Genomic DNA, 57,127 nt, shown 5'->3' with positions numbered 1-57,127 from the left:
GCGCAGGAGCAACCAGAGTTGGGGACCCATCATCCATGGGTTTCCCGGGAAGCGCTCTCCTCGACACATCGAAAGATACCGGGAGGTGTCGTGGATTGCCCTTGTCCGAGATCCCAGGCTGGTCTTGGCTTTGCCCGACCCGATGACCCGGGTTCAACCTCGGGCCAAATAGTTTGTCAGCTGCCTGCAACCACACTCCGGGACAAAACAGGGCCCAGCACACGCTGCCTGAACTCGATGAACGCATTTCGAATACATCTTCCAGGAACAGCTAAAACCTGACTTATCAATACGTATCTCGATGTACGAGCCTGGCGAAGTCGAATATCCTCGACAAATTCACGTATGCGTTGAAATATTGGTTGTAAAGTCTTTTCACCCCCTAATATTATTCTATAAATATCATAATATTACTATTTGAGACACAATATACGATCAAAAATATTCACTTCCTACAGGTCTATCGTGCAAGCATAAATTGCAGCGAAAAGATCCTGCGTCTCGTAGAGGGACTTGTTGTATTCAAAGCATTCCCTGCGAGGCGCAAATGGTGTAATATTTGTTAAATTGGGAGGATTGATCGTTAACTAAACCACATTTTTTCGCTCGTGTACGACAAGTTCATGTAGCGGGTCAGGAACCAAATTGCAGTGGGAGAGAGGCTGCACGGTCCGACCAGGGAGCAGGTTGAGTTCCCGTAAGATTTTCCGCAAGACTGCGCCTGGAATGTAAGCTCTTTTACTTATATTTGAGTAAGAGCCTTAACTTAAGACGATACGAATACTAATTATTTTGTAGCAAAATGGAATACCGCCAAGCTTCATAACAAAATAGCCGCGACCGTTTGGTTGTTAGCAGCGCTATTTTTTCACTGTGTATTTCCTGGGGGGGAGATCCAATTTTTTACAGCTCTTTAATTGTCGCTCGTGCGCACATCAGCACCAAGCCGGTGGAAACCGACAAGATCAGGGCGACCGATAAGCTCGACCTTCATTCGCGTGCACAGATGGTCCGTTCCGCTGCTGAACATGAAGGGATGAACAGCGCGGAAATGAACAATCATTGGGTGCGGAACGGCCTCACCAGCTCTGCCGCGAGAAAGGATCCGTAATGCGTGTCGTGTTTGTACTTGCGGGCCTCGGCGCAGGCGGTGCGGAAAAAGTCGTCAACCTGCTGGCCCACCACCGTCTTGCCGCTGGCGATGATGTGCATGTGATCGCCGTCAACGCGACTGATTCCACCTCATATTTCTCCTATGATCCCGACATTCAGGTCGAAGGCCTAAGCCGCACCGGCCAGTATTCCCGGCATTTTGTCGCTGCACAACGGGCAATGGATCTGCGTAGACGCCTGGGGAAGATCAAACCGGATTTGGTCGTCTCCTTCCTGACCAAGATCAACGTCATCACGGTGCTTGCGACCGCGGGTACCGGCACTCCGACGATCATATCGGAACGCAACAATTTCGATCTTCAGCAAATGAGCCGCTTCTGGCGCTGGACCCGGCCGATGGCGGCCCTTGCAGCGAACAGGGTCGTCGTGATGACGGAGCGCGCGCGTGAAAGACAATCCACCCGCATCCAGAAAAAGACCACCGTTATTCCAAATCCGGTCACGCCGCTGCCACGCGCCAAGCCGCGGCCTGATGCGGGCCGCAGGGTTGTCGCGGTCGGACGGCTCGACCAACAAAAGGGGTTTGATATCCTCATCGCTGGCTTTGCCCAGGTCGTGGAGCGCGTCCCTGATGCGGAGTTGACGATCTATGGCGAAGGCCCGGAGCGGTCCGCACTCGAAAAGCAGATTTCAGACCTCGGGCTGCAGGAAGTCGTTCGCCTGGCGGGTGTCACGCAAGTGCCGGGCGAATGGACATCGCCCGGTGACGTGTTTGCCCTGAGTTCACGCTTCGAAGGGTTTGCGAATGTCGTCCTTGAGGCGATATCGAGCGGAATGGCAGTTGTTTCTACCGACTGCCCCTGGGGCCCCGGTGAGATCGTGCAGGACGGAACCACGGGCCTGCTCGTGCCAATGGGCAGCAAAGAGGCGCTTGCTTCGGCGATCACTCGGGTCCTTACCGACCCGGCGCTGCGCAGATCTTTCTGCGAAGCCGGCCCGCCCTCGCTGGATCGCTTTTCCACGGCAAACGTTCTTGGCCAATGGGACCAGGCATTTTTGCAAGCCGCAAGCCCTCCGTCTTTCACGGCTCTTGCTGTTGCTTGATAGGGAGTTCATGAACGTCTCAGCGACGCAAGCGAGCAGAGACAAGGGAAGAGGCCGACAGGGCGTGGCGCTTCGGGCTCGCTGGAGCTGACAGGGCGTCAAATCGGGGCATGAGACCTCCCTGCTGGCTTCAGGTGGAACCATGCGGTTTCCAAGAGGTTGTTTTTGCCGTCCAATGAGGCCCTGTGAGTGCCGTTCATCACGAGGCATGGTCCGAAACCGGCACACATTTCAGGCATCTGAGACTGCTGGAGCGAAAGTCGCTCTGCTCGCTTGCGGACAAGCTTACCGTTCCTGCAATGCCAAGCGGACACCGAGTGCGCAATAGATGGTGCCAACCAGTTTGCCCTGCCATTTCAAGACGGCCGGGTGCCGGCGAAGAAAGTTACCGAGGCCACCGGCGCTGACCGCGAAAACGATCGTGCTGAGCAATCCGAGAAAGACAAAGACAATACCCAATACGCTGAGCTGAATTGCGACCGATCCGCTCCCGGGGGTAACAAACTGGGGCAGAAAGGCCAGGAAGAAGAGTGCGGTTTTCGGGTTCAGAACTTCTGCCAAAACCGCCTGGCGGAATGCGCGGCCTGCGGTGGTCGGAAGCGCTCCTCTCGTCAGGTCGCCCGGGGCTTTCTCGAAGATTGCCCGGATCCCGAGATACACGAGATAGGCCGCACCGGCGTATTTGATGACACTGAAGAGAAGCGCCGATGTCGCTATGATGGCGGACAGTCCAACGATTGCCATGACGGTGTGAAGCACGTCGCCTGCCGCAATACCGGCCCCCGTCGCAATTCCCACCCTTGTTCCCGAACTGGTCGCCCTGGCGACTGTCAGGATCGTCGCCGGTCCTGGAATGAAAACAAATCCGAGGACGATCGCGATATAGGTCAACAGGGTGGCAGGGTCGATCATGCACTTGCTCCGCGACATTAGGTCTCGAAGTCATCAAGCCATGCTCTGTCTGACAACGCAATGATGGCTGTGCCTGGAGGCGGTCACGCGTCAGAATCTGCCGGGCTGTTTCATTGAGCGTAGCCATTTCGTTCTTTCAGCCAGCAGGCTGGCGGGCATTTTAAAACATGATAAAAAAATTCAACTTTTTTCGGCGTGACCGGTTTCCTCGGCTGCCACTTTCGGTATAAAGAACGAATAGCCAAGGCAGCGGCTGTCTTTTTCATGACAGCACCGGCCGCCTCAGCCCTCCAAACTCTCCAGCAGTTCTGCGAGCCAATCCCACCCTTGGTGTGTCCCGACGGGGCAGCCTTGTCAGCGGGATGGCGGCCCCAGCGGCCTGGCGCATGACCAGAACCTGCCGGCTGGAGAGATATCTGTAACTCGAATGGTGTGCGGCTGACTTTCCAGTGTGGAGCCATACCTGCCGCCAGCCTCTGCAGGAGAGCGAAGGGATGAAGACATCATTGTTTCCGGTGCCTGTTCGCACCTGTGCGATTGCCTTGATGCTGAGCAGTCAGCTTGCAGCCGGGGCAGGCGCCCAGAGCCTTGCCAAGGCAGCCCCCGAGGTGACCACCAAGACAACCGAAGAGATTTCCGTCCAGTTGAATGATGCGGAGACGGTCAATGGGTCCTGCCGCTTGACCTTCGTCGTCCGCAACACCCTGCCGACACCTGTGAAGGCTCTTGGTCTCGATCTGGTGATGTTCGACACCTCCGATGGTGTTTCCGGCTACGCCGCCATTGATTTCGGTGAGCTGCCCGCCGGCAAGATGCGTGTCCGGCAATATGACGTTGCCAAGGGCGATTGCACCGGCATCTCCCGTGTCCTTTTGAACGAGGTGCGTGCCTGCGACCTTCAGGATGCCGCGCAGCAGGACTGCCTGCCGCTGCTGCGGATCGACTCGCGGTCGGAAATCGACCTGATCCTCTGATGAAAACCCAAGCGTGATCAAGATGCCTGATGCCTCAACCGCGGCCCTGCCGCACTTCCTGTCTCCGCTCTCCGGCCTTGTCGACCAGGGCGGCCCGGTGGTGTTGTTCCTGCTCGTTCTTTCTCTGGTGGCCGCAGCCCTGATCGCCGCCAAGCTGCTGCAGTTCCTGTATCTGGGGGTCGGCCGCTTCGGCACCGCCCGCAAGGCGCTGTTCCTGTGGCTGGACGGACGGCCGCAGGAAGCAAAAGCGATGGCCGCCGGCGGAAAATCCGTGGTTGCCGACATCATGCTGCGGCTCGTTCAGGGCAGAGCCCGCAACGACACCAGGACCGAGCTTCTGAAAGAGGATGTCGAGCGGATCTGCATCCAGAGGATCAACATGCTGAGGGCCTATCTGCGCCCGCTCGACATGATCGCCCAGACGGCCCCGTTGATTGGCCTTCTGGGGACCGTGCTCGGCATGATCGAAGCCTTTCAGGCCATGCAGGGCGCTGGCGCGGCGGTGGACCCTTCCGTTCTGGCAGGTGGCATCTGGGTGGCGTTGCTGACGACAGCCGTCGGCCTGTCGGTCGCGATCCCCGTCTCCGCCATTGTCGGCTGGTTCGACAGCCGCATCGAAGCGGAGCAGGCCGAAATGGAAGCGCTCGTTACGGCCTTCTTCACCGGCGCCATTGCCGAACGCGGCTCGGCACGGATTGTGGCGCTGGAGGCTTCGGAGACGAGGTATGCAGTTTAAAGCAAGGGCCCGGCGCAAGCCCGTTGGCCTGACCTCGCTGATCGATGTCATCTTCCTGCTGCTGCTGTTCTTCATGCTGGCGTCAAGCTTCACGCGTTATCAGTCGCTGGATCTCTCCAGCGGCGGTGAAGGCGGCGGCGCGGTGGAAAGGCCGGCCTACCTGCGCATTCACGCGCCGGAAAAGCTGGAACTCAACGGCCGCCCGATCCTGAAGGCGGACATGCCGGAACTCTTTTCCGCGCTCAAGGCAAACAGCATCGTCGCGATCTGGTCAGGGCCGGATGCCAACGTTCAGGACGTGGTCGACGTCATGTCGGCGGCCCGCCGAAGCGGGTTGAAGAGCATTCTGGTGACGGGACGATAGGTGATCTCATGCGCTTGAAATTGCCACAACGCCGCGAACCGCCGGAAAACACCATTCCGCTGATCAATGTCGTTTTCCTGATGCTGATCTTTTTCCTGTTTGCCGGATCGGTTGCCCGGGACGATGCCAGGAAAATCGAGCCCCCGCTGAACATTCTGGAGGACGAGACCATCCGGTCCACCGGCGCCCTCATCGTCGACCAGCAAGGCCGAACCTTTGCCGGAGATACCGAGATCGGTGTCGCCGACTGGCTGGCAACACATGGTACGACAGATGGCTCAGACGGCCCGGTCAAGGTGGCTGCCGACGGCACATTGAAGGCGGATGCGTTGGAAAAGGTGCTGCGCGACCTGAAGGATGCCGGGCGCAGCAACATCGTGCTCATTACAAGAAGAGGCTCGAAGTGAGTTTCTCGCGTTTCCTTGCTGCCGGGGCAATCCTTTCCCTGGTGCTGCACGGCACCGGTGCCGCCTTCTTTGCCAAAGATCCCAACGAAGTCTCGATTGCAGCTTCAGAAGGTGGCGGCGTCTCCGTGATCGGGTCCATTGAAGATCTTGTTGCCGGCGCGAAGGTGGATGCAGTTGCCGACCATCAGCCGGTCGAAGACGTGACGCCGGACGCGACACCAATTGAAGACGTGGACGAACGTGCGGCAACGCCCGAGGTGCCGCCCGACACACCGATGAAACCGGTGGAGGCTCAGCCAGTCACGGCCGTTGCCGAGGCTGTGCCTGACAGCCCGATTTCTGAACCTGTCCCGTCCGTTCCGGCGGTGTCAGGCGTTACGTCCACTGAGCCGGTGACAGCGCCCGTCACACCGCCGAAGACGCAGACAGAGACAGCACAAGGCCGGGTCACACCGGATCCCGTTAAACCGGTCAAGCCGGCATCGCAGCAAAAGCCTGTCGACCTTGCACGGGTGGAGCCCGCCGCGCCGGTGAGGCCAGTAAAGCCCGTGGAACCGCAAACCGAAGCGCAACAGCCCATTGCCGATCCGCTTGCCGAGATCACACAGACGCCGACCCGCAAACCCAAGCCGCCGGTGCGCAAGGCGGAAGCTGCCAAGCCGGACAAGCGCGAAAAATCCAGAAAATCCCAAAAAGCACAGACCAAGGGGGCGGAGGCCAGCGCCCGCAAAGGTGGCGAGCGCATCACCAGCAGAAGCGCGAACTCCAACGCCAATGGCCGGGCGGATGCCCGCACCAACGACGGCGGCACGAAGGCGACTTCCAATTACCAGGGCAAGGTGGTGGCGAAACTGCGCCGGGCAAAACGCTATCCGAGGCAAGCGAAACGCCAGAGACTGCAAGGAATAGTGAGCGTCAGCTTCACGATTTCCTCCAACGGCTCTGTTTCCGGCATTCGCATCACCCGGTCTTCCGGTCACCCGTTGCTGGATCAGGCCGCGCTCGACATGGTGCGCAGGGCCTCGCCCATGCCCAAGTTTCCGCGCGATATTCGCGTAGCGCATATGAAGATGCAGGTGCCTGTCCGCTTCGACCGGTGATGCGTCCGTGCAAGAACGTCGGCACTTGCACGGCCTTGTTCAAGGGGGAGCGTTGCCTGCTGCGATCCCCGCCACTGGCCGGCACGCGGGCCGTCCGTCAAGCGGCCGGTGTCTTCCGGTAGCTCTGCTCCAGTTCGATCAGCCGTTGCTTGCGCCAGAGCCCCCCGCCATAACCGGTCAGAGAGCCGTCGGCGCCGATCACCCGGTGGCAGGGCACCACAAGCGCGATCTGGTTGGCGCCATTGGCGCGAGCGACCGCGCGCACTGCCTCCGGCCGCCCCAAGGCCCGTGCCAGTTCGGAATAGCTTCGTGTTTCGCCGGGCGGAATGGTCAACAGCGCGCGCCAGACATCCCGCGTGAAGGCAGATCCGTGCAATGCCAGCCTTGTTTCAAACCGGCCGCCCGTTCCAGCAAAGAAACGGTCGAGTTCGCTCTGGATCTGGTCGGTGACCTCCGTCCGCCCAAAGCCGATCTCGCCCTTGGCAAAGGTCTGGAGTTTCCTGAACTCGGCCGGAAAGGCCTTACGGTCTAGGAATTCCAGAAGGTGCAGCTGGGTCCTGTCGGTAACGGCAATCAACGGGCCGAGCGGTGAGGCCACCCAGTCGGCAAAGAGCAGCGGCTTGGCGGAAAAGGCACCGGGAGACTGGCCGAGGATCCTGGAAAAGGCCTCGCGGAACGCGCTTGGCGAGTCGAAGCCTGCCGTGAGCTGTGCATCGATCACCTTGCCGCCTTCGGCAAGCGTGGAGAAGCCTTCCTGCAGGCGCCGCTGGCGGGCCATTTCCAGAAAGGTCATGCCGAAATGGCGCTTGAAGGCCCGGCGCACCGTGGAGGGGTCAAACCCCAGGCGCACGAGATCCGGCTCGCCCCAGCGATAGGCAGGCCGTTTTTCCAACGCCTCGATCAGCGGTTTCACCACCGGGTCGGCACTTGCCTCCGGCGTGGTCGGACGGCAGCGTTTGCAAGGCCGGAACCCCGCGTCGAAACACTCCGATACCGTGTCGTAGAAGGTGCAGTTCTCCCGTTTCGGCTTGCGCGCTGGGCAGGTCAGACGGCAGAAGATGCCAGTGGAAGCCACACAGACAAAAACGCGACCATCGTAAGACGGATCACGGTTCAGGAGCGCTTCATAGAGCCTGTCAAAACTGGGTCGTGTCATCAGCATGACCCGACCTTACGCCCGGCGCGGAGGCTTTGCAGCCGGAAATCGGGCGTTGATTTTTTCCATCGGATAGCGCCGGAAAACAAACCTTTCCATCGTCATCCCGGCCAAGCGTCAGCACGAGTCGGGACCGGAGAGCCACCGGCGGACGAGGTGGGCATGCGTTCAAAAGGCGAGGCACGGGCGCCCCGACCCCGGATCCAAGTTTCACGGCGTCCGGGTTGTCGAGCCGACAGGTGCGAACCCGGCCTTACCGGTAAACTTCGTTCTCGCTTGGGAAGCTGCGGTCCTTGACCTCGTCAGAATAAGCCTTCACCGCCGCCTCGATCTGACCGCCGAGATTGCCGTAGACCTTGACGAACTTCGGCGGCGTCGGATTGAGGCCAAGCATGTCTTCCAGCACCAGGATCTGGCCGTCGCATTCCGCCGATGCGCCGATGCCGATGGTTGGAATCGAGATCTTCTTGGTGATCCTTGCCGCCAGCGGCTCGACCATGCCTTCCACAACAAGCGCGAATGCGCCGGCCTCGGCAACGGCCCTTGCGTCTTCCTCGTGGCTCGCCCAGCTGTCCTCGTCTCGCCCTTGCGTCTTGAACCCGCCCATGACGTTGACCGACTGCGGTGTCAGACCGATGTGAGCCATCACCGGAATGCCACGTTCGGTCAGGAAGCGGATGGTCTCGGCCATGCGTGCGCCACCTTCCAGCTTCACAGCACCGCACTGGGTTTCCTTCATCACGCGGGCGGCGTTGCGAAAGGCAACCGATGGGCTTTCCTCATAGGTGCCGAAGGGCATGTCGACCACCACCAGTGCCCGGCTGGTTCCGCGCACCACGGCCTTGCCGTGCATGATCATCAGTTCCAGCGAAACGCCAACGGTGGATTCCATGCCGTGCATGACCATGCCGAGGCTGTCCCCCACCAGGATGAAATCGGCATATTTGTCGACGATAGCCGCCGTATGCGCGTGATAGGAGGTCAGCGAGACGATGGGGTCTGCGCCCTTGCGGCGGTTGATCTGCGGGGCCGTGATACGGCGGACGGGTTTCTGGGTGCTCATGCGGCGTCCTTTCGATAAGGGGCTTGAGACGGATTATCGGGTGGCGGGCGCAATCACCCGCTGGTCGATGAGGAGAACGGTGCCGAAGCGCACGGCCAGCAGCACGACGGCCGGGCGGTCGAGCGTGCCGGAGAGCTCCTCAAGGGTTTCCGCATCGCGGATATCGACGCTTTCAACCTTTCCGGAGGGCGCTTCGCCAAGGCTTTTTCGAACAGCGGCTTCCAGCGCCGAAATGGCCGGGGCGGATTTCGCAAGCTCCTCGGCAGCGGTAAGCGACCGGCTGAGCTGAACAGCCTCAGCCCGATGTTCCGGCGTCAGGCGCACATTGCGTGACGACATCGCGAGCCCGTCGGCCTCGCGCACCGTCTTGTGCGGCACGATTTCCAGCGGCATGTCGAGATCGCGCACCATCTGCCTGATCAAGGTGAGCTGCTGATAGTCCTTCTCGCCGAAGACGGCGAAGTCCGGCGTGACAATATTGAAGAGCTTGGTCACCACCGTTGAGACGCCCCGGAAATGACCTGGCCTGAGTGCGCCCTGCAAGATGGAGGACAGGCCCGGAACCTCGACAAAGGTGTCCCCGCCGGCGCCGTACATTTCCTCAACGCTCGGCAGAAACACGGCGTCGGCGCCTTCCGCTTCCAGAAGCGCCAGATCGCGGGCTTCATCGCGCGGGTAAGTCGTCAGATCCTCGTTGGGGCCAAACTGGGTGGGATTGACGAAGATGGTGGCAACCACACGGTCCGCGTTTTGCCGCGCCATACGCACGAGGCCGAGATGCCCTTCGTGCAGGTAGCCCATGGTCGGCACCACCCCGACCGTGTCACCAGCGCGCTTCCAACCTCGCAAGGCCTCGCGCATCTCCGCCTTTGTCCGGCAGATGATCATCGTTTTCATCCTCCCGCGCCCCGTTTGCCGTCCGGGTTTCTTTTCGCGGGTGCAGCATAATGACGGCGAAAGGAATGTCCAGCCTGCAAAGGAGAGCGTGCCTCGAAGGCCCCTTCCCTGCTCGTTTTAACTGGGTAGATCGCCGCGCCGGAGAAAACATAGACTTGACCGCAGCTGGTGCCATAAGGCTAATCGCACTGCGACTACGGGCCAAATGGGAAGGCTTGGTATTGGGGGAGAGGCTTATCAAGACGCATCTGAAGCGGCTCGTGATCTATTGTCCTGGCTATGATTTACGCCCGACCCGGCACTGTTTCCCGATGCTCAAGAAGGAGTTCGACACTTTCCTGACCATCCGGGGAGTGGACGGTGCCTTTTCCCCACTCAAGGAAGGCCTCGCGCCTGGAAGCACCACGGCCAGTTGGAGCGGGCGTGTAGACTGGCCGGAGGGCCGCGTCGACACGACGTTTGTGCAACTTGGTTGGCGGGACGTCATCAAACCCGATTTTCAACGCTCCTGGCCGCGCACGATTTGGGATGCACTGCGGTCTTTCCTGATGATCGCGCAGGCCGGTGGATACCGTGCCGCCCTGAGAAGCAATTGGGCGCACGGGGTGTTTTGCCTCTATCCTCCCGTGGGCCTTTTTCTCTATTTTCTGGCCAGCCTGCTGCCGCCGCTCCTTCTGGCGCCGGTGATTTTCCGCAATGTGGCGGCTGCCATCCAGGGGGAACATGCGGATGAAGCGGCCTGGGCTGTGTTCCTGGGAAGCAGCGCGGCGTGGTTGGTCGCGGTTTATCTGCTCATGACCTGGCTGGAGCCCAGGTCCTTCTTCCGGTACCTGGTCAACAGCTGGCACTTCATGGCCCGGCTTGCCCGCAGCGACCACCCGGACATGGTTGCCCGCATCGAGGAAAGCGCCGATCTGATCGTTGCCGCGGCTGCGGAAGCAGAGGACGACACGGACCTTGTGTTCGTGTCCCACAGCTGCGGCACCTTCGTGGCGATCTATATTCTTGCCGCGGTTCTGCGCCGACAGCCGGATATCGTCAGGCGCCCCGGCGGTTTTTCTTTTGTCACGCTGGGGCCCGCATTCGATTGCCTGGGTGCGTTCGGACCGGACGGCGGGTTTGGCGACGCCGTGACGGCGGTGGCCCGTTCCGGTGTCGACTGGACGGATCTCTACGGCCCCCACGACCCGCTCTGCGGCGGCCGCACCGCACCGGTGGCGCGGTATGCCCGGCCGGCCGGGTCAAGCGAAACTCTGCCGGAGCCCAGACGGTATAGCGTGCGCATTCCCGACAGAATGACCGCAGACAGGTTCCGCCATCTGCGCTTTCGCTTCTTTGCGCTTCACTTCAATTATTTTTTCGCCTCGGTACGTCCAGGCCTGTTCGACTTCTTTCGCCTGACCCTCGGCCCCAGACGCGCCGTTGACCAGCTCAAGGCCTGGGACAAGGGGCGGACGCAGCGGCCATGCGACCTTCCAACATCAGCCCAAGCCAAGCCTAGCGGTCACCCGGGAAGCGGACGGTTTGCAAGAGTTCGATGACCTCGCCGGCCGGCCCTTTAAAAATAGCGTTTCGAACCCGAACTTCGGGGTCGCCAAGGGTCAGGGTTTCCGGACCATTGAGATGCCTGGCACCGGCTTCACCAATCCGGAGGCACGCTTGATCAAGATCTGTCACGCTCAGGCAGAGGTGCGCGAGGGCACCGGTTGAAACCTTTTGACCATTTTGCGCACCGACACCTTGCATCGGGATCCCGGCCTTCAGATCGAACAGTTCGATCCAGCTTTTTCCGTCCGGTGCCTGCATCATGACTGCACGATCAATGCCGTAGTCCGGCAGAGCCCAGTCGTGTACCTGGCGAAAACCGAGTTCTTCATAGAACGAGACGGAGCGTTGAAGGTCGGGGGTGCGGATCGCAAGGTGGTGAAAGCCGGTAAAAACTTGTTCTGACATAAGGGGATCTCCATGTTTCGGGAGACACCTACCGGAGCTTCCCGCACATGAACCAGTCTGACAATTTTGACACAGCAGATCGGACCTGGTCGACGATCCAGGAGCGAAACCGGGGCAATCTTCATGGATGGTGTGATCTTGCAGCCGGCCTCCAGACTGTGAGCGGACAATGGAAAGCTTCGATCCTGATTGCGCTGTCCGAGAAGGATAGCGGTCTGCCGGACATTCAGCGACGCCTTGAGTTTGCAAGCCGCCGCGTCCTCGTCCGGGCATTGCGCGACCTTGAAAAGGACGGGCTTGTATCGCGATCAGCTCCTGTTGCAACGGTGTATTCCTTGACGCGTGATGGTCTGGCGCTGGTGCCCATCTTGCGGGACCTTGCCGTCTGGAATTCTGCTCGCACCGGCTGACCTCAGGAAAAGAGAGCTCCATCAGGATGCCCTTGAAATGCGCTGTGGCATGAACCGCGACTAGAGCCAGTCCCCCTGCCAAATTTTGCCGGTTTGCATGTCCTGACCAATCAAATGGGGATCAGGGCTGCGCAGCACACACCCATACACAACTTTTGATGGAATTTTTGCCGGCGCGATTTTCGTTTGAGCAGATTGGTATTTCATCGGAAAATCCGCACCCGCAACGAAAGTAAAAAGCCACCTTTACACGCAGAGCGCGATACGGGAGTCTGCGTTGGGGGCATTCATTCTCGCCAGGCTCACTTGAGAGGTCCGATGCGGATTTTGAGATTGTTGCTTGCGGGCCTGGTTATCGTCACTGCAGGGTTTGTCATTGCAGGCGAACATCTCTCAGGCACAAGCGCAGATGCCGTGATCAATGCCAGGCTTACAACGGTCCGGGCGCCAACCGCCGGGCGCCTGACGCTGGAACACCGGTTGCTTGGATCTTCCGTGACAGAAGGCGAGCAGCTCGGGTCGATCAATGACCCCCTTGTCGACAACGTCCACCTCAACGAATTGATCCGCGAAAAGGCTTTCGTGGCCGCCGAGATCGACCGCCTGACGAACATGATTGCCGCGATCGAACAATCCATCAGCGATTTGCAGGCGAGATCGGAACGCTATCAGCGGCAGCGGATCCAGCAGCTTGAAGCCGAGCTGCGCGCCCTGACTTTCGAGATTGGCGCGGCCGAAGCCAGAGGGGATGAAGCAGAGGCAGCTTTCCAGCGGTCGAAGAAACTGACAGACCGCGGCCTGGAGCCTTCCGCCTCCTTCGAGCGCATAAGAGCGACGCAGCGCGTGGCCGCTCAGGACCTGGAAAGTGCGCGACAGAGGGCGGCGATAGTCGAAATCGAACTGCAGGCGGCTCGAAGCGGGACGTTTCTGGGCGATGGTTACAATGACGCCCCCTATTCCGAGCAACGCATTTCGGAACTGACACTTGATCAATCCGAAAAGCAGGCCTTGCTCAATGCACAAAAGGCAAAGGCAGTGGCTCTGGACAATCGCATCAACGTCGAGCGGCTGAGAGTGAACCGGCTGAGATCCTCGAAACTCATTTCGAACGTCAACGGAACCATATGGGAAGTTCTTGCTGCAAATGGCGAGACGGTTGGGCGGGGCGAGCCGCTGATGCGCCTCGTGAACTGCTCCTCCACCATCGTCACTCTGAGTGTCGCGGAATCCGTCTATAACCGTCTGAAGATCGGTGACCTTGCGAAGTTTCGCGTGAACAACGACCAAAAGGTTCTGGAGGGAACGATCACGCGCCTGGCCGGTTCCGGGGCAGAGACGATCTACCGGAACCTTGCCGTGGCGCCCAGCGAACGGCACCTGCAGCGTTTTGATGTGACCCTTGTTGCGCCGACCATCCGGGAGGACCCGGCACTTGCCTGTGCCATCGGGCGAACGGGACGGGTTTTCTTCGAAGCAAGGCCGCTCGATTTCCTGCGTAACCTCTGGCTCTGAGATGTTCCCGGTCGTCTATCTCAGCGATACAGTCTCCAGCATCGTGCAGCTCAATCTGGTGCTTGCCTTCGGGATGCTCGTGCCTTTGCTGCTCTCCCGGGAAAAGACCTGGCACAGGGCATTGCTTTTCGTAGCCTGCGCCGTTCTGACCGCCCGATATCTTTATTGGCGTGCCGCTTACACGCTTGCGCCGCTGGACCTGATTTTCGACTGTCTCGCAAGCTGGTCCTTCTTTGCGATCGAATGCGCCGCATGCCTGTCGTCGCTGAGTGCATTTCTTATCCTGTCGCGGCATCGCGACCGCAGGCAGGAGGCGGACCGACAGCAGGCGTGGTGGAAGCCGGAGCCCGCACCAAAGGTCGCCGTTCTCATTCCCACCTACAACGAAGACCGGGACATACTGGAACGGACGATCGTCGGGGCCCTTGCCCTCGATTACCCGGATTTCAGCGTCCATGTGCTTGATGACAGTGGGCGCGATTGGCTGAAGGACTACTGCGCTTCGCAAGGTGTTACCTATGTCAGGCGCGCCGAAAACACAGGCGCCAAGGCCGGCAACATGAACCATGCCCTCCGGCAAATGGCTGCGGAAGGTCCAGAGCCCGCCTTCATTGCCATTCTCGATGCAGACTTCGTTCCGCACAGCAATTTCCTGAAAAGAACGATCGCGCTGCTGAAGGACGACGAGGTTGGGCTGGTTCAAACACCACAACACTTCTTCAACGCAGATCCGATCCAGCACAATCTCGGCCTCAGCCGGTCCTACCCGGACGAGCAGCGCTTTTTCTTCGACTATCTCCAGCCGTCGCGCGACGCCTGGGGCATTGCCTTCTGCTGCGGAACTTCTTCGGTCATCCGGTGGAGCGCGCTCAGGAAGATCGGCTGGTTTTCAACGGAAAGCGTCACCGAGGACTTCCTTCTGACGCTGTGCCTGAAGGACGCCGGCTACACCACTGTCTACCTGAACGAAGCCCTTTCAGAAGGCCTCGCACCGGAAGGGCTCAAGGAATATATCAGCCAGCGCGCCAGATGGTGTCTGGGCATGATGCAGATCGCCCGCAGCCGGCTCGGACCCTTTTCCGGCAACCGCCTGGGGCTTGCCGACCGGTGGAGCGTGATCGACAGCGTTCTATACTGGACAACGAACTTTCCCTTCCGGATCGCCATCCTCGTCTATCCGCTGCTCTACTGGTACTTCAACATCCTGGTCGTCGATGCGACCATGCAGGAAGTGCTCCGGTATTTCGGCACCTACTACCTCTGGATCCTTATTTCCCTGAACTTCGTGTCCGGAGGTCTGGTCGTTCCCATAGTCAACGACATCAGCCAATTGCTGGGTGCCGTTCCCATTACCAGAGCCGCCATCACCGGACTGTTCTTTCCCAAAGGGCATCCCTTCTCCGTGACCGCAAAAGGCGGAGACCGAAGCCGGGTGGTCGTTCAATGGCGCCTGATCGCCCTTTTCGGCGCTTTTTTCCTGCTGACACTTGTCGGTTTGCTGCTCGGCATCATCTCCGACTACTTTGCGTATGAGGACGCGGGCGACGGCAAGATCGTTATCATGTTCTGGACCTTCTACAACCTGATCGTCCTGGGTGTGACGATGATTGTCTGTGTGGAACTTCCCAGGCGCGAGGTCCATTTCCAGGACAAGCCCGAACGGGCCATTCTTCATTCAGACAAGGGCAGAACCCGTGTCTGGATTGTGGGGCTTACGCAAAATTCGGTCAGAATCCGTGGGGCTGCCATGCATGACGATGCCCCGGTCAAGATCGAAATAGACGGCGTTGGCATCGTCAACGCCATCGTGACAATGCCGGATGACGACGGCGCCCGCCTGCTTCTGGAGCCGAAACCGGAACAACATGAGGCCCTGCTACGCCGCTTCTACACGACGGGAGACGCCCCGGGGGTGACCAAGACCCGATACCGTGCGCTGCTTGGCGATCTGACGCAAAGACTGTCGACACCGCACCGCTGACAGCGCACATTTTCAGGGATGCATTACGTTCTGCAGCCTTGCGACCGCCGCACTCAACACCCTCACCTCGGCCGTTGTCTTCGCCTCATATGGGTAGATGTCCTCTCCACGCATGACTGCCCTTGCCGTGTTTGCCAATTTGCCGAAAGGGCGCACGAAGATCAGAATGAACAAACTCGTGAGGGCCACGAGGACGATGCCAAGGGTCACGAAGTAAATGATGAACAAGCTCGTGAAATCACCGATCTGATGCGCATTGTTGCTGACGCGCGCGATCATGCTCCAACCGAATGCAGGCAGATCCGCGTAGCGCAGGGCCGGTATCACCGTCGTGAAGTAAGTCGTGCCGTCCGGCCATTTCTCGCTCCCGGTTTGGCGCACCCCGGTCATTGCGGACCTGAAGCTCTGCAGTTTGTCGATAGGCCCGGAAAGACCGTCCGTTCTTGCGACGATGCTTCCTGTCCGGTCGATGACATAAACATCCAGCCCCATGGAATGAGCAGATTCTGTCAGATGTTGTTCGACCCAGTGGTGATTGATGTAAAAGGCCAACACCCCCTCGACCGCACCGAAGTCGTCGGTTACAGGCGTTGCCATGTCGAGAAAAGGCCGCAGTTCGTTTCCCGCGGAAGGTAGCAGCTCACCCTGGAGCACGTCCCCGGCAAAATCACCTCCAAGCCCATTCCGGAACCAGGCTCGCCCCGAAACATCTTCACCTTCCAGCAGGCCCGAGGAAGCCGTCAGAACCGTTCCATCGACAGACGCAAGGCCGGCCCAGGAAATCCGATCCTTTCCGGCAACGACCAGATCCAACGCGGTCCGGACGATTGGCTCACCCTGCCCGGGTATCTCCTCCGCAATAACGCGAAGATTACGCCAATCCTGGTAAAGCTCACGGGCAAAATTAAGCGCGACCCCTTCGACCCTGACCGAGACCGCTTCCGCAAGAGCTGCGTCGCGGCTCTCCTTCAACCGCTCGCCGACAAACGACCATGCGGTCAGCACCGCGATCACGCCCCCAACCGCAACAAAGCCGCATATGGCCACCACCAGGGAAGGGTAGCCACTCCTGGCACGCTTCTCGGTCATCACTCGCTCCTCATCCCATAGAGAGGAATCAGACACAGCGAATAAGGGAAATTGTGTGACAACCACCACTACCGGTGGTGGGAAACAGGAGCAGGCATCTGCTTTCAGACGCGATGGTTAAAGACTTCTTACCAGACTGATTAAACTTTGATGCTTTATGGAGGTTCGGATTGAGGAGCATGAGGCGAACATCAGCCTGCAGTGGCAGATCGCCGTCAACCGCTCAGACAGTGCAGATCTCAGCCTCTGGTCCGCCCTTCTCTAGAACGTCCCATCATACGCGCGCCGTTCGATCCGGCAGGCCAGCAGGGTGAAGCCTTCGCGGACAAGGGCGTCCTCGGCTTCGCGGCGCAGGGTCTCTGCATCTTCCACCCACACCCCGTGACCCCCGTAGGCTTTGGCAACGGCGGGGAAATCCGTTTCGCCAAAATCGACACCCACATTCGGGCGCTGGCTGGACCGCTGTTTCAATTCGATCAGCGACAGGCTGGTATCGACCAGCACGCAGATGATGACGGGGATCTTGAGGTCACGCAGGGTGGAAAGTTCGCCGAGGCACATTTCCAAGCCCGCGTCGCCGACAAAGGCAATCACAGGAGACGTGCCCTCAACCACACGATGGCCCATCGCCAGCGGCACGGCGCAGCCCATGGTGCAAAGCGCGGAGGACTGAAGCATCTGTCGCGGCATCGGGCAGCGCCAGATCTGGCTGACGAGAATGCGGTGAGCACCACTGTCCGCGGTTGCCACCGTATCGGCCGGCAGAGATGTGCGCAGCGTGTGGAAGACAGTGCCCGGGCCCCAGCCTGAAGCCTCCGGCGCAAAGGCCTTGTCCAGTTCGGCCCGAACAGCGGCAGGTTCGCCCTCCGGCCAGGAAGGCTTTGCCGGCTGGCGGGCTGCGCCCAGAAGATCCAGCGCCGGCTGCACGGCGCTGCGCAGCGTTGAGCGCGCGCTGTGCATGCCATGAGTGCGCAGCACCGGGGTGACGTCGATTACCGGTGCATCGGCCGCCCAGGGATTGCGCCAGTTGATGCGCATCTCGATAGGGTCGTAGCCGAGCAGCAGAATGCAGTCGCTCTTGTTGATGAGTGGCAAGAGCAGGCCATCTGCCTTGGGTGAGAGACCGGCCCCACCAAGCGCAAGCGGATTGTTTTCGTCCAGCAGTCCCTTGCCCTTGTAGCTGGTGACAAGGGGGATCTGAAACGCTTCGCAGAATTCGGTTATTGCCGCGGAAGCTGCCTCGTTGACGGCATCGACACCGGCTATTGCAATTGACCGTTCGGCATTTCTGAAAAGCTCCAGCGCCGTGTCGAGATCCGGACCGGACACCGGGGCACTCGCCGCTGGAGACGACTGGAACGCACGGCTCCAGGCTTCCTGTGTGTCCCCTTCGGCAACACGGATCGGCACGTCGATATGCACTGGCCCGGGCTGGCCATCGAGCGCGATGGCCAGGGCCTTTTCCATCATCACGTCGAGTGCCCCCAGACGGGCAGAGAAGCTTGCCTTCACGATGGGGCGCAGCAGTTGCTGATGATCGAACACCTGGTGGGTGTAGCTTTCCGCCTCGCCCTGGTCGACACACCCGGTGAGGAAGATCAGCGGCACCCGGTCCTGCCAGGCATTGGCAACGACGTTGACCGCATTGGCTGCGCCCGGCCCGAGCGTTGCCAGAAGCACGCCCGGCGCGCCATCCGCATGCCAGCCACCTTCGGCCATGAAGCCGCCCGCGTTCTCGTGTTTCACCAGCACGAACTTGAGGCCCGCCTCGTCCAGTGCCTGCATGAGGGCCAGAACTTCGCCGCCCGGAATGCCGAAGGCATGGCGGCAGCCTGCCCCGTGAAGCTTGCCTGCGATAATATCCGCACCGGTGGTCATTTGCTGCTGTGTCCTTCAGTCGCCGCGTCTGGCGGGGTTGGGCCGAGGTCGAGAACCCCTCTGCCGGCAAGATCGGAAAGGGTGGCCGCGCCAAGGCCGAGATGACGGGTCAGAACATCCGTCGTGTCGGCCCCCACAAGCGGCGGTGCGCTGCGGTAGGCAACCGGCGTCTTTTCCAGATTGATGGGCGAACCGATCAGATCAACCTCACCGGCGAGAGAATGGGGCAGCGTGATGCGCATTTGCCTCGCAATCACCTGCGGATCGGCGAAGACCTGCTCCAGATCGTTCACCGGGCCGCAGGGAACGCCCGCCGCCTCTAGGTCGGCGATCCATTCTGCCGCGGTCTTCTCGATGGTGAGGCGGCGAATTTTCGGGATCAGCTCTGCGCGGTTACGCACCCTGTCGGCGTTCCTGGCGTAAAGCGGATCAACGGCCAGGTCCGGCGCTCCAGCAACCTTGCAGAACTTGGCGAACTGGCTGTCATTGCCGACTGCCAGAATGAAGGACTGGTCGCTCGCCGGAAAAGTCTCGTAGGGAACGATGGTTGGATGACCATTGCCGAGACGTCCCGGCACCTTGCCGGACGTAAGATAGGCAACACCCTGGTTGATCAGCCAGGAGACTTGGGCATCCAGCAGAGAAATGTCGATGGATTGACCTTCACCGGTGCTGTTGCGGTGGTTGAGCGCGGCAAGAATAGAGACCGTCGCATACATGCCGCACATGACATCGGCGATGCCGACACCGCATTTGGTTTCCGTGCCGCCGTCTTCGTCAGTAAAGCCGGTCAGCGACATGATCCCGCCCATGCCCTGGATCAGGAAATCATACCCGGCCCGCTGCGCGTAGGGGCCGGTCTGGCCGAAGCCGGTGATGGAACAGTAGATCAGGCGCGGGTTACGGGTCTTCAGCGTGTCGTAGTCTAGTCCGCGCCGCTTCAGATCGCCGACCTTGAAGTTCTCAACCAGAATGTCGGCCTTTGCCGCCAGATCGGCAATCAGTTGCTGCCCCTCGGGGCTGGCAAGGTCGATTGCGACGGAGGCCTTGTTGCGGTTGGAAGACAGGTAATAGGCGCTTTCGCCGGTTTCCCTGCCTTCTCCGTCCTTCAGGAAAGGTGGGCCCCAGCCACGTGTATCATCGCCCCGGCCCGGCCTCTCGATCTTGATCACCTCTGCGCCAAGATCACCCAGGATCTGGGTGCAGGTCGGCCCCGCGAGAATACGGGACAGGTCGAGGACAACAAGACCGGACAAGGCACCGGGTGTAGCGGAGGACGGCTGGGACAAGGCTCACCTTCGAAAAGACGTTTTCCGGTAAAGGCCACAGGCCGATAGGCTACGTCAACAAGCCAGCACCAGCCCCCCGAACACGCCCCCTCACTTTCTCGTTAGAACCGGGAAGACGTATGCACTCCTTCGCGGGGAGACACGGGCTCGTGCGAACAAGGACACCTGGCTGGTCGGAAGAGGAATGGCGGCCTCCATTTCCCCACCAACAAGAGAGAAAGCAGGAGCTTGTTTGCCTCCCCCTACCTGCGTCATACCATGGCATCCATGCCGTGCCCCGCCCTCTTGCCACGGCCTTGCGTGATGTGAGGATGCGGCATGGATTGTCGGATCAAATCCGGCAATGACGGTGGAGGGAGAGGAGCAGGAGACTTGCAGCCCGCTCCCTTTTTCTCATTGAGTGAAACGTCCCTGACAACAAATCTTGCCTACGTCGCCCAGTCCTTCATCTCGGTAAGCTTGTTCCAGGCGCGTTTGATCCAGCTTGCCCTGACGCTATGGCCGCCGTCGTGGAGACAGAGTTCCAGGAAGCCTTGTTCCGGCTGCCAGTCCTCGCAGGTGAGATTGCCTTCGGTGTAGGTCTTCGGCTCGGTATCCTCGAGACCGGTCTGGCGGCGCCAGACGTCGAAGCTCTTGAAGACATCGCCCTGTTTCCACTTGCCTTGACCAAGCCAGCGCCCTTCCAGAGGCACAACGGTGTCCGACGTTCCATGGACGTGGAAGAGATACGGCGTTTCCGCCACGCAGGATTCCGGCAGCGGTTCCCAGAAGGCACCGGCAATGGGCGCGTAACCGGCGAAAAGATCCGATTTCTCGCAGGCCGTGTACCAGGTCATGAAAGCGCCTTCCGAAAAGCCGGACAGCATCGTGCGGCTGCGGTCGACGCCGAAGCGGTCGGACAGATCCTGGAGGACACTGTCGAAAAAGGCCGGTTCGTTGCGCAGGTCACGCGGCGAGGTCGGGAAAGACCAGGTGCCGTTCACGCCCTGCACGGCAACAAAGGCAACACCCAGGTCATCCGCCATCTGAAGGAAGCTCTGGTTACGGATCTCGTTGATCGCCTTGCCCTTATAGCCATGGAGAAAGAAAATCGCGCCCAGAGGCTTGTCCGCCGGCCGGTTGGCCGGCAGATGGATGTAATACTCGCCGTTCCCGATCTCACAGGGTATTTCCTCGCCGCAGGTGGATGTGCCTGCCGCTTGTGACGGTGCGCCGAATGCGCCAAGGGCCAGAACCACGGTCCCCGCCAACAGGCTGAGGCGTCTGGAAAGATCGGTAACTGTCGCCAATGACATGAAGTGCTCCTTACACGGTGGAAACCATTGCCCCGCTTCGCCGGTAAAGATGACCCCCGCATGGCTTTTGTCCAGCGGATCGTCTTCACAAATCGGCGAGAGGGCCTCGGGACCGCTGAGCAGCCAGGGTCCACACCCTGGGTGTGGAGCCTAGTCCCATGTGCCTTCCGTCGGAATATTGAGAAGACGGCCGCAGTGTTTGCAGTGGACCGCATCCGGGTCGTGCCGGTTGAGGCCGCAATCGGGGCACGGCAGATTGACCTTGGTCGGGCGGAAAATCGTCTGTACCAGCCGCAGGAACAGGGCAACGCCGAAGATCATGATCACCACCGTCATCAGCCGGCCGACGCTGTCGCTCATGGTGATGTCGCCGAAGCCGGTCGTCGTCAGCGTGGTAACGGTGAAATAGAGCGCGTCGAGATAGTTGTTGATGTTGGCGTTGCGGTCGTTCTCGACCACGAAGACCAGCGCCGTGACGACAAAGATGAAGACGATCAGGTTGATGCCCGACTGGAAGATTTCCTCGTTTTGGCGGAACCACTTCGATGCCTGGCGCAGCTCTTTCAACAGGTGATAGGAGCGCATCAACCGCAACATCCGCACAACGCGCAGGAAGGCGAAATTGTCGAAGAAGGCCGGAGCGATCAGTGAGACGACCACCACAATGTCGGCCAGCGAGGTGAAGCTGAAAACATATTTTAACCGCCGGCTGTCGGCGATCAGGCGCGCTGTATAGTCGAGCGCCAGAACAACGGCGATCGCATAGTCCAGTTCATGATGAATGCGCCCCTTGTCGATCATCGACGAGACGATGAAATAACCGATGGTCACCAGATCGAACAAAAGAAGCGAATACCGGAAAGCCTGCGACGCGACCGTATCGCCAAAATAGAGTTGCCGCAGGATTGTCCGCAAACTTCGCTTCGTGTCCGCCATCGACTTCCCCTGTTTCTTACCGGCCTAACCGGCATACGCTTTGTGCGCTAGATAGATCATTCGTGCAGATGGCGCACGATGCTGCTGCAAACAAGCTGTTTATTCTCACGTCCGACCGCACTAATGTCCGCGGTCAATCAACCGGCCCCCTTGAATTCCGCCGAATGCAGGAGGCCCGAAACTTTTCAGAACCAGCCTACGTTCCGGCGACCGCCCGCGAATGCCGGCAGGTTCAGAGGCCGGAAAGGCCCAGCCAGAATGGAAGCGTTACATGTTTGATTTGACGGGACAAGTTGCCCTGGTAACGGGCGCGAGCCGCGGTATTGGAGAAGCCGCCGCGCGGAGCCTTGCGAAATACGGCGCCAAGGTGGTTCTGGCGGCGCGCTCCGGCAAGGATATCGAACGCATTGCCGGCGAGATCCGTGCGGAAGGCCGCGATGCGACTGCCGTGACTTGCGACGTTGCCGATTATGACGACGTGGTCAAGGCGGTGCAGACCGCAATCGACACTTACGGCAGCCTCGACATTCTGGTCAACAATGCCGGAGTGATCGACCCCATCGCCCGCATCGAGGACAGCGATCCGGCGGAGTGGGGCAAGGTCATCGATATCAATGTGAAGGGCGTCTACTACGGCCTGCACGCTGCGGCTGCGCATATGCTGAAAAAGGGTGCAGGCACCGTGGTCAACATCAGCTCCGGAGCTGCCGTCAGCGCGCTGGAGGGCTGGAGTCATTATTGCGCGTCGAAGGCGGCCGCGCTCTCCCTTACCCGGTGTGCGGACAAGGAATTCGGCGACAAGGGCCTGCGCATCGTCGGCCTCAGCCCGGGCACGGTGGCAACCCAGATGCAGGTCGACATCAAGTCTTCCGGACTGAACCCGGTCAGTCAGCTCGACCCTTCGGTGCATATTCCGGCCAGTTGGGTGGGAGAAGCCATCTGCTGGCTGTGCACGCCTGCGGGCGATGCCTATCGCGGTGTGGACTGCTCGCTGCGCGACGAAGATGTGCGCAAGTCTGTCGGCCTGATCTGACCCCTGGCCAAGCGCTGCGCGCTCCAGGATCAGCGATGCGAAGGCCTTTCTGGTGTCAGGGAAGCCTTTCTTATGGCAGACCGCTCTTCAGGGAATAAGGCTTCAAAACCAAAAGAGGGCCGCGTTAGCGGCCCTCCCATGAGATCGACGTGACACAAGTCCCGGATCAGATCCCAGCGAAATCTCGCACTACCAGAGGCTGCTCCAGCACCGTTCGATTCCGCCCAGATACTTGGGCCACGCACCGATACTCATTAGACATGGGCACACCTCCTTTCAGCTGTTGAACACACTAAGAGTGTGGGGTCGCAAACTCCGTTTCACAAGCCTAAAATCAAGGCGCGGTTGCCAATCCGTTACGCAATTCACAGGTCTGTCACCGAGAGGTCACAGCCTTGTCGGCGATCGCAAGGAAAACCGTATCGAGTTCCCCTGCCAATTCTTGCAAGGCTTGGCCGCCTTCTTCCATGTATGGCGCAAAGACAAACCCGGGCGTTTTCCAGGACAGGGTCGCCGTTCCATCTGTATTCTCAGTCACATAGAACCGAATCGGCGCCTCGATGCCCGCGGCAACGGAAGCTTCCAGCATCCGGACGGCGTAGTCGTTGCGGTAAACGCCGACGACCCTGTTGCCGGGAATGGTCAGTCCCCTGCTCTTGGCGCCATCGGACGCGCTGGCCTGGGTCACGACCAGCATGCCTTCGTCCTTGATTGCGCTTTTCAGATCATCGACCAGCGCCGTGTAGCTCTTGGTCGTGGGCAGGACCTGCCAGCCCTCACGCTCGGACAGACTGTCCGCCCTCGCCAGTCCGGCGGCGAACAAACAGGTGACAAAAACCAGGGCAAACAGACGCATCTTTTTTCTCCCGCGAGCGATGTTGCAATGCTGCTCACCCTAGCGGGGCCTGTGTCACGGACGCCTCACAATGTGGTGTACGGCGGGCAAGGTGTGGAATGCTGAAAGAGTGTTCATTCGCATTGAAGATCTGAGACCCGTTGGCGACCAGACATAATCCGTTTCGGGATTGATGGAATGAACTACCTTTTTGAATTCGGTGCCTAAGGCATACCGAGACGCAGGCGCAGGCGGGTTCCTGCGAGGCTTCCGAGGAAGCCAAAGACCAGCCAGAGCCAGCCGTGCAGCGACCCCGACACCAGGCCGCCCAGATAAGCGCCGATGTTGCAGCCGTAGGCGAGCCGGGCGCCATAGCCCATCATCAGGCCGCCCGCGATTGCTGTCAGCACATCGCGTCGGTTCAAACGCCAGACGGGCGCAAAGCGGCCGGCAAGGCCCGCGGCCACCATCGCTCCCAGAATGACGCCGAAATCCATGACGGAAGTGGTGTCGCGCAGCACCGGGTTTTCCAGCGCGCCGCGCTGCCAGGTCCAGTAAGGCCAACTGTCCACCGGCACACCCGCGGCATGAAACAGCTTGCCGCCCCAGAGCGCGAACGCAGAGGTGATGCCCCAGGGCCGGCCGACCACCACGAATGTGGCAATGCCGACGATTGCCAGCATCACCGCCCCCATCATTGGCGACCAGGGACCGGAGAGAAAAGACTTCGTGGGCCTTGCTTCGGCAATCGAGCCATGAGCGCGCCGTTCGATGACAACGGTCGCAATCGCCAGAAGGCCAAGCACAAATGCGGTCAGAAGAAAGGCCCCGTGAGGTCCGAATTCCCGGATGAGGGACACTGGCGGCAATTTGGGCAGGCGGCCCCACAGATGCAGATGCGCCGTCGCCGCCACCGACCCGAGGATGAAACCCGTCAGGGTGATCATCATGCGGGTGGAGCCGCCGCCGGCGGTAAACAGCGTGCCGGACCCGCAGCCACCGCCCAGTTGCATGCCGATGCCGAAGAGGAAGGCCCCGAACGCGGCAGCCAGACCGAAGGGAAATACGAAGCCACCAGTCGGCCAGCCCAGCACATGCCCCCAGGCAATCAGGGGAAAGGAAACGGCGCTGGTCAGAAGAATGAGCACGAACTGCGCTCTGAGGCCTCCGCCCCGTTTTTCCGTGACGATCCGCCGCCAGGCGGCCGTGAAGCCGAAACTTGCATGATAGAGCGACAGCCCGGCGAGACCGCCGATCAGGGCGGCCACTGCCTGGCGCGGTCCGGCTTCTCCATAGGCGCCCAGCGCGACCATGGCCAGAAGGCCGCCCGCGATGGCGACAACGGCTGCTTGAGATTTCCCGACCGCCAAGGCCATGTGTAGCTGCTCCCGCGCAGATCCGGCTTTAAAAGCCTTATACGAAGACTTGCACTTCCGGCCTTAATTTCGCAACGAAAGTGTCTTTTCTTCACCTACACATTGCCAACACCTTTTTGTGTTTTGCAGTTCAAGTGTTGCCTGCGGATTTTGGGTAGGAATATTCAGCCGCCCCGAGCTCTGCAGCCGCGGTTGGCGGGCCCCGGGTTCAGAGGGCCTGGGTGAGAAACAAAAAGGCCTGTTATGCGTCTAACTGATCAATTCGGATATGAGCTTACCCTGTCCAGCAAGGAAGCCCTGACCGCCTGGAACGAAACCGTGAAAGCCTTTCTGTCGCATGGCAGGACCACTCCTCAATATCTGGAGACCTGTCTCGGCCTGGAACCGGAGTTTGCGCTGGCGCATGCGACCCGCGGGATTTTCTGCCTGCTGCTGGGACGCCGAGAGATGACCGCAACGGCGCAGGAATGCCTGTCGATAGCCAGAACCTCAGCCCGGAACACGCCGGTGACAGCCCGCGAACAGGCCGTCATCGATGCGCTTGGGACCTGGTTACAGGGCTTTCCGACACGCTCCGCCGATCTTCTCGATGCCATGCTGGTGTCAGTTCCCGAAGACACGTTGATCTTGAAGCTTGTTCACGCCATTCGCTTCGTTCTGGGTGACTCCACCGGCATGCGGACGTCGATCGAACGGGTGCATACGGCCTATGAGGAAACGCACCCGGCCTATGGCTACATGCTCGGCTGCCGCGCGTTTTCTCTGGAAGAAACGGGCGACTATCGTCTGGCGGAAGCTACCGGCCGCAGGGGGCTGGAGTTTGCCCGCGACGATGCCTGGGGCCTGCACGCCGTCGCCCATGTGCATGACATGACCGGTCGGTCGGAAGAAGGCGCACGCTGGCTGGAGTCCAATCCCGAAGGCTGGGCTCATTGCAACAACTTCGGCTATCACGTGTGGTGGCACCTGGCGTTGATGTATCTGGACCGGGGCCAGGCCGACAAGGCGCTGGCGCTTTACGACAACGACGTCCGAAAGGACAAGACCGACGACTACCGCGACATTTCCAACGCGGCGTCTCTTCTTGTCCGTCTGGAAATTGAAGGCGTCGATACCGGCGCGCGGTGGGATGAACTGGCGCTTTTGTCCGATAAACGCGCCGAGGACGGCAGCAACGTGTTTGCCGACCTGCATTACCTGCTGGCCCTGTTGAACGGCGGCCGCCGGATGGGCGCCGACCGGCTGTTGAACGGGCTGAGGGAACGCGCGCAAGGCGAAACCGATATTGGCCGCGTCACCGCGGAAGCCGGACTGCCGACAGGCCTCGGTCTGGAACAATACCGGAAGGGCAATTTTGCCTCGGCCTTTGCCCTGCTGGACTCTGCAAGAGACAATCTATACATGGTCGGCGGCTCGCACGCTCAGCGCGATGTTTTCGAGCGAATCACGATCGATGCAGCCCTGCGGGCAGGCATGCCAGAGGATGCGGAACGACTGCTCAACAGCCGGACTCACAAACGCGGTGCGCTGGATCGATTTGCCGAACAACGTCTTGAACTCTGCGATAAAATGCAACGCGCCCACCGAGTTATGGAAGACCAAAAACTCAGGGCTACCGGCTCGGTCTGATCCTCAGCCGGCACTCGATTGATCAATTATCTCTGGACCCAACGTGAACGCTCACACACAAACGAAACGCCCACGCGATCCGCGGCTCGATTTTTTCCGCGGCCTTGGAATGTTCATCATCTACGTTGCCCACCTGCCCTGGAACTGGTGGACGCTCTGGATCCCCGCCCGTTTCGGGTTTTCCGATGCAACGGAAATCTTCGTCTTCTGTTCCGGCATGGCCTCCGCGCTCGCCTTCGGCAAGATCTTTGATGTTCACGGCTGGGGGATGGGGGCAGCCCGGATCCTGCATCGCATGTGGCAGGTTTACTGGGCGCACATCGGCCAGTTCCTGGTCGTCGCTGTCGGCATCGCCATGCTGCAGTACAGCGGCTATCTGGCTGAATGCTGCAATCTGAAGGAAAACTATCTTGCCTCCCTCAATTTGCTGCATCTCTTTGACAACACAGAGGCTGCCCTGCCCGGATTGCTGACAATGACCTGGGTGCCGAATTACTTCGACATTCTGCCCATGTATGTGGTGATCCTGTCACTGATCCCGATGATCATGCTGGTCGCCCGCTATTCGGTGCCGGGAGCTTTCGCCTTGTCGATCGGCCTGTGGCTTGCCGCCCAGTTCGATCTTCTGAGCCTGCCGGCCGAACCCTGGTCCGACCGTGAGTGGTTCTTCAACCCCTTCGCCTGGCAGATGCTGTTCTTCACCGGCTTCGCCTTCATGCGCGGCTGGATTCCGGCGCCACCGGTCAGCAAGCCCTTGATGGTGCTGTGCGCGGTTGTCCTGATCGTCACGGTTCCCTTCGCCTACTTCCGCGCCTACCAGGAAGCGCACCTGAACCTGGTCTGGGCTCGTGAAATCCGCGAAGTGATCAAGCCGCTCTGGATCAAGACGGAATTCGGCCTCTTCCGCTATCTGCATTTTCTGGCGCTGGCCTATCTGGCCTGGGTCGCCGCCGGCGAACACGGCAGGCGCCTGCTGGGTCACGGTGAGACCTGGGGCCGGTTCGTGCGCGTCGTGCAGAAAGTGGGCCAGCAGTCTCTTCCGGTGTTCATGGCCAGCCTGGTCATTGCCCAGGCAGCCGGCATCCTGCGCGACATGGTGTGGGGCCGTGGTGAGTTGTTGCCGCAGGTCCTGTCCAACCTCATCGGGTTCCTGGTGCTGATTGCCGTTGCCTATGTGGCCGGCTGGTACAAGAGCCAGCCCTGGCGCAAACCGCCCGCAACATCCAGCTCCGGCCCCTCCGAGCGACCGAAAAGCCCACCTGCCGATGGCGGCCAACCGGCATCCAGGTCAAAAGCCGACACCCGGGAACACGCCCTCACCTGAGGACAGGAAAAGGCTTGCCCCCTATCTGAACGCCCGCAGAAGCAAGTCTTCTGCGGGCGTTTTGTTTTTCGGGAGCCGCCGCCTCTTTCGAAGCAGGTATTGGCTGAACCGTCCGCTTGGTTGGGATCATCGTTCAAACACCGAAGAAGTCCCTCTGCGGTTCCTTGCCCTGAAAACACAAACACCGGCCAGGCGGCCGGTGTCGTAACGGTTTTACAGGTTATGCGGGAGGCGTCAGTGCAGGGACGCCATCTCCAGATCCGCTTCAAAAGCATTGGCAACGGCTGCTTCCCGGCTGTCTGCCAGCAGGATCGGCGTACCGTCCGCATTGAGAAGCGCGTAAAGCGTCATGTTGTCGTGCAGCGGCGGGACATCGGGAAACATTTCCTTCAGATCCCGGGCCTTGATCTGCTTGATGTAGGCTACATCTCCGGTGCCCAGTTCGGTCAACTCATCAACCGACATGAACTCGGAAAAAAGCGCGCGGTCTGCCCAGGAGGGGCTATCGGGGTTTTGCATCAGTCATTCTCCATATGTTGGCCGGCGCACGTTCATTCGCCGCTGGAGATTTCTATTTTTCTGATGACACGCTCCGGTTCAGGACGTGCCAAGTCGATGGACAGAAGCCCATCTTTCAGGTCGGCTCCGAGGATCTCGATCCCCTCGGCCATGACAAAGGCCCGCTGGAACTGACGGGCGGCAATGCCTCGATGCAGATACTGCCGGGTCTTGTCATCCACCTGACGCCCCCGGATGACCAGCTGACTCTCTTCTACCGAGACTTCAAGCTGCTCTCTTGTGAACCCTGCCACCGCCAAGGTGATCCGAATGACATCGCCCTGATCTTCCGTTTTCGGAAGTCTCTCGATGTTATAGGGCGGATAACCGTCGTTGGCGGCCTTGGAGACGCGATCGAGCACGCGCTCGATATCGTCGAACCCGAGCATGAACGGGCTAGAAAACGCTGACATGCGTGACATCCTCAAAGTCCTTGTTGAAGCGACCTTGCGCCCGGACCCTTTCAAGGCATCCGGACCGGAACCAACCGGTTCCATTCATGATTAAATATGGAGCTTCGTTAAAATTGATTCAAGGAGCCAGAAATTCGCCTGATTTTCGCTTTTGCTTCTCTGTGAATTATTCAGCGGAAAGAAGCCAAAATCGGGTTCTGTTTCAAGAACTTCGTCAGAGCAGAAACCGCCTGGCGAACTGTTGGTTCATGACGTTCGTCCTGATGCATGACAAGCCACCGCTCGGTTTCCATGCTGTCGAACGGGCCGCCAATGCGCACGAGATCGGGAAAGGCATCGCCAACGAAGGTCGGCAAAAGCATCCGCGCATTGCCCTTGCGAACGAGTGACAGGGCAAGCGAAGCCTTGTTGACGGTGATCACCGCATCCGCGCCATGGTTTTCTTTCAGCCACAGGCCGGTCGGCGAATGGGCATCGTCTTCCACAAGACCGACCCAGCCAGGCTCCGCACCCTTTGGAACGCTTTCGGCCTGATACGCGGCATAGTGCACCTTTCCGACCTTCTGCCCCGCCAGCCAGGCCTGTTTCGGCCGGCTGTTGCGGATGCCGATGTCGATCTGCCGGCGGGCAATATCCCGATTCCTGAGATCTGCGAGAATTTCCGGCAGCCAACCGGCGTCAGGGGTCCAGAAGGACGAAAGGTTGTCGATCAGAAGCCGCGCGGTCCAGTCTCCGGCAGAAATCCGGATCCTCCGGCGCAGGCCTTCTCCTTCTTTCCAGGCATCGATGCTGCGGGCGGTCTGATCCATGTCTTCCAGGTATCGCAGGAGATCATGCGCGGCAGTGGTGAGCTGATAGCCTCGCGCTTCACGTTCCACCAGGCGGACATCAAGGCTTTTTTCCAGCGCGGCAACCCGGCGGCCGAGCGTTGCGGAACTGACGCCGGTCTTGTCTGCCGCACCGGCAAGGCCACCCGCTTTGGCGACTGCCAGAAACAACCGAAGATCTTCCCAATCGACGTTTCGTTTCATTTTTGAAATCTCGTTTTCAATTAGAAAACATGGGAATAGGCACGCCCCATGAGACTATCTGCAAATTCCCTTTCAACAAACTCAAATTTGAAGGGAGCAGCAAATGCTCATTCCCTATTCCCTGCCTTTGCAAAAGAAGTTCGGCGACAACCGCGTGCCAGGATGGAACGATCCCCTCAGATCGCTCTATCCGGATCATGCGGAATTCTGGCCGCAGCAGATCCCGGAGCATATCCGGCTGCTAGAACTCAGCAGGAGGCTGGCGCGTAAACGCCGGCGGCTTTTTCTGCTGAAACTTTTGAAAATGTGCCTTGGCCGTCCGCCCAGAGGGAAAAAGCCTCGGCGTTTCTCCAAGGCCTCTTGCGATAAGACATCTGGCGGGCACGCGGCAGACAGCGGCTCTTCCGCCCCAGGCGTTAGTACCCTGTTTCCTGAAACGACGACCGCCTGACAAGGGTCAGTTTCGCCTGGGTTCAGATGACTGCCATAGGAGGTCTCGAACACCGGCTTGGCGGGCTCGAACGCGATGCTCTGGCGCGGCTCGTGTTTCAGCGGCGCCGGAGGAGGCTGTGAGACACGTTTTTTTCATCGCTGTGCCGCTTGCGCGAACCGGCCGGAACAGCCACTCTGCCGCTCCTGCCGACGGACCCGCCTCCGATCCCGCGACTTGACGAGCCTACAGATGACCCGCAACGAGTTTGACGCCTTCTGCAAACAGCTTCCGGCAACCACGCATGTGGTGCAATGGGGCAACGCATCGGTCTGGAAGGTCGGCGGCAAGATCTTTGCCATTTGCTCGGGTTGGGGCCAGGGCGATTTTCCACGTTTCAGCTTCAAGTGTTCCGATATCTCCTACTCTCTGCTCACCCAACAGGAAGGGATGATCCCCGCGCCCTATCTCGCCCGCGCAAAATGGGTGCAGATGGAAGAGGAAGGCGCGCTGACCGACGCGGATCTGAAAGCCTATATCGAAGCTGCCCACAAGATCATCTCGGCCAAGCTGACCCGGAAACAGCAGAAGGAGCTGGGTCTTGCCGGGTGAGATGGCAGGCAAATGGCGTTCGCTCGGCCTGCTGATGCTGGCTGAGATCGCCGCCATGAGCCTGTGGTTCATGTCCGCCGCGATCCTGCCCGATCTGACCCGGGAATTTGCCATATCCGATTTCGCCCAGGCTGCGCTTTCCAGTGCCGTCCAGATCGGCTTCGTGTTCGGCGCCGTCGCCTCGGCCTTTCTGGGCCTGGCTGACCGGATCGACCCTCGCCGGTTCTTCGCTTTCAGCGCGATCACCGCCGCGCTGTTCAATGCCAGCCTGCTGGTGGTGGAACCGGGCGGGGCGGTGTCGATCCTCGCGCGGTTCGCGACCGGCGTGCTGCTCGCCGGGGTTTATCCAGTCGGCATGAAAATCGCTGTCGGCTGGGGCCAGAAGGATCGAGGCTTTCTGGTCGGCACGCTTGTCGGCGCACTTACCTTCGGTTCTGCCGCACCCCATCTCCTCGCCCTGCTCGGTGGCACCGACTGGCGCTGGAGCCTGAGCGTTGCTTCGTTCGCCTCTGCCATTGGCGGCGTGCTGTGCCTTTTTGCCGGTCTCGGGCCGTTCCATGCCAAGGCGCCCCGCATGAAGATAAAGGCCATCTTCACTGCCTGGACCAATCCGAAGATCCGTTACGCCTATGCAGGCTATCTCGGCCACATGTGGGAGCTTTATGCCATGTGGGCGTGGATCGGCGTCGCCCTTACCGTTTCCTTTTCCGCGCAAATGCCGGCGGAGACCGCCCTCCCCTTGTCTCGCCTGATTGCGTTCCTGACCATAGCGGCCGGTGGTGCTGCCTGCGTTCTCGCAGGGATCATGGCGGATCGTGTCGGCAAGGCGAATATCGCGATTGCCGCCATGGTCATCAGCGGCACCGCCGCACTTGCCTCGGCCCTCACCTTCGGCGGTCCTGTCTGGCTGACGATCCTCTGCGTCCTCGTCTGGGGCGCCGCCATCCTGCCGGATTCAGCCCAGTTCTCGGCCCTTGTCGCCGACTATGCGCCCCCTGACCAGGCCGGCAGCCTGATGAGCTTCCAGACTGCCCTCGGCTTCGCGCTGACCTTTTTCACGGTGCAATTGACGCCGCTCGGGGCGGATCTGATCGGCTGGCCCGGCGTGTTTGCTGTGATGGCCATTGGCCCGGCATTCGGGATTATGGGAATGTTAAGATTAAAACGGATTGATTGAAGTAATATCTCCTCAATCACCTATCAATTCTCTGTAGAGAAATTTGATCTAAAAGTTTATTGCAACAGGTGGAAAATTTGTCTTTAAGAAAATTACTTCTTCTTATTGTCGTTACATATACCGGGTATCATATTTATGATACCCTTCAAGGTTTTGCGGTTTATAAATTTGATCAGTCATGCCTCAAATACAAAAGAAGCGAAGTCGACTTACCTTCAATCCACGCCTTCGCCAGCCACAATATCGCACCCAAATTATTTGTTCCAGCACCTCTTCCCTATTGGCGTAACAACGGCCCTTCTGACGAAGGCATCATAGTCCAATACAAAAAAGGCGACATTCGACATCGCGAAGACCGTTTAAAGCGCGACAGCCGCACTCTAGAAGGCTGTATGACGAAACTCGCCGAACATGGTCTTGTGGAGCTCATCTTTGAAAAAGGTAGCAGATGCAGCTTGCATTCTTATTCTAAAAAGTTTGAGTCCATTGATACCCACGAACCGGATGGCGCTGTTGAAATCTATTGCTCAAATGAGCCGAGATCACTCACATGCCGTGCTCAAGACCAAATGCCGAATGGCTGGTTCGCCTATTCTGAATTTTCAAAAGAATCTCTGAAGGACTGGCGCATCGCGACGGCGGCAGCACGAGAATTTTTTGACTCAAAAATGATAGATTGCACCCCAAAATAGCAATTCGGACATTGCTATTGGCTTTCCATCACCAGCTCGAACTCGGAAAATCCGAAATCCTGACCGTTGATCCTGAGGCTGACCGCCTGCGTGCCACCGTAATAGACCCGTGTGGTGATCGGCCGGATGGCGTGGCTGCGGGAAAGTGTCAGCCGTTCGCCCGGGGCCAGTGTCAGCTTGGTCCATTTGAAAACCTTGGGTGCCAGCGTTCCGTTGGCCTTCCTGAAATGGATCAGATAGTCGAGCACAAGATCCTGCGGGTGGCTGCTGGTCGAGACCAATTCGACGTCGAAGCCGACTGACTCTCCGTAGGTGACGTCTGACGTCAGGATCTGCGGGCCTTCGACCTGGATCTCCGGAGGATTGAGCCCGAAGGCCTCCAGTGTTGCCGTGTGGCCCTGCTTGATCAGCGACCGGCAGGCGTGTCGCACGAGCTTTTCACGGTTTCTGTCCGCATCCTTCAACCAGCTTTTGGCGATATCGGCCACCAGATCAGGATGGTCCTTGGCGATGTCGTTGAGATGATTGGCAACGGACCGTCGGACATAGTCTTCCGGGTCGTCTTTCAAGGCTTCCAGAAGCGGCAAGGTAGGTGTGGGATCGACCACCAGGGACTGAAGCCGCATGCCCCAAGGCAGGCGCGGGCGGGTCCCTTCAGAGACCAGACGGCGCACGTGTACGCTTTCGTCCTTCACCCAAGGGGCCATGATGGCGAGCGCCCGTTCCTGATCCTGTGCCAGAAACGGCCTGACGTCGAATTCGGCCGTCGCCCGTTTGGTCATTTCCTTCAAGAGCGCGAACGAAGCATCGAAATCATCCAGGCCGCTGGCCGCGACAACCATGCCAAGCGGCATCATGCCCCAACCGCGGATACCGCGTTCGTCACTGCCCCGGTCGAAGGCAACCTCCGTCATCGGGTGCAGCATGGCCTGGAGGATGGCAAAGCGGGACGACAGATCCTTTGGCAGATGCCGGTCCAGATGCCTTGCGATCAGGCCTGCCCTCTGCTTGAGCTCAAGATCCTCCAGCTCCGCCAGGATGTCTGTTTCAAAGCCCAACCGGTCGAAACCGGCGTGATGCTGCGCCACATGGCTGCCGATGCAGCGCACCAGATCCGGCGAAATGTTGTTCTTGAAGGGTTCCAAAAGTCTCTCCCTGACACGGTCTTCAGGGTGTTTGCCAGAGCGGCGTCAGGAGTTCCAGACAGCTCCTGCCGTTCTCCTGACAAGCACCGTCAGGAGGGTGTCCGGAAGTCAAAAACAAAAAGCCACCCCGGGGGTGACCGGGGTGGCTTGTCCGGGGTCGGCGGCCCTCGTTAAACCGCCTTGCCTGACCTTTCCGGATCAGTCGATCCGCCGGCCGGTGTCGGCGTCAAAATAATGGATGTTTTCCGGAGCGGCGCGCAGATACAGCTTCTCGCCGGGTTCATGACGGGCATGACTCGACACGCGCACCAGGATCTCGTCCCCGCCGTCGGCAAAGCTCGAGTAGAGATAGCTTTCCGCGCCGACCGGTTCGAGCACGTTGACGCTCGCTTCCAGATGGATGCCCTCACCCTCGCCGGGTCCGCTCACCACTTCCAGGTGCTCCGGACGGATGCCGATGGTGCAGGCATCGCGGCCCTTAACATTTGCACCCTTGAGGCCGGTGCCGGTTGCAAGTGCAAGGCCGTTGCCGTCCGCCTTGACCTTCAGCAGGTTCATGGCCGGGGAACCGATGAAGCTGGCGACGAAGGTGGAGGCCGGCTTGTCGTAGACCTCGATCGGTGCGCCGATCTGCTCGATGTTGCCGCCGCTCAGAACCACCAGGCGGTCGGCCAGCGTCATGGCTTCCAGCTGATCGTGGGTGACGTAAACACTGGTGGTGCCGAGCGAGTGCTGCAGGCGCTTGATTTCAACGCGCATCTGCACGCGCAGCTTGGCATCAAGGTTGGACAGCGGTTCATCGAAGAGGAAGGCTGCCGGTTCGCGCACGATGGCACGGCCCATGGCGACGCGCTGACGCTGACCACCGGACAGGGCCCGCGGCTTGCGTTCCAGGTAATCACCGATTTCCAGAATGCGCGCGGCTTCTTTCACTCGCCGGTCGATCTCGTCCTTGGCCATGCCGCGGTTCTTCAGACCGTAGGCAAGGTTGTTGTAGACCGACATATGCGGATAAAGCGCATAGTTCTGGAACACCATCGCGATGTCACGGTCGGCCGGGTCGACGTTGTTGACCACCCGGTCACCGATCTTGATCTCGCCTGTGGTGATTTCCTCAAGGCCGGCCATCATGCGCAGCAGCGTGGACTTGCCACAGCCCGACGGGCCGACCAGGACGATGAATTCGCCATCCGCGATATCGATGGAAACGCCTTTGACCGCTTCCACACTGCCGCCATAGACCTTGCGGACCTTGTCGAGAGTTATCGTTGCCATTTATCTAAAAACCTCACTTGTCGCTCTCGACGAGCCCTTTGACGAACCAGCTCTGGAAAATCACCACGATGAGCACCGGCGGCACGATGGCGAGGATCGCCAGCGCCATGGCCTCGTTGAAGTCCGGGATTTGCGCCCCGACCCAGACCTGCAGGATCTGCTTGATGCCGCGAACCAGGGTGAACATGCTTTCGTCGGTGGTGATCAGCGTCGGCCAGAGGTACTGGTTCCAGCCATAGACGAACATGATGATGAAGATTGCCGCGATCATCGTCTGCGACAGCGGCACCAGGATGTCCTTGAAGAATTTCCAGGGTCCGGCACCGTCGATGCGGGCGGCTTCCAGAAGCTCGTCCGGAACCGACATGAAGAACTGGCGGAAGAAGAAGGTGCCTGTCGCCGAAGCGATGAGCGGCACGATCAGGCCGGAATAGGTGTTCACCATGCCGAGGGACTGGACGATTTCATAAGACGGCAAGATGCGCACTTCCAGCGGCAGCAGGAGCGTTGAAAAGATCACCCAGAAGCAAAGAGTTGCCATCGGAAAGCGGAAATAAACGATGGCGTAGGCCGCCAGCATGGAAATGACGATCTTGCCGACGGCAAAGCCAAGGCCGAGGATCATCGAGTTCTTGAGCATGACGAAACCGTTGACTTCCTTCGTAAAGCCACCGGCCTCGAACAGGACCGTCTCGTAGTTCTCCAGGAACTCGCCGCCCGGGGTGAACTGAATGCCTTCCTTGTAGATGGTGATCGCATCGTGCGTGCTGGTCAGAAACGCCAGCACCACCGGAGTGACCATGAAGAAGACGCCGAGAAGAAGAATGATGTGGTCCGAGATCTGCAGTTTTTTCATCGCCGCCTCCCTTACGTGTAGTGCACGCGCCGCTCGATGAGGCGGAACTGGATGATTGTCAGGATGAACACCATCGCCATCAGGATCACGGACTGGGCCGAGGATCCGCCAAGGTCGTTGCCGCGGAAACCGTCCAGATAGACCTTGTAGACCAGGGTCACCGGGTTGTTGCCAGGCTCGTTCTTCACGATGACATCCACGATGCCGAAGGTGTCGAAGAAGGCGTAGGTGATGTTGATGATCAGCAGGAAGAAGCCGGTGGGGGCCAGCAGCGGGAATGTGACTGTCCAGAACCGGCGGAAGCCGGACCGGCAGTCGATGCTGGCAGCCTCCTGAACGGATTTGGAAATGCCCTGCAGACCGGACAGGAAAAAGATGAAGTTCACCGGGATCTGCTTCCAGACGGCGGTGACGATCATCGCGAAGCTGGTATCGAAATAGTTGACGCCGATCTGCATCTTCCAGCCGAACATGGCGAACAAATCGACGATGGGGCCGACATGCTGGTCGAACAGGAGCACGCCGATCAGCCCGGCGACGGGCGGAGCAACCGCATAGACCCACATCAGCAGGGTCTTGTAGGCGGAAGCCCCGCGCAAGACCTTGTCTGCCTTGACGGCCAGCAGAAGGGCAATCCCGAGCGACAGGACCGTCACGAAGAAGGTAAAGACCGCCGTGAAGCGCGCCACACGACCGTAGTCGGTGGACGTGATCATGTCCTTGAAATTATCGAGGCCGACATAGGTCGAGCCGAAACCGAACGGGTCCTCGAGATAAAAGGAGGACTGGATCGCTTGCGCGGCTGGCCACAGGAAGAAAACCGTCACGATGCCGAGCTGCGGCAGAAGCAGCAGATACGGCAGCCACGGAGACTGAAACTGGACTTTTTTCATTATTTCGTTTCTCGACCACCGGGAACGACTGGTGCCGGCCACCCCTTGTGAGACGGCCTGCCCGAAACATCAGGCATTGGTTTGAATGCCCGAGATTTCATTCATTTCGCTGCGGATCGACATCGACCACTCCGCCGCCTCCGGCTGAATGTCGACCGACCCGGGCCATAAGCGCACATATTCGGCAGAATTGGTACGCCTATACAGCCACGCTCAAAGGTCGATAGGGGCGCAGGGCGCCCCTATCGGTCTAACAACCAGGTCAGGCTTAGTTGCCCGTGGTCTTGGCGAAACGCTCAAGAAGCTTGTCGCCGTCGGCCTTAATCGTTGCGAATGCGTCGTCGACGCTGGTTTCGCCGGAGAAGACCTTGCCGAGTTCACGGTTCATGACGTCGCGGATCTGGACGTAGAAGCCCATGCGATAGCCCTTGGTCCACTCGCCGCCGTCCAGGGACAGCTGCTTGATGCCGACTTCGGCAGCCGGGGTGCGCTCGTAGTGGCCGTCCTTCTTGGCCAGCTCATAGGCAGCTTCGGTGATCGGCACGTAACCGGTTTCCTTGTGCCACATGTACTGGACTTCCGGAGAGGTCAGGTACTCGAAGAAGGACGCAACGCACTTGTTCTCTTCAGCCGGCTTGCCGGACATTGCAAACAGAGCCGCACCACCGATGAAGGAAGCCTTGTTGGCGCCTTCAACAGCTTCCCAGTAAGGCAGGAAGGTTGCGGAGAACGGGAAGTCGACCGTGTCGGCGATGCCGCCGAAGGAACCGGAAGAGCCGATCCAGAGGGCAACCTTGCCTTCGTTGAACGGTGTCTGGTTGTCACCCCAGCCGGTGCCGTAGTAACCGAAGAGACCTTCGTCGAGCCACTTCTTGGCAGCCTTGAAGTGGTTCTTGATCGGCTCGCCGAAAACCAGCTCGGTGCCTTCCGCGCCGTCGTAACCGTTGTTGTTGGTTGCGAACTGCAGGTTATGACGGGACTTGAAGTTCTCGACGAATTCCCACGGCAGGTGCGACTGAACGAGCGGCACGTAACCGGCTTCCTTCAGCTTCGGAGCAATGGCTTCGAACTCTTCGTAGGTCTTCGGAGCTTCGACACCGGCCTTCTTCATCGCATCTTCGTTGATGTAGAGGATCGGAGCGGAGGAGTTGAACGGCATGCCGATCATCTTGCCGTCGCTGTCGGCGTAGAAATAGCGAACACCGGCGATGTAGTCTTCGATGTTGAAATCGAGGCCGTTGTCCTTGAGCAGGTCTTCAACCGGAATCACTGCGCCCTTGGCACCGATGATGGTGGCGGCACCAGCGTCGAACACCTGCAGGATGTTCGGCTGTTCGCCAGCGCGGAATGCTGCGATACCGGAGGTCAGGGTTTCTTCATAGGTGCCCTTGAAGACCGGCGTGATCTTGCAGGCGTCCTGGGACTCGTTATAGCCGTTGGAAATGTCGACAACGACTTCGCCTAGCTTGCCGCCCATGGCGTGCCACCAGGAGATGTCGGTTGCCGCGAAAGAGGCGGAGGACGTGCCCAACAGGGCGGCCGCAGCAACGAGGCTGGCGACTGTCTTGCGATAAGCCATGTTCATTTGCTCCCATCTAGCAGGGCGTTTTTTCGCCCCGGTCAGCAGTTGGTTCTCTCTCGGTGCCAAAATGGCTTCATCGGCACCAGAAACGATAACGCCTGCGTTTCGTATTGTTTTCATATGAACGTTATATGACGCTCATATGAACATTAAAAGACGCCTTGACCGCGTCCGCAAGAGGGAACGGATTAAATTTAATGAATCCTGGCCATTCGGTGGATGCAAGGCTGGCCCTGCGGGGGAACCCACGGTCTCGTCCGGCTGCAACAGCTTGCCTGAGGACGCGGCTTCACCCGCGCCGCAATCCGGGCGAATGCTGGAGTTTTCGCAGACTCCAGGTGACTCAAATGAAACCGGTCAGCCGTTCATATGAACTCTCGGTCACTTTCGCCGGCCTGTGGAAAGTTCGGATTTTTTTCAACCGCTTATCGCAGCGGGACAGAAGTTCCTGACCCGGCAGGGCGCTTGCGCATGCTTTCGCCGCGCCTCAGGCGTCCTGTCCGAAGATCCGCCGCTTCGTGCTTTCGGAGGAATGCAGTATCTTGTTGTAAAGATAATGCTTGGCCCGCTTTTCCAGAAAACGGAACGCGTATTCCAGCCAGCCCATGACGCTCCGCCGGGGCTTCGGCCCCGGTGTCAGATGTTTGTGAATGCGTCCCTCGTCGCAGAGCTGCTGGACCCACAGCTTTTCCGCATCCCAGTCATGGGTGTGCTGTTTGCCCTGATGGGTGAAGCCGAACAGGTGAATTTCGGCATCCGGCAGAACATTCAGGAATTCGGCGATGATGGACGCGCCCGATGTCGGTTTGCTGCGGTCGAACGGGTCGAATCTCTTCAGGTGTTCCCGCGCCTTGTTCGTGGGGCCAAGCCCCAGATAGCGCGGCTTACATTCGCGCGCGAACAGCCAGTCGACCTCACCATACTCCTTTATGTCGTTCACCCAGACTTCCTGCGCGCGCTCCAGGGCAACAGGGTTGATCCGCTTCGACATATAGACCCGGGCCCGGTTGAGCATCAGAACGTCGACCCGCTGGCCCGCGGCCCCAAGCGCTGGCGCACTGTTGAAGCGCAGCACCAGGTCCGCCTTGTCGATTTCCGGCGCATCGGGCTCGGAAATCGGTCCGTTGCCGACGATGGAAATCGTCCTGATCTTCCGGCCGTCCAGAAGGCTGCTGGTCATTGGTGCTTTCCTGCCTGTTGTGCCGGGGCGTATAGCAACCCGGCTCCTGCCCGGCAACGGCTGTTTGGAATGGATACAGCCTCTATGCGGTTCCGCAACCCGTCTGCATGGGTTAGGCTCTGTCCAACCGATTGCTACAGACGATCCTTGCATGTCCTTGAACTTCTCATCCGTCTTTCCGTTGAAACACGCCCGCGCCCACGAAGTGTGCGGCGACAGCGCGTTGAGCTTTGCCGCGATCGCCGCCGGGATGACCAAGGGGGCCGTCGTGTGGATTTCGGAAGACTGGCGGCCGCCGGTGAACCCGGAAGGTCTTGCCACCTATTGCGATCCGGGCCGGCTGCTTCTGACCCGCGCCGCCAACCAGCTGACCGCTCTGGCAAGTGCGGAAACCGCGCTCAGGTCCGGCGCTGCCGGGCTGGTGGTGGCCGAACTTTCCGGCACTGTCGGACTGACGGAGGGACGCCGACTGCAGCTGGCGGCCGAAGCCGGGCGCACCACGGCCATCCTGCTGATCCCGGAAGGCGCCGGCAGCAATGCGGCCGAAACCCGCTGGCGCAGCACCGGCATTCCGGCTCCGTCCGATCCCACTTCCGGGCCTGCGACGGTGCCTCGTCAAAATGGTCATGACTCGACTCATTGGCGCTGGTCGCTTATAAAGAACAAAATAGGAACATTGTCGGAATGGGTAGTACGTTGGGATGCAGCGGCGCATCGTGTCATTGTGGTTTCCGAGGCTGGCGGCTGAGCGCTCCCTGCGTGCCCGGCCGGTCGACGCGCCCTTTGCGCTGAGCCTTTTCGACCGCAATTCCGAACGCCTTTACGACCTGTGCCCACGCGCCGAAAGCTTCGGTCTCAACCGCGGCATGACGCTGGTTCATGCCCGCAGTTTCTGCCCCGGCCTGCTGACCCGCCCGGCGGACCCCGCCGCCGACCAACGCTTCCTGCGGCTGCTGGCCCGGTGGGCGACCCGCTACTGCCCATGGGTCGGCCTTGACGGGCGCAACGGCCTGTTTCTCGACATCACCGGCTCGGCCCATCTGCTGGGCGGCGAGGAGCCGCTGCTGGACGATATCCGCGCCCGGCTGGCCCGGGCGGGGCTGACCGCCCGGCTCGGCCTTGCCGATACCCCGGGAACGGCCTGGGCGCTGTCCCGGTTTGCCGAAGGCATTGCCGAGACCGGCGAGACCCTTGCCCGCATCGGCCCGCTGCCCTTGTCCGCCCTGCGGCTGTCCGACCAGACCTGCACCAGTCTGGAACGGCTCGGCATCGCCACGGTCTCGCAGCTCTACAATCTGCCGCGCGCCACCGTCGCCCGGCGGTACGAGCCCGATGTCCTGCGCCGCCTCGATCAGGCGCTGGGGGCGCTGCCCGAGCAGATTTCCCCCCTGGGCGAGGAGCCGGGCTTTGCCGTGCGCATGACCCTGCCCGACCCGATCGGCCTTCTGGACGATGTCATGGCCGCCGCACGCCGGCTGACCGCGCATCTGTGCCAACGGCTCGACACCGCGCAAAAGGGCGCCCGCAGCCTGAAGCTGACCTTTCGCCGGGTCGACCAGGAAAACCAGGCGGTGGAACTGAAGCTCGCCCGGCCGATGCGCGATCCGGAACGGATCCTTGCCCTGTTCGAGCGTGGGGTCAGCTCGGTGGATGCAGGCTATGGCATCGACATGATCCGCCTGGAAGCAACCGAGGTGGAACCGCTCGGCATGCGCCAGCTGGACCGCACCGAAGGCCTGGAGAAAGACGGGCTTGACGATCTCATCACCCAGCTTGGCAACCGGGTGGGCCTCGACAATATCCTGCGGTTCCAGCCGGTCGACAGCCACATTCCCGAGCGCAGCTTCAAGCTGGTTCCGGCCGCCTACAGCCGCCCGGCGCAAGCCTGGCCCGCCAACCGCCCGCGCCCGATCCGCCTGTTCGCGCCCGAACCGATTTCCGGCACCGGCTTCGAACCGCCCCGGCGTTTCCGCTGGCGCGGCCGGGCGCTGACCGTGTTCGAGGCCGAGGGGCCGGAACGGATCACCCCTGCCTGGTGGGACCTGGACGACAGCTGGGCCAAGGGCCTGCGCGACTACTGGCGCATCGCCACCCACCAGGGCCAGCGCCTGTGGCTGTTCCACACGCCCCAGCATCCGGGCTGGTTCGTGCAAGGGGAGTTCGGCTGATGGGGTTCCGCAGTTTACGCCTTGCCTCCGCTGCTTCCCCGGCCAAATGCGGCACACAGGGACACGGGGTCTCGTGCATCTGTCTTTGCAAGAACATCATCGGAAAGAACAGGGAGGCTTGCCGGTGAGTGTGCTTCCGTCTCCTGACGACTTCCGGCCCGAGCCGGTCCGCTATGCGGAGCTGGCCGTGACGTCGAATTTTTCGTTCCTGCGGGGGGCCTCCCATCCGGAGGAGCTGGTGACACGGGCCGCCATGCTCAATCTCGATGCGATTGCCATTACCGACCGCAATTCGCTGGCCGGGGTTGTCCGGGCCTATTCGGCGCTGAAGGAGATCAAGCGGGCAGCGGCCGAGGAAGGCGTTCAGATCCGCTCGCATTCGCAGATCGACACCTCCTCCCGCAAGGAGACGAACACGAGCCCGCCCCTGCCTGCGCCGCAGACGCTGAAGCTGCCGCGGCTGATCGTCGGCGCGCGGCTTTGCCTGCAGGACAGCCCGCTGCACTGGGTGGCGCTGCCGACCGACCGCGCCGCCTATGAGCGGCTGAGCCAGTTGCTTACCCTCGGCAAGCGGCGTGCGGAAAAGGGCGAGTGTCACCTGAATTTCTCCGACCTCATGAACGCCTGCAAGGGCATGATCCTGATTGCCCTGCCGCAGCCGGAGATGGCGCGCGAGACGATTTGTGAGGCGGCTAAGGATCACATTCGCCGCCTGCGCCAGGAAGCGCCGGGACATGTGTTTCTGGGCGCTGCGCCCCGCTATGACGGCACAGACCAGGCCTGGTTCCGCACCTGCGCCCGCGCGGCGCATTCGCTTGCAGCGCCGATGGTCGCCGTTGGTGATGTGATGATGCACCATGCCGGCCGGCGCCGGCTGGCCGATGTGCTGACGTGCCTGCGCGAAGGCTGCACCATCGACGACATCGGCACACGGGCCCTGCCCAATGGCGAACGCCGGCTGAAGGCCCCGGCAGACATGGCCAGGCTGTTCCGCCACCATCCGGCGGCCCTTCGCCGGACGCTTGAGATCGCCACCCGCTGCAGCTTCGATCTGTCCGAACTTTCCTACGAATATCCGGACGAGATCACGGGTAACGAACCGCCCCAGGAACGGCTGGAGCGGCTGACCTACGAGGGGCTGGAAAGGCGGTATCCTGCGGGCGTGCCGGACCATGCGCTGGCGCTGGCGGAAAAGGAACTCAAGCTGATCCGCAAACTTGCCTTCGCCGCCTATTTCCTGACCGTGCATGACATCATCCGCTTTGCCCGCAGCCAGAACATCCTGTGCCAGGGGCGCGGGTCGGCGGCCAATTCCATCATCTGCTATGCGCTCGGCATCACCGATGTGGGGCCGGAAACCATCACCATGGTGTCGGAGCGTTTCATCTCCGAACATCGGGGCGAGCCGCCGGACATCGACGTCGATTTCGAGCATGAGCGCCGCGAGGAGGTGATCCAGTATGTCTATGAAAAATACGGCCGCCACCGCGCCGGGCTCTGCGCCACGGTGATCCACTTCCGAACCCGCGCGGCGATCCGCGAGGTCGGCAAGGTGATGGGGCTGAATGCGGATGTCACCGCCGCACTGGCGGGGCAGATCTGGGGCAGTTCCAACAAGGGACCGGAAGAAACGCGGATGAAGGAGATCGGGCTTGATCTCGACAATCCGCGCGTTCGCCAGACCATCGAGCTGATCCGCGAGATCATCGGCTTTCCGCGCCATCTCAGCCAGCATGTCGGCGGCTTCGTGATCACGCAGGGGCGGCTCGACGCACTCTGCCCGATCGAGAACGCGGCCATGGAAAACCGCACGGTGATCGAATGGGACAAGGACGATATCGACGCGCTCGGCATCCTGAAGGTGGATCTGCTCAGCCTCGGCATGCTGACCTGCATCCGCAAGTGCTTCGAGCTGATCGACAGCCACCACGGCCAGGAACTGACACTCGCCACCGTGCCCCAGGCCGACAGGAAGACCTATGACATGCTGTGCGTGGCCGATGCCATCGGCGTCTTTCAGGTGGAAAGCCGGGCGCAGATGAACTTCCTGCCGCGCATGCGCCCGCGCGAATTCTATGACCTCGTCATCGAGGTGGCGATCGTGCGCCCCGGCCCGATCCAGGGCGGCATGGTGCACCCTTACATCAACCGACGCCAGGGCCGGGAGAAGGTCACCTTCCCCTCCAAGGCGCTGGAGGAGGTGCTGGGCAAGACGCTTGGCGTGCCGCTGTTCCAGGAACAGGCCATGCAGATCGCCGTGGTCGCCGCCGGGTTCACGCCGTCGGAGGCCGACAAGCTGCGCCGCTCCATGGCCACCTTCCGGCGCATGGGCACCATCGGGCAGCTGAAGGACAAGTTCATCTCCGGCATGCTGGAGCGCGGCTACGAGCTGGAATTCGCGCAGAACTGCTTCGGCCAGATCGAGGGGTTCGGCGAATACGGCTTTCCGGAAAGCCATGCCGCCGCCTTTGCCATGCTGGCCTATGTCTCGGCCTATCTGAAATGCCACTTCCCGGCCGAATTCGCCTGCGCGCTGCTGAATGCCCAGCCGATGGGCTTTTATGCCCCGGCGCAGATCGTGCGCGATGCCCGCGAGCACCAGGTGGAGGTGCGCCCGGTGTGCGTCAACACCAGCCTGTGGGACAACACCCTGGAGCGGCGCAGCGACGGCGCGCTGGCGCTGCGCCTGGGGTTTCGCCAGATCAAGGGCCTGCGCGAGGAGGACGCTGCCTGGATCGTCGCGGCCCGCGGCAACGGCTATCCGGACACGGAAACCCTGTGGCTGCGCACCGGCGTCATGCCGGCCACGCTGGAGCGGCTGGCCGAAGCCGATGCCTTTGCCGGCATGGGGCTCAGCCGCCGGGCGGCGCTCTGGCAGGTGAAGACCATCCGCAGCCCCAAACCGCTGCCGCTTTTCAACGACCCCATCGACGGCGAAGCGATCTTCGAGCCGGATGTCCTCCTGCCCACCATGCATCTGGGGCAGGAAGTGGTGGAGGATTACCTGTCCACCCGGCTAACCTTGCGCGCCCACCCGATGGAGCTGCTGCGCCCGCATATCCCGCATCTGACACCGCATGACCGGCTGGCGGCGCTGACCCCGCGCGAGGCGCGCCGCGTTTCCGTCTGCGGGCTGGTGATCACCCGCCAGCGCCCGGGCACGGCCTCGGGCGTGATCTTCCTGACGCTAGAGGACGAGACCGGCGTTTCCAACGTTGTCGTCTGGCCGAAGATGTACGAGAAATTCCGGCCCGCCGTTCTCGGCGGACGGCTGCTCAAGGTCACCGGGCGGCTGGAGCGCGAAGGCATGGTCGTGCACCTGATCGCCGACCACATCGAGGACCGCTCCCGCGACCTGTCCCTTCTGGGCCACCCCAACGACGACGTTCTGGGACAGACGACCACCAAGACCGACGACGTGCCGGTGCATCTGAAATCAGACGCACAACGCACCCGCGCCATGCACCCGCGCGAACAGGCCAAGCGGCTGTTCCCGAGCCGGGATTTTCATTGAGGGGTAGTGTGTGAAAGGGGTGGGGAGTGGGCGTTTGCTGCGGTCGCAACGAATGACCGGATTCGGACGGAGGCGGACTGGCAGTGTTCATAATCTACTTTTAAGAAGATGACGTCTAAGTTAGTTGTGCACACGATAGGTTACGGCGCAAAGCTGAGCCTGATAGCGAACACGTTATTCTGTGATTCGGATCCTTGAAGCTGTGATTTGTGTGAAGCAGCGTGATGCCGGTCTGAACAACTGTAGAGCGCTGCTTGCGGTTCACAGCTTACACTTCGCGCCAATGCTTGGATAAGGGCTGTCAACAGAATCAGGCAAGCTTGTCTGTCAATCGCAACCCAAATTACAACGTGGAGTTCTTATCCCCCTTGCGCACTTGATCGGATGCAATATCCTGCATTCTACTCTAAGCGTTGTAAGAGCCAGTCGTTCCACTGCCAGATGTAGCCGGGATTGCCACGTTGACAGAATTATCACAGGTTCCGGGCCTTCTGCAGCGCCTAGACAAAGAAATATCTGCCGGAGATGCTTGCATTGAAGGTTTCATCGATGACCTCCAGATGTTTCAAGACAGGCGAACCTCGGGAACGCTCGTTGGGCTTGAAGCAAAGTTGACCGCCGCAGAGCGGCAGGATCAGTTGGAAAGTGCCCACCTAAAAAAAGAACTTTTCGCAAAACTTTTGGCAAGGATGCAGCATTATCCTTCGGCTCAAAAAATCTTCGCGTTATTTCTTGCCCGTATTAACGACGTTTTTGAGAACCATATTATGCCTTATGTTTCGACTCTCGACAGGCAGCAGATAGACGAGATAATCGAAGAAAAGATCGTTCAGCCGACATTGAAAGATATGGGTTCTGGTTTCGAGCACTTTACGATTAACCACGCTCATGTTCGGGGAATGATCTACTGGCTTGCAGACAGATGCTACGTTAGGTGGAGCTGATGTTCTCTCTCGCGTACACACCAGCATACGACCCGTATCACACAGTATTTAGATTCCTGGTTCTTCTGACTTCGTCGGAAACCGAGTCATTTGGTTACAGATCGATAAGAGCCGCAGATTTTTTCCTTTGTTTTCCTTGGTCACTTAAGGGCGTAAGGGCACCAAGAGACGTCGAAGGATTTTCGCGAACACGCAACAGTATTGTGAAAAAGTATCCAAAGTCTGGCTACGACAACTTTCCAAGTGCAAGGGTTGTATTCGAACGGATGGAGATAGTCCAAGCGACAGCAGCTAGTGCATTAGCAGGTTCCAATATGATAGATGATTTCGACGTATCGAATGGAAGACTAACGCTTAGGCGAAATAATGTTCCATCAAACTTGATGGTTTCTGTTCGGTCGTCCTCTGAAAGAATTGCTGATCTTGTTCAATTTCTAGCAGTCAACTTTCCGAAAATGGAAGAATTTGGAAAAGATGGAATTTTTTCGCGCTGCGGCCTAGGTGAATTTAGTTATGACGTTGTTTAGACCAAATCTAGAGGTCGTTGACCTGACGATCTTCCGAAGGGGACAAATTGTATTTTCCGAAAGTTTCCACACCGGCCTGAACATTATTCGCGGAGAAAATAGTTCAGGTAAGTCCACAATTATGGACTTCATTTTTTACGGTTTGGGAGGCGATCTGCTCGAACACCAATGGCGAGAGTCTGCACTTCTCTGTGACACAGTAATGATGGGCGTAAAGCTCAATGGAAAGAATGTCACTCTACAACGAGATGTGGAACAAAAGTCTTCGCAACCGATGAAGATTTACTTCGGCCCTTCTTCCGAAGCGTTAAAAAGCAGTGGGGAGGGCTGGGAGCGCTACTCCTTCCGTAGGGGGAAATCCGAAAGCTTCTCACAAATTATGTTTCGGCTTCTGGGACTTCCCGAAGTTCAGTATGGAGAAGCGAACACGAAGATCACGATGAACCAACTTCTTCGGATTCTTTATTCGGATCAGCTGAGTTCTGTCGAGAAGCTTTTTCGACAACAGCTTTTCGATGACGCAATAACGCGGCAAACTGTCGGCAATTTATTGCTGGGAGCATTCAGTAATGAATATTACGCCGCAAAGTTGAGCCTCAAGACCTACGAAGCTGAGATAAAGGATGCAATATCTAGGATCACAACGCTTATTCGTATTCATGGACGTGACGGGCACCCATTGACGGAGGAATGGATTGAGCAGGAGTATTCACGGCTACAACGTGAACTGCACGATCTAAATACTGAGATAGAGTCGATTGAGTCTCAAGTGTTTTCAGTTCAGTTTGAAGACAGGTTGTCGCTCAACGATCAGAAGGCGACCTACGCGAGAGTGCAGTCGCTCCAAGCCGAAATCGGCAAAATCACGGAAGAGCTGGATTATCTAGAGTTGGAAGCCGAGGATTCACTCGAATTCATAGCTTCTCTTAGCAAGAAGCTAGACGCACTTCATGAGTCCAAGATGGTTGTGGACGAATTGAACGCTCTGAGCTTCGAGTTTTGCCCTGCTTGCTTTGCACCTGTGGAAAGTGCGGAGGTGGAAGGAGCGTGTTCGCTCTGCAAACAAGCGTCAGACCAAAGCCAGGTCAAGGAGCGCGCGCTACGTTTAATCAACGAGTATGCTCGACAAAGACAAAACTCATTGGACCTACAGGCTGATAGGCAGCGACGGATTTCTGAGCTGAAGGCCCGGCTAACAAAAGTAACTGAATTGTGGGAGCAGGCTGGCCGTCACTACACCGTTTCACTGCGGAGCCCAACTACTGAAATGCGCACGAAGCTAAGAGCGCTTAACAGAGAGGCCGGGTACGCGCAGAGAGAGTTAGAAGAACTGGCAGCACGCAAGTCTGTAGTCGCGGAATTGCGAGAGGCGCAGCAACAGCGGGATGAGCTTCAGAGAAAGATTGACGAGGTTCGGACTTTTATCGAAACATCCGAGAAACGCGATCTACATCAGATATCTCAAGCGAGACGTTCAATTGAGTTGGAGGTTCTAGACTTTTTGAGGAGAGATCTCGAACGCCAATCCACTTTCGTAAACGCTGACTCTGTGAACTTTGACTTCGACGGAGACAGAATTAGTGTAAATGGTGAGTCATTCTTCTCTGCGAGCTCTATGGTTTACCTGCGGAATAGCTTTATTGCGTCATTTGCGGTCGCTGCAGCAAATCAAAGTTCCTTTTCGCATCCACGGTTTTTGTTGATGGATACCATCGAGGATAAGGGCATGGAGCCCGAGAGAAGCAGAAATTTCCAGCGGTTGTTGAATGAAAAATCTTCCACTGCTGCATCAATGAACCAAATGATTATCGCGACTTCAATGATTGCGCCAGAGCTTGATGTTCCTGAAATAACTGTGGGTGACTTCTATACCCATGAGAACCGAACATTGCGTATCTCTAGCACTTAGGGTGTGTCATTGTCCGATCAGTCCATGAAAAGCAAATCAAGTTGGCAGCCAGAACCTTGGCGCGTTAAGATCTTGAATTGGCATTTGTTGCGAGGATTTGGTCAGAGTGTGCCTGCCGCAATCACGATGAGTACGCCATTCGTCGGATACATGATCCTCTACCATCCACAAATCGAAGAGTATGTCGGTGGGCTTGGAGGGTTACTTGAAAAGCAGGCGAAGCCAGGCCAATGCGCGCCGTGGATCGACTTTTCCATGCGACTAAACTTAGTATACATCGGCCTCTTACTTCTGGGCGTGGGCACCATCGTATACAAGGTGTTTGCACCTAGTGTCGTTAAAGGTGCGCGCGACATCAACGAGTACGTGGTTAATGTTATCGACAACGTTTCTGCCCGAAATCTCCGCTCTATGTATGTGATGATACGATCCCGCAGGCCTCAGGTCGCGGCGTCATTCATCCAAATGGCACCTTGGCTGGACAGAGATAAGAGCCTCAAAACCGCCTCTGACGCGCTTAAAAGGGATGATGGTAACCACATCAAGATCGATGTCTTGAGAAGTTTTTACAATGTGCAGGACAGACATACTGCGAGGGGCGCGGTTTACTTGGTGCTGGTGTTTTATGCTCTGGGCTTTTTGTTGCTCGCCATTCCAGGCCTCGCCTTCACGGGGCGTGTGTTGTGCGTAGTCTGGCACGACCTTGGATTTTGGGGATCTTGACTGCACATAGAATAAGGAGGCTACCCTACTTAAGCCGTTCTCATCCTTTGATGGACGAAACGTAACATCAGCTTGAAGGCCGGATCTTCAAAGCTCCTGAGAAAGAATCAAAACTGCGATCGCTTGTTTAGCCGTAAGAACCCCGCCACCCGTGCCTTTGCAACAAATAGCGTTCTTCGTTCTGTACAGAAGTTTGTGCAGCCAAATCAGACGGTTGCTTTTCCAACTTTTCGCACAACCGTTTTGACGGCGCGAAGTCGCCATCGAACAAGACCAATGCCTATGTCCGCTCCGCCCCCAAAAGCAGAGAAGCCTGCCCCAAAAGGCCTCGCCGCACCTAACCAGAAAACCAACACCGGCCAAGCTGACACTTCCGCCCTTTCAGCGCCCGGGACAATGGCTTAAGAAAAGAACTCTTCAGCTTTTCCAGCGCTTAGAGGGGACACATGGAACAACGCAGATTGGGTGCCAACGGGCCGGAAGTGGGTGCTATCGGCTATGGGGCGATGTCCTTTTCCGACATGTACGGGCCGACGAACGAAACGGAAAGCCATGCCATTCTGAATGCCTGCCGCGATCTGGGTGTCACGCATCTGGATACGGCCAATGTCTACGGCATGGGCAAATCGGAAAGCGCCATCGGCACCTATCTGAAAGCCAATCCGGGTGCGCGGGACGAGTTCGTGATCGCGACGAAGGCCACGATCACCAAAGATGCGGACGGCAACCGCAGCTTCGACAATTCGGCGGAGCACCTTGAAGCCGAGCTGGACAAGTCTCTGCAGCGGCTCGGCGTGGAGTGCGTGGACCTGTTCTACGCCCATCGCCGCGACCCGCGCTTCACACCGGAAGAAACGGCGGCCAATCTCGGCCGGCTGGTGGAAAAGGGCAAGGCCCGCGCCATCGGTCTGTCGGAAATCGCACCGTCTACCCTGCGGCGCGCCATGAAAGTGTTTCCTGTCGCGGCCGTTCAATCGGAATATTCGCTCTCCACGCGCGCGCCCGATCTCGGGCTGGTGCAGGCCTGTGCCGAGCTTGGTGTTGCCATGGTGGCCTTCTCGCCTGTCGGCCGCTCGCTGCTGACGGACCATCCGATCCCGCGCGAGCGGATCGCCGACCTGCCGTTCCTCAGCACCAACCCGCGGTTCATGGAGCCGAACCTGACGGAGAACCTGCGCATTATGGAGGGCTTCCGCAAGCTCGCGGCGGAGATGGGCACGACGGCGGCGGGGCTGGCCAATGCCTGGCTGCTGACCCGCGGACCGCATGTGATCCCGATCCCGGGAACGCGCTCCGTGGAGCACCTGCGGGAATGCGTCTCGGGTGCGGCGCTGACCCTCACGGCAACGGATCTGGAGCGTATCGAGGCCGTGCTGCCCGTCGGCTGGGTCCACGGCGACCGCTACTCGGAAGCGCAAGGCATCGGGCCGGAGCGGTTTTGCTGAGCTGACCACCCAGACCAACGACGCGCCGGTGCACCTGAAACCGGACGCACAGCAGAGCCGGGCTGTGCAGCAGTGCAGAGCCGTGCATCCGCACGAACAGGCTTGGCGGCCGCTCCCGAGCCGGGAGTTTCGGTGAGCACATAGCGTCGCCGGGAAGGCCGCATCCTTGCCGGCGTCCGCACAAATGCGCAGCTTGCGCTTGAAGGACAGCCGTGTACTGCTAGGGTCCCCGCACCCTGGCGGGAAAGGGAGGACGTTCATGCTATCGAACCGCTGGCTGATACTGGCCGTCCTTTTCTTTGCCCGCTTCACGATGGCTTTCCAGTTCCAGTCGATCGGCGCCCTGTCGCCGCTCATCATCGACACTTACTCGGCGGACTTTTCCGACATCGGGCTGCTGGTCGGCCTCTATCTGGCTCCGGGTGTCGTCATTGCCATTCCCGGCAGCGCCATCGCCGTGCGCTTCGGCGACAAGCGCGTGGTTGCACTCGGCATGCTCATGATGCTTGCCGGCGGCGGGCTGACGACCCTTGTGACGGACTGGAACGTGCTTGTGGGGTCCCGGCTTCTGGCCGGTGCCGGCGGGGTCATCCTCAACGTCGTCATGACGAAGATGCTGGTCGACTGGTTTGCCGGCAAGGAGATATCCACCGCGATGGCTATCTTCATCAATTCCTGGCCCGTGGGGATTGCCGCCGCCTTGCTCACGCTGCCCCTGATCGCCGCCTCCGGCGATCTGACCCTGGCCTGGTGGGCCGTTACCGCGGTCATTCTGGCGGGGCTGGTTCTGCTCCTGCTGTTCTACCGTTCGCCGATGGGCGCCACGACGGCACCAAGCCTGCGGATCGCCCAGCTTCCCGTCTACGCCCTGGTGCTCGCCAGCACGATCTGGGCTCTCTACAACGCGGCACTGGCCATGGTGTTTAGCTTCGGCCCCGCGCTGCTCAAGGACCAGGGCTGGACGCTGGCGGCGGCCGGCTCGGTGATCAGTGCCTTCATGGTCGTCTTTTCCATCGCTGTGCCGCTTGGCGGCATCCTTGCCGACAAGACCGGCCGGGCGAACGCGATCATCACTGTCAGCCTCGCCGCCTTTGCCGTGCTGATGCCCCTGGTGCCGGTTCTGCCACCCTTCGCCGTTGCCGTGGTCTTTCTGATCGTCGGCGGACTGTTCGCGCTTGCGGCCGGACCGATCATGACCCTGCCCTCGTCCATTCTGCCGCCGGCGAGCCGAACCTTCGGGATGGGTGTCTTTTTCTCAATCTATTACGTGGTGATGATGGTTGCCCCGCGGGTTGCCGGGGAACTGGCGGACTGGACCGGAAACGCCGGCATCGCCTTGATCACCGGAGCCGGCATGGCGGCCTTCTGCATTCTTGTCCTGTTCCTGTTCGCCAAGGCCCGGCGCAAGCTGGCACCGGCCTGACCGAGGACGGCGAAGTTCCCGCCAGCTGTAGGCGCTTCCGCCTTGCCCTTGTGCGCGCGTGAAATATTTCGCCAGTTCAGCTGAAAACATCCCTTTTCAAAACGGTGCTGACCGGTCACGGTGCCCGGATGAGTGCTATGTTTGAAGAACTGGACTACGCCCCGACACCGATCGGTGCGATATCCCTGCGCCGCCGGCATATCCTGGCCCTGAAGACCGACGTCTTCGAAATCCTCCTTGGTGAGGAACACCTGATGTCGAGCCTTTTTACCGCGTCGGAAATCGCGCTGGCGGACAAGGGGCTTGCAGCCCTCAGCGGTGACAAGCTGGACGTGCTGGTGGGCGGACTTGGGCTTGGATACACCGCAAAGGCCGCCCTGGCTCACGAGGGCGTTGCCGACCTTACCGTGGTCGACCTGCTGGAGCCGGTGATCCGCTGGCATGAGGAAGGCCTCGTGCCGATGAAAACCGAGCTTGCCGACAACCCGCGCTGCCGGTTGGTGCAGGGCGATTTCTTCGCCATGGCAGCCTCGGATGAAGGTTTCGATGCCGACAGGCCCGGCCGCCAGTATGACGCGCTTCTGATCGACATCGACCACACCCCGGAACGTCTGCTGCACGGCGGCTCGAAAGGCTTTTACACGCCCGAGGGCCTGCGTGCCGTGCAGCGGTTCGTGAAGCCGGGCGGGATCGTCGGGCTGTGGTCCGACGAAGCCCCGGACGAGGCCGTCACCGCCTTGCTTGGTGAGGCGTTTGGCGAGGCCTGGGCCGAACCGGTGGTCTTCGCAAATCCCCTGCAGGACGGGCGTGAAGTGACCCAGGCGGTCTATCTGGGGCGCAAGGGGTGAGTTGGCGCGAAGGGCGGCTGTCCGGTCGCATCTGACGCAAAAGCGCTGCCCCACAATCGAGACGGAAGTCTTCATCGGTTTTGAAGAGGCCGGCAGGCTTTTGCGGTCATTTCGAAGCCGACCTTCGCGCCGGACGGCAACATCATCGAGTATTGTTCGCTCACCGCGCCGATCGACCGGCTTTAGGGGTGTCCTTTGAAGGCCTCTCCTCAGTTGCCTCATCAGGCCCGGGCAAAGATGCCAGTCCCTTGGGCGTCAGGGCGTAGATGCCTCTTTCCACCCGCTCGAACCAGCCGTAGTGATCGTCGGCCATCATGCGGGTTGCCGTGGCAACGCCGGTTGCCCTGGCAACATCCGCGCCGCGGCTGGGGCCGTTGATGGAAAGATGCTCTGCGCAGCGGATCGCGTCCTGGCGGTAAGCTGTCACCAGCGTTGTGCGCGTCGAGCCGCCGGTGTTCGGGTCGCCCACCCGGCGGGCAAACTCCCGCAGGAGCCGATCCTTGCGCGGCTTGGACTTGCGCGGGGTGAAAGGCGCCGGGTCCAGATGCACCTCGACAACGCCATCGGGCAACCTGACGGTGATGACACCGAGGCCAAGCCTTCGGGCAAGCTGCAGGTTTTTCTTGAGCGACTGGATAAACTGCCGGCCCTTGCCCCGGGCAACCGCAACATAGACCGCGTCTGTCACCGACTGACGCACCACTGCCTGATGAAACAGGCTCAAGGTGAAGCCGGTCTTGAGTTCGACAATCACCGGGTCCGCACCATCGCGGCAGGCGACGATATCGGCCGAACCGACCTCGGCCTTTACCTCATATCCCTGTGCAACAAGAAAAGCTTTGACCGGCGGGTAGAGCTCGGTTTCCAGAATGCGCCCCATGGCGGCATCCTACGTGCGAAGCTATGGGCGGGCAATCATCCGGCCGGGGTCACAGGGCGAAATCCAAGGGTTAGATGCTTTCTTTTCCAAGAGACACAGGAGCCTTGATCTGCTCCGCTTTCGGCCGAAACCTGATCTCTCTTTGGCCGTTTCATTTGCACGATCTTCGGAAACCGGATGGACGGCTGCTCACGCAGGTGTGAGCACGATGCAAGGTGTGAGCGGGCCGAACGCCTCGGAAATGCCGAGAAGCGCCCTATACTGGTGTATCGGACGCGCCCGGCTTCCAGAGAGACGCCGGGCCCAAACGCCCGACAGGAGATCGATGATGACAACCGGCCTCATGACCCGCCGCACCCTGCTCCTCACCGGAAGCGCCTTTCTGGTGACGGGCGCATCTGGCTGGAGTGTCCCGGCCCGTGCAAAAGGACTGGCACCGACCCCTACCATGCGGGGTGGGTCCAACAACTATCGGCCCGGCGCGCCAATTGTCGACAGGATCGGCGGTGGCGGCTTCTGGATGACCGGCACCGTGCGGCGTGCAGGCGACGGCGCCCCGCTGGCAGGCCAGCGCATACAGATCTGGGCGCATACGACCGAGGGCCATGAGCGCGACCAGCGCAGCCATGGCGCAACGCTTACCGATGCCGATGGCGTCTTCCGCCTGGAAATGCCGCAGATCGTTCCGGCTTTCGGACAGCCTCACGGACATCTCGCCTATGATAGCGGCGCGTTTGAAACCGTGTTTCTGCGGCCGGTGATGAAAAGCTCCGCCGACACCAGCCTGGAAGCACATTTCGTGCTGCAGGCTGCTTGATCCGGAGCTGCCCGACGGCATGAGCCGCCTTCGCGCACCCCTGCTATGGGCCGGCCTGGCAACCATCGTTGGTGTGCCGATCCTTGCAGCTGCGGCAAGCCCGCTGCTGCAATGGCGCCAGCCGGTCTATATCGCGGCGGGCTTTGCCGGCATCGCGGCGATGGTGCTGCTTTTGCTGCAGCCCTTGCTGGCCGGTGGCTATCTACCGGGCGCAACGGGCCTGCGCGGACGGCGCCTGCATCGCTGGACCGGTTTTTTGCTGGTGGTGGCGATTGTCCTCCACGTCGGCGGTCTCTGGATCACCAGCCCGCCGGACGTGATCGACGCCCTTCTCTTCAGATCGCCGACACCGTTTTCCGTCTGGGGTGTCATCGCCATGTGGGCCGTCTTCGCCGCAGCCTTTCTTGCCGCGTTCCGGCGGAGTCTTGCCTTGTCTCCCCGCCTCTGGCGCCGGCTGCACACCCTGCTGGCGATGGTGATCGTCACCGGCAGCGTGGTTCATGCGCTGTTGATCGAAGGCACGATGGAGACATTCTCCAAAGCCGCCCTTTGCGCGCTGGCCGTGGCCGCGACGGTGAAGGTGATTTTTGACCTGAAGATCTGGGCGAGGCGTTCACGCGGGTCGGGGCCTGGTTCATGATGGCCCAGCTATGCCAGGATGATTAGGCAACACGGCACTTCAACGCACACCCATCACCCAAAGCTGGCTTGAAAGCTTGTAGCCGTAAGCGCCACGTGCGCCTCCAATGGCGGCCGAATTTCAAACGCCTTTCGGCTCCTCGCGAATTCGTAGAGGCGGAAGAGGTACCAGTCATTGCGACGTGCATTGGCAACTTCCAATTCATTCCGAGATATATGAAACGGCGTGCGTTCCCAGCCGTTTGTCGTTTTTACCTCGATAAGCCGCTCTCTTCCGTCAGGCGTAAAACTGAGGATGTCGTATCCTGCGCCATCCCCGTCTTCTTGCGAGGTCCAACGAACTCGTCTCGCCAAATCATTGAGACCCAGTTCCTTTAGTTGAGCACGCTCTCGATGAAACACAACTTCTTCACCGGCACGACCTAGTTTCCGGTTCCGCTCATCACGCCCAGCGATATCGAAGCGTCGCGCGACAGCTTGCAATTTTTCCGTTTCTTCCGGCGGTGGCGTGTTTCTGAGCGTGGGGGCCACACCGACGAAGAGTGTGGGCGGTTCGGCCATTTCAGAGCTGAGAGGATTGTGCAGCCCTGTTTCCCACTCTGGTTGTCTTGCCAACCATCGCGAAATCGCTTCGGCCAGTGCCATCTGAAAATTGAAACGAGGTTGGTATCCCTTGATAATCGGAAGCCCAAATCCCTTGGCAGCGGCTGAAACGTTGCAATACTTGAACTCTATCGAACCACGTGTACGACCGATTTGCTCCTGAAGCAGCCGGTTGTGGTTGGATTTGACATACGACCGGCCTGCGAGCTCGTCGCTGAGCATCGCGAAGTAAGACGCCACAACGGCGTCATTTTCCGTATCTGACCAATCATCGGAACTCATGAAGGCAGATTAGTCTAGCGCGATAGTTGTGTCATTCATGAAACTTCAAAGACTTATGCTTCTTTTCAGGTCAAATTCCATCTTGCTGAGCATCACGAAAGTGCCCCTCTCAAATGCCGAGGTTTCCCCAATCGTTGCCGCATAAGCGCATCCTGCAGTCCTCAAGCCACGGTGCCATGTTCGGCGAGGAAGTTC

At 59.7% G+C, this 57,127-nt stretch carries 53 protein-coding genes (1 of these 53 running past the window's edge); 28 read left to right on the top strand and 25 right to left on the bottom strand.

Annotated features, from left to right (window positions below):
- The first annotated feature begins 1,110 nt into the window (after window positions 1-1,110).
- Window positions 1,111-2,217, top strand: coding sequence for a glycosyltransferase family 4 protein (locus tag FMN63_RS02345; RefSeq protein ID WP_148582324.1), 1,107 nt, complete (start codon window positions 1,111-1,113; stop codon window positions 2,215-2,217).
- Between the two features lie 285 nt (window positions 2,218-2,502).
- Here the strand turns inward: FMN63_RS02345 and FMN63_RS02340 are convergent, their stop codons facing one another.
- A complete protein-coding gene (locus FMN63_RS02340) occupies window positions 2,503-3,129 on the bottom strand; it encodes a LysE family translocator (protein ID WP_148582323.1) in 627 nt (208 codons plus the stop codon).
- Between the two features lie 494 nt (window positions 3,130-3,623).
- Here FMN63_RS02340 and FMN63_RS02335 point away from each other — a divergent pair, with 494 nt between their 5' ends.
- Genes FMN63_RS02335 through FMN63_RS29615 form a run of 5 tightly spaced genes read left to right on the top strand, consistent with a single transcriptional unit; the run spans window position 3,624 to window position 6,710 of the window.
- Window positions 3,624-4,103, top strand: a complete 480-nt coding sequence (locus FMN63_RS02335; protein ID WP_148582322.1) for a hypothetical protein — start codon at window positions 3,624-3,626, stop codon at window positions 4,101-4,103.
- Between the two features lie 22 nt (window positions 4,104-4,125).
- A complete protein-coding gene (locus tag FMN63_RS02330; RefSeq protein WP_286192527.1) occupies window positions 4,126-4,839 on the top strand; it encodes a MotA/TolQ/ExbB proton channel family protein in 714 nt (237 codons plus the stop codon).
- Complete coding sequence (locus FMN63_RS02325; RefSeq protein WP_209000885.1) at window positions 4,829-5,203, top strand: ExbD/TolR family protein; 375 nt, start codon at window positions 4,829-4,831, stop codon at window positions 5,201-5,203. Before FMN63_RS02330 ends, FMN63_RS02325 begins: the two co-directional genes overlap by 11 nt.
- Before the next feature lie 8 nt (window positions 5,204-5,211).
- The gene (locus tag FMN63_RS02320) at window positions 5,212-5,610 is read left to right on the top strand and encodes an ExbD/TolR family protein (protein ID WP_148582320.1); all 399 of its coding nucleotides are present in this window, start codon (window positions 5,212-5,214) and stop codon (window positions 5,608-5,610) included.
- Window positions 5,607-6,710, top strand: coding sequence for an energy transducer TonB (locus FMN63_RS29615; RefSeq protein WP_205513795.1), 1,104 nt, complete (start codon window positions 5,607-5,609; stop codon window positions 6,708-6,710). The genes FMN63_RS02320 and FMN63_RS29615 overlap by 4 nt, the downstream gene beginning before the upstream one ends.
- Window positions 6,711-6,807: 97 nt before the next feature.
- Here the strand turns inward: FMN63_RS29615 and FMN63_RS02310 are convergent, their stop codons facing one another.
- The 3 genes from FMN63_RS02310 to panC all read right to left on the bottom strand — a co-directional run bounded on the left by FMN63_RS02310 (window position 6,808) and on the right by panC (window position 9,817).
- Entirely contained in the window at window positions 6,808-7,872 is a 1,065-nt protein-coding gene (locus FMN63_RS02310; RefSeq protein WP_148582319.1) for a bifunctional transcriptional activator/DNA repair enzyme AdaA, read from the bottom strand.
- 247 nt (window positions 7,873-8,119) lie between these two features.
- Window positions 8,120-8,929, bottom strand: coding sequence for a 3-methyl-2-oxobutanoate hydroxymethyltransferase (gene panB, locus FMN63_RS02305; protein WP_148582318.1), 810 nt, complete (start codon window positions 8,927-8,929; stop codon window positions 8,120-8,122).
- Between the two features lie 33 nt (window positions 8,930-8,962).
- Window positions 8,963-9,817: a pantoate--beta-alanine ligase gene (panC, locus tag FMN63_RS02300; RefSeq protein ID WP_162854984.1), complete on the bottom strand. Its 855-nt coding sequence runs from the start codon at window positions 9,815-9,817 to the stop codon at window positions 8,963-8,965.
- Between the two features lie 230 nt (window positions 9,818-10,047).
- On the opposite strand from panC, the gene FMN63_RS02295 reads away from it, so the two are divergent.
- A complete protein-coding gene (locus FMN63_RS02295) occupies window positions 10,048-11,367 on the top strand; it encodes a hypothetical protein (RefSeq protein WP_148582316.1) in 1,320 nt (439 codons plus the stop codon).
- Here the strand turns inward: FMN63_RS02295 and FMN63_RS02290 are convergent.
- A complete protein-coding gene (locus FMN63_RS02290) occupies window positions 11,324-11,779 on the bottom strand; it encodes a VOC family protein (RefSeq protein WP_148582315.1) in 456 nt (151 codons plus the stop codon). The two genes, FMN63_RS02295 and FMN63_RS02290, sit on opposite strands and share 44 nt — an antisense overlap.
- A 47-nt stretch (window positions 11,780-11,826) precedes the next feature.
- Here FMN63_RS02290 and FMN63_RS02285 point away from each other — a divergent pair, with 47 nt between their 5' ends.
- Complete coding sequence (locus FMN63_RS02285; protein ID WP_148582314.1) at window positions 11,827-12,189, top strand: winged helix-turn-helix transcriptional regulator; 363 nt, start codon at window positions 11,827-11,829, stop codon at window positions 12,187-12,189.
- Between the two features lie 60 nt (window positions 12,190-12,249).
- Here the strand turns inward: FMN63_RS02285 and FMN63_RS29335 are convergent, their stop codons facing one another.
- On the bottom strand, window positions 12,250-12,396 hold the full coding sequence (locus FMN63_RS29335) for a hypothetical protein (protein WP_153297087.1): 147 nt from the start codon (window positions 12,394-12,396) through the stop codon (window positions 12,250-12,252).
- A 111-nt stretch (window positions 12,397-12,507) separates the two neighbouring features.
- On the opposite strand from FMN63_RS29335, the gene FMN63_RS02280 reads away from it, so the two are divergent.
- The gene (locus FMN63_RS02280) at window positions 12,508-13,701 is read left to right on the top strand and encodes an HlyD family secretion protein (protein ID WP_148582313.1); all 1,194 of its coding nucleotides are present in this window, start codon (window positions 12,508-12,510) and stop codon (window positions 13,699-13,701) included.
- A gap of 1 nt (window position 13,702) precedes the next feature.
- Window positions 13,703-15,682, top strand: a complete 1,980-nt coding sequence (locus FMN63_RS02275) for a glycosyltransferase (protein ID WP_148582312.1) — start codon at window positions 13,703-13,705, stop codon at window positions 15,680-15,682.
- Between the two features lie 12 nt (window positions 15,683-15,694).
- On the opposite strand, the gene FMN63_RS02270 is transcribed toward FMN63_RS02275, so the two are convergent.
- The 5 genes from FMN63_RS02270 to FMN63_RS02250 form a co-directional block, all read right to left on the bottom strand.
- Complete coding sequence (locus FMN63_RS02270; protein ID WP_148582311.1) at window positions 15,695-16,771, bottom strand: cache domain-containing protein; 1,077 nt, start codon at window positions 16,769-16,771, stop codon at window positions 15,695-15,697.
- Window positions 16,772-17,032: 261 nt separating this feature from the next.
- Window positions 17,033-18,649, bottom strand: coding sequence for a thiamine pyrophosphate-binding protein (locus FMN63_RS02265; RefSeq protein ID WP_148582310.1), 1,617 nt, complete (start codon window positions 18,647-18,649; stop codon window positions 17,033-17,035).
- Window positions 18,646-19,938: a CaiB/BaiF CoA transferase family protein gene (locus FMN63_RS02260; protein WP_148582309.1), complete on the bottom strand. Its 1,293-nt coding sequence runs from the start codon at window positions 19,936-19,938 to the stop codon at window positions 18,646-18,648. Before FMN63_RS02260 ends, FMN63_RS02265 begins: the two co-directional genes overlap by 4 nt.
- 428 nt (window positions 19,939-20,366) lie before the next feature.
- Window positions 20,367-21,233 (bottom strand): CE1 family esterase, encoded by an 867-nt coding sequence (locus FMN63_RS02255; protein WP_209000884.1) that lies wholly within the window; start codon window positions 21,231-21,233, stop codon window positions 20,367-20,369.
- 150 nt (window positions 21,234-21,383) lie between these two features.
- On the bottom strand, window positions 21,384-22,169 hold the full coding sequence (locus FMN63_RS02250) for an ion channel (protein WP_148582308.1): 786 nt from the start codon (window positions 22,167-22,169) through the stop codon (window positions 21,384-21,386).
- A gap of 271 nt (window positions 22,170-22,440) precedes the next feature.
- Between FMN63_RS02250 and FMN63_RS02245 the strand changes: the two genes are divergently transcribed.
- Window positions 22,441-23,202 (top strand): SDR family NAD(P)-dependent oxidoreductase, encoded by a 762-nt coding sequence (locus FMN63_RS02245; protein WP_162854976.1) that lies wholly within the window; start codon window positions 22,441-22,443, stop codon window positions 23,200-23,202.
- Window positions 23,203-23,578: 376 nt separating this feature from the next.
- Here FMN63_RS02245 and FMN63_RS02240 read toward each other — a convergent pair whose 3' ends face one another.
- Entirely contained in the window at window positions 23,579-24,058 is a 480-nt protein-coding gene (locus FMN63_RS02240; protein ID WP_148582306.1) for a DUF302 domain-containing protein, read from the bottom strand.
- 203 nt (window positions 24,059-24,261) lie between these two features.
- Window positions 24,262-25,413, bottom strand: coding sequence for a YeeE/YedE family protein (locus FMN63_RS02235; RefSeq protein ID WP_148582305.1), 1,152 nt, complete (start codon window positions 25,411-25,413; stop codon window positions 24,262-24,264).
- Between the two features lie 243 nt (window positions 25,414-25,656).
- On the opposite strand from FMN63_RS02235, the gene FMN63_RS02230 reads away from it, so the two are divergent.
- Window positions 25,657-27,042, top strand: a complete 1,386-nt coding sequence (locus FMN63_RS02230) for a tetratricopeptide repeat protein (RefSeq protein ID WP_148582304.1) — start codon at window positions 25,657-25,659, stop codon at window positions 27,040-27,042.
- Window positions 27,043-27,151: 109 nt separating this feature from the next.
- The gene (locus tag FMN63_RS02225; RefSeq protein WP_148582303.1) at window positions 27,152-28,366 is read left to right on the top strand and encodes an OpgC family protein; all 1,215 of its coding nucleotides are present in this window, start codon (window positions 27,152-27,154) and stop codon (window positions 28,364-28,366) included.
- Between the two features lie 234 nt (window positions 28,367-28,600).
- On the opposite strand, the gene FMN63_RS02220 is transcribed toward FMN63_RS02225, so the two are convergent.
- The 3 genes from FMN63_RS02220 to FMN63_RS02210 all read right to left on the bottom strand — a co-directional run bounded on the left by FMN63_RS02220 (window position 28,601) and on the right by FMN63_RS02210 (window position 30,368).
- The gene (locus FMN63_RS02220) at window positions 28,601-28,885 is read right to left on the bottom strand and encodes a BQ00720 family protein (protein ID WP_148582302.1); all 285 of its coding nucleotides are present in this window, start codon (window positions 28,883-28,885) and stop codon (window positions 28,601-28,603) included.
- Between the two features lie 32 nt (window positions 28,886-28,917).
- Window positions 28,918-29,346: an Hsp20 family protein gene (locus FMN63_RS02215; protein WP_148582301.1), complete on the bottom strand. Its 429-nt coding sequence runs from the start codon at window positions 29,344-29,346 to the stop codon at window positions 28,918-28,920.
- 161 nt (window positions 29,347-29,507) lie between these two features.
- A complete protein-coding gene (locus FMN63_RS02210; RefSeq protein ID WP_148582300.1) occupies window positions 29,508-30,368 on the bottom strand; it encodes a LysR family transcriptional regulator in 861 nt (286 codons plus the stop codon).
- 682 nt (window positions 30,369-31,050) lie between these two features.
- On the opposite strand from FMN63_RS02210, the gene FMN63_RS02205 reads away from it, so the two are divergent.
- The 3 genes from FMN63_RS02205 to FMN63_RS02195 all read left to right on the top strand — a co-directional run bounded on the left by FMN63_RS02205 (window position 31,051) and on the right by FMN63_RS02195 (window position 33,279).
- On the top strand, window positions 31,051-31,410 hold the full coding sequence (locus FMN63_RS02205) for an MmcQ/YjbR family DNA-binding protein (protein ID WP_148582299.1): 360 nt from the start codon (window positions 31,051-31,053) through the stop codon (window positions 31,408-31,410).
- Entirely contained in the window at window positions 31,400-32,587 is a 1,188-nt protein-coding gene (locus tag FMN63_RS02200) for an MFS transporter (protein WP_209000882.1), read from the top strand. Before FMN63_RS02205 ends, FMN63_RS02200 begins: the two co-directional genes overlap by 11 nt.
- A 77-nt stretch (window positions 32,588-32,664) precedes the next feature.
- Window positions 32,665-33,279 (top strand): hypothetical protein, encoded by a 615-nt coding sequence (locus FMN63_RS02195; protein WP_148582298.1) that lies wholly within the window; start codon window positions 32,665-32,667, stop codon window positions 33,277-33,279.
- A gap of 14 nt (window positions 33,280-33,293) precedes the next feature.
- Here the strand turns inward: FMN63_RS02195 and FMN63_RS02190 are convergent, their stop codons facing one another.
- The 6 genes from FMN63_RS02190 to FMN63_RS02165 form a co-directional block, all read right to left on the bottom strand.
- Window positions 33,294-34,424, bottom strand: coding sequence for a DNA alkylation repair protein (locus FMN63_RS02190; RefSeq protein ID WP_148582297.1), 1,131 nt, complete (start codon window positions 34,422-34,424; stop codon window positions 33,294-33,296).
- Window positions 34,425-34,622: 198 nt separating this feature from the next.
- Window positions 34,623-35,699: a sn-glycerol-3-phosphate import ATP-binding protein UgpC gene (locus FMN63_RS02185; protein WP_148582296.1), complete on the bottom strand. Its 1,077-nt coding sequence runs from the start codon at window positions 35,697-35,699 to the stop codon at window positions 34,623-34,625.
- Between the two features lie 13 nt (window positions 35,700-35,712).
- The gene (gene ugpE, locus FMN63_RS02180) at window positions 35,713-36,555 is read right to left on the bottom strand and encodes a sn-glycerol-3-phosphate ABC transporter permease UgpE (RefSeq protein WP_148582295.1); all 843 of its coding nucleotides are present in this window, start codon (window positions 36,553-36,555) and stop codon (window positions 35,713-35,715) included.
- Between the two features lie 11 nt (window positions 36,556-36,566).
- Complete coding sequence (locus FMN63_RS02175; protein WP_148582294.1) at window positions 36,567-37,448, bottom strand: ABC transporter permease subunit; 882 nt, start codon at window positions 37,446-37,448, stop codon at window positions 36,567-36,569.
- 268 nt (window positions 37,449-37,716) lie between these two features.
- Window positions 37,717-39,027 carry an extracellular solute-binding protein gene (locus tag FMN63_RS02170; protein ID WP_148582293.1) on the bottom strand — a complete coding sequence of 437 codons (1,311 nt, stop codon included), beginning with the start codon at window positions 39,025-39,027 and terminating at the stop codon, window positions 37,717-37,719.
- Window positions 39,028-39,517: 490 nt separating this feature from the next.
- Window positions 39,518-40,210 carry a glycosyltransferase family 29 protein gene (locus tag FMN63_RS02165; protein WP_148582292.1) on the bottom strand — a complete coding sequence of 231 codons (693 nt, stop codon included), beginning with the start codon at window positions 40,208-40,210 and terminating at the stop codon, window positions 39,518-39,520.
- 151 nt (window positions 40,211-40,361) lie between these two features.
- On the opposite strand from FMN63_RS02165, the gene FMN63_RS02160 reads away from it, so the two are divergent.
- The 10 genes from FMN63_RS02160 to FMN63_RS02120 all read left to right on the top strand — a co-directional run bounded on the left by FMN63_RS02160 (window position 40,362) and on the right by FMN63_RS02120 (window position 53,711).
- Entirely contained in the window at window positions 40,362-40,958 is a 597-nt protein-coding gene (locus FMN63_RS02160; RefSeq protein WP_148582291.1) for an ImuA family protein, read from the top strand.
- A complete protein-coding gene (locus FMN63_RS02155; RefSeq protein ID WP_162854975.1) occupies window positions 40,912-42,378 on the top strand; it encodes a Y-family DNA polymerase in 1,467 nt (488 codons plus the stop codon). Before FMN63_RS02160 ends, FMN63_RS02155 begins: the two co-directional genes overlap by 47 nt.
- A gap of 124 nt (window positions 42,379-42,502) precedes the next feature.
- Window positions 42,503-45,892 (top strand): error-prone DNA polymerase, encoded by a 3,390-nt coding sequence (locus FMN63_RS02150; RefSeq protein WP_148582290.1) that lies wholly within the window; start codon window positions 42,503-42,505, stop codon window positions 45,890-45,892.
- 461 nt (window positions 45,893-46,353) lie between these two features.
- Entirely contained in the window at window positions 46,354-46,836 is a 483-nt protein-coding gene (locus FMN63_RS02145; protein WP_148582289.1) for an ABC-three component system protein, read from the top strand.
- Entirely contained in the window at window positions 46,836-47,363 is a 528-nt protein-coding gene (locus tag FMN63_RS29975) for an ABC-three component system middle component 5 (RefSeq protein WP_353619100.1), read from the top strand. The genes FMN63_RS02145 and FMN63_RS29975 overlap by 1 nt, the downstream gene beginning before the upstream one ends.
- The gene (locus tag FMN63_RS02140; RefSeq protein WP_148582288.1) at window positions 47,350-49,272 is read left to right on the top strand and encodes an AAA family ATPase; all 1,923 of its coding nucleotides are present in this window, start codon (window positions 47,350-47,352) and stop codon (window positions 49,270-49,272) included. The genes FMN63_RS29975 and FMN63_RS02140 overlap by 14 nt, the downstream gene beginning before the upstream one ends.
- 9 nt (window positions 49,273-49,281) lie before the next feature.
- The gene (locus FMN63_RS02135) at window positions 49,282-49,995 is read left to right on the top strand and encodes a hypothetical protein (protein WP_148582287.1); all 714 of its coding nucleotides are present in this window, start codon (window positions 49,282-49,284) and stop codon (window positions 49,993-49,995) included.
- A gap of 446 nt (window positions 49,996-50,441) precedes the next feature.
- A complete protein-coding gene (locus tag FMN63_RS02130) occupies window positions 50,442-51,440 on the top strand; it encodes an aldo/keto reductase (RefSeq protein WP_148582286.1) in 999 nt (332 codons plus the stop codon).
- A 259-nt stretch (window positions 51,441-51,699) separates the two neighbouring features.
- Window positions 51,700-52,863 carry an MFS transporter gene (locus tag FMN63_RS02125; RefSeq protein WP_162529962.1) on the top strand — a complete coding sequence of 388 codons (1,164 nt, stop codon included), beginning with the start codon at window positions 51,700-51,702 and terminating at the stop codon, window positions 52,861-52,863.
- Between the two features lie 137 nt (window positions 52,864-53,000).
- Window positions 53,001-53,711 carry a polyamine aminopropyltransferase gene (locus tag FMN63_RS02120; protein ID WP_148582284.1) on the top strand — a complete coding sequence of 237 codons (711 nt, stop codon included), beginning with the start codon at window positions 53,001-53,003 and terminating at the stop codon, window positions 53,709-53,711.
- A 160-nt stretch (window positions 53,712-53,871) separates the two neighbouring features.
- Here FMN63_RS02120 and FMN63_RS02115 read toward each other — a convergent pair whose 3' ends face one another.
- Window positions 53,872-54,591, bottom strand: coding sequence for a DUF2161 domain-containing phosphodiesterase (locus FMN63_RS02115; protein WP_148582283.1), 720 nt, complete (start codon window positions 54,589-54,591; stop codon window positions 53,872-53,874).
- Between the two features lie 328 nt (window positions 54,592-54,919).
- On the opposite strand from FMN63_RS02115, the gene FMN63_RS02110 reads away from it, so the two are divergent.
- Window positions 54,920-55,408 carry a peptidase associated/transthyretin-like domain-containing protein gene (locus FMN63_RS02110; RefSeq protein ID WP_148582282.1) on the top strand — a complete coding sequence of 163 codons (489 nt, stop codon included), beginning with the start codon at window positions 54,920-54,922 and terminating at the stop codon, window positions 55,406-55,408.
- A 19-nt stretch (window positions 55,409-55,427) separates the two neighbouring features.
- Complete coding sequence (locus tag FMN63_RS02105; protein ID WP_148582281.1) at window positions 55,428-56,048, top strand: ferric reductase-like transmembrane domain-containing protein; 621 nt, start codon at window positions 55,428-55,430, stop codon at window positions 56,046-56,048.
- Between the two features lie 53 nt (window positions 56,049-56,101).
- Here the strand turns inward: FMN63_RS02105 and FMN63_RS02100 are convergent, their stop codons facing one another.
- Entirely contained in the window at window positions 56,102-56,932 is an 831-nt protein-coding gene (locus tag FMN63_RS02100; RefSeq protein WP_148582280.1) for a protein NO VEIN domain-containing protein, read from the bottom strand.
- Window positions 56,933-57,093: 161 nt separating this feature from the next.
- Window positions 57,094-57,127: the 3' portion of a LysR family transcriptional regulator gene (locus FMN63_RS02095; protein ID WP_162529961.1), read on the bottom strand. Its footprint extends 872 nt past the window's final position; 34 of the gene's 906 nt are visible here — the last part of the coding sequence; the start codon falls outside the window, past its right edge; the stop codon is at window positions 57,094-57,096.

Origin of the sequence: Stappia sp. BW2 (assembly GCF_008107695.1) — a bacterium.
Classification (GTDB): Bacteria; Pseudomonadota; Alphaproteobacteria; order Rhizobiales; family Stappiaceae; genus Roseibium.
This window is presented reverse-complemented; position numbering and strand designations above follow the sequence as displayed.

Coding starts and splice junctions, on each gene's coding strand:
- FMN63_RS02330 (WP_286192527.1), top strand. CDS start 4,126: ATGCCTGATGCCTCAACCGCGGCCCTGCCGCACTTCCTGTCTCCGCTC.
- FMN63_RS02155 (WP_162854975.1), top strand. CDS start 40,912: ATGCAGCGGCGCATCGTGTCATTGTGGTTTCCGAGGCTGGCGGCTGAG.
- FMN63_RS02175 (WP_148582294.1), bottom strand. CDS start 37,448: ATGAAAAAAGTCCAGTTTCAGTCTCCGTGGCTGCCGTATCTGCTGCTT.
- panB (WP_148582318.1), bottom strand. CDS start 8,929: ATGAGCACCCAGAAACCCGTCCGCCGTATCACGGCCCCGCAGATCAAC.
- FMN63_RS02140 (WP_148582288.1), top strand. CDS start 47,350: ATGACGTTGTTTAGACCAAATCTAGAGGTCGTTGACCTGACGATCTTC.
- FMN63_RS02165 (WP_148582292.1), bottom strand. CDS start 40,210: ATGACCAGCAGCCTTCTGGACGGCCGGAAGATCAGGACGATTTCCATC.
- FMN63_RS02160 (WP_148582291.1), top strand. CDS start 40,362: ATGTCCTTGAACTTCTCATCCGTCTTTCCGTTGAAACACGCCCGCGCC.
- FMN63_RS02115 (WP_148582283.1), bottom strand. CDS start 54,591: ATGGGGCGCATTCTGGAAACCGAGCTCTACCCGCCGGTCAAAGCTTTT.
- FMN63_RS02205 (WP_148582299.1), top strand. CDS start 31,051: ATGACCCGCAACGAGTTTGACGCCTTCTGCAAACAGCTTCCGGCAACC.
- FMN63_RS02280 (WP_148582313.1), top strand. CDS start 12,508: ATGCGGATTTTGAGATTGTTGCTTGCGGGCCTGGTTATCGTCACTGCA.
- FMN63_RS02110 (WP_148582282.1), top strand. CDS start 54,920: ATGACAACCGGCCTCATGACCCGCCGCACCCTGCTCCTCACCGGAAGC.
- FMN63_RS02185 (WP_148582296.1), bottom strand. CDS start 35,699: ATGGCAACGATAACTCTCGACAAGGTCCGCAAGGTCTATGGCGGCAGT.
- FMN63_RS02105 (WP_148582281.1), top strand. CDS start 55,428: ATGAGCCGCCTTCGCGCACCCCTGCTATGGGCCGGCCTGGCAACCATC.
- FMN63_RS02225 (WP_148582303.1), top strand. CDS start 27,152: ATGTTCATCATCTACGTTGCCCACCTGCCCTGGAACTGGTGGACGCTC.
- FMN63_RS02325 (WP_209000885.1), top strand. CDS start 4,829: ATGCAGTTTAAAGCAAGGGCCCGGCGCAAGCCCGTTGGCCTGACCTCG.
- FMN63_RS29975 (WP_353619100.1), top strand. CDS start 46,836: ATGTTCTCTCTCGCGTACACACCAGCATACGACCCGTATCACACAGTA.
- FMN63_RS02220 (WP_148582302.1), bottom strand. CDS start 28,885: ATGCAAAACCCCGATAGCCCCTCCTGGGCAGACCGCGCGCTTTTTTCC.
- panC (WP_162854984.1), bottom strand. CDS start 9,817: ATGATCATCTGCCGGACAAAGGCGGAGATGCGCGAGGCCTTGCGAGGT.
- FMN63_RS02170 (WP_148582293.1), bottom strand. CDS start 39,027: ATGGCTTATCGCAAGACAGTCGCCAGCCTCGTTGCTGCGGCCGCCCTG.
- FMN63_RS02120 (WP_148582284.1), top strand. CDS start 53,001: ATGTTTGAAGAACTGGACTACGCCCCGACACCGATCGGTGCGATATCC.
- FMN63_RS02265 (WP_148582310.1), bottom strand. CDS start 18,649: ATGACCACCGGTGCGGATATTATCGCAGGCAAGCTTCACGGGGCAGGC.
- FMN63_RS02290 (WP_148582315.1), bottom strand. CDS start 11,779: ATGTCAGAACAAGTTTTTACCGGCTTTCACCACCTTGCGATCCGCACC.
- FMN63_RS02235 (WP_148582305.1), bottom strand. CDS start 25,413: ATGGCCTTGGCGGTCGGGAAATCTCAAGCAGCCGTTGTCGCCATCGCG.
- FMN63_RS02210 (WP_148582300.1), bottom strand. CDS start 30,368: ATGAAACGAAACGTCGATTGGGAAGATCTTCGGTTGTTTCTGGCAGTC.
- FMN63_RS02310 (WP_148582319.1), bottom strand. CDS start 7,872: ATGCTGATGACACGACCCAGTTTTGACAGGCTCTATGAAGCGCTCCTG.
- FMN63_RS02130 (WP_148582286.1), top strand. CDS start 50,442: ATGGAACAACGCAGATTGGGTGCCAACGGGCCGGAAGTGGGTGCTATC.
- FMN63_RS02275 (WP_148582312.1), top strand. CDS start 13,703: ATGTTCCCGGTCGTCTATCTCAGCGATACAGTCTCCAGCATCGTGCAG.
- FMN63_RS02240 (WP_148582306.1), bottom strand. CDS start 24,058: ATGCGTCTGTTTGCCCTGGTTTTTGTCACCTGTTTGTTCGCCGCCGGA.
- FMN63_RS02125 (WP_162529962.1), top strand. CDS start 51,700: ATGCTATCGAACCGCTGGCTGATACTGGCCGTCCTTTTCTTTGCCCGC.
- FMN63_RS02100 (WP_148582280.1), bottom strand. CDS start 56,932: ATGAGTTCCGATGATTGGTCAGATACGGAAAATGACGCCGTTGTGGCG.
- FMN63_RS02245 (WP_162854976.1), top strand. CDS start 22,441: ATGTTTGATTTGACGGGACAAGTTGCCCTGGTAACGGGCGCGAGCCGC.
- FMN63_RS02250 (WP_148582308.1), bottom strand. CDS start 22,169: ATGGCGGACACGAAGCGAAGTTTGCGGACAATCCTGCGGCAACTCTAT.
- FMN63_RS02345 (WP_148582324.1), top strand. CDS start 1,111: ATGCGTGTCGTGTTTGTACTTGCGGGCCTCGGCGCAGGCGGTGCGGAA.
- FMN63_RS02335 (WP_148582322.1), top strand. CDS start 3,624: ATGAAGACATCATTGTTTCCGGTGCCTGTTCGCACCTGTGCGATTGCC.
- FMN63_RS02320 (WP_148582320.1), top strand. CDS start 5,212: ATGCGCTTGAAATTGCCACAACGCCGCGAACCGCCGGAAAACACCATT.
- FMN63_RS02255 (WP_209000884.1), bottom strand. CDS start 21,233: ATGTCATTGGCGACAGTTACCGATCTTTCCAGACGCCTCAGCCTGTTG.
- FMN63_RS02340 (WP_148582323.1), bottom strand. CDS start 3,129: ATGATCGACCCTGCCACCCTGTTGACCTATATCGCGATCGTCCTCGGA.
- FMN63_RS02285 (WP_148582314.1), top strand. CDS start 11,827: ATGAACCAGTCTGACAATTTTGACACAGCAGATCGGACCTGGTCGACG.
- FMN63_RS02270 (WP_148582311.1), bottom strand. CDS start 16,771: ATGACCGAGAAGCGTGCCAGGAGTGGCTACCCTTCCCTGGTGGTGGCC.
- ugpE (WP_148582295.1), bottom strand. CDS start 36,555: ATGAAAAAACTGCAGATCTCGGACCACATCATTCTTCTTCTCGGCGTC.
- FMN63_RS02215 (WP_148582301.1), bottom strand. CDS start 29,346: ATGTCACGCATGTCAGCGTTTTCTAGCCCGTTCATGCTCGGGTTCGAC.
- FMN63_RS02230 (WP_148582304.1), top strand. CDS start 25,657: ATGCGTCTAACTGATCAATTCGGATATGAGCTTACCCTGTCCAGCAAG.
- FMN63_RS29335 (WP_153297087.1), bottom strand. CDS start 12,396: ATGAAATACCAATCTGCTCAAACGAAAATCGCGCCGGCAAAAATTCCA.